The sequence below is a fragment of the Desulforegula conservatrix Mb1Pa genome (assembly GCF_000426225.1).
In the GTDB taxonomy this organism is placed as follows: Bacteria; Desulfobacterota; Desulfobacteria; order Desulfobacterales; family Desulforegulaceae; genus Desulforegula; species Desulforegula conservatrix.
Map to the genome: position 1 here is coordinate 1 of NZ_AUEY01000023.1, position 53,175 is coordinate 53,175.

The following is a 53,175-nucleotide window of genomic DNA, read 5'->3' on the forward strand; positions in this document are numbered from 1 at the left end:
GTAGTAGTCTTTATAAAGGGTAAGAGCGCAATAAGTATAGCAAGGAACTATGGTGGCCGGAAAAAGAATTTTACCGGCCAGAATTTTTTGGCAAGAGGCTATGATGTATCGACAGTTGGCAAAGATGAGCTGTCGGTTCGAGAGTATATTAAAAAACAGGAACACGAGGACCGCAGAATTGAACAGTTAAGACTGTTTGATTAATCACCTTTAGGTGATCCCCATTTTTTACCGCTTTGAGCGGTTCAGAATCCCATGCCACCGGCTTTGCCGGTGGTCGGTGACTTGATGATGATTTTTCTGATGAATAAAACAAAAATGGCACCACTTTTAAATTTAAAAGTAGTGCCAAAGCGCATGCATATTTTTGCCCAAAATCAAAAAGTGGTGCCAATGCTCGTTTCTGACTCAAATCCCGCTAAAACCCAGCAAATCCCGGCTCTTCCCACATATTTTCAGCTATATCCTGTGGTGCCAAAGCGCTTGCTGCTTCACATTCACGTATTTCAGGCAGGTTGTTTATGGTCAGAAGAAACTTGCCTTTGATGCCTATGAGTACCCTGCCATTTCCTTATAATCATCCAGCACCATATTATGCTTGTAGTATGGGGCCTTATAATTAAGGTGGATCAATAAAAAAGAATGTGCCTGGTCTGTCATATCTGGTCACGAGATTCTGCCAGGGAAGATGCTCAATGACGCAACGTGATAGCCTCATTTGAACCTGGGACATTTCTTCCTCAGACGCAGATCTTCATCTGAAAATGGCTTCGGCTTGTGGTAAGCCGTCGATCTTGGAATTCCAAGCACTCTGCATTGGCTCTTTACTGACAAATCGGCCTTTTTATCAATCATTTCTTTGCGCTTGATGAGGCCACACGACCGAGTGCACCTGCTAAAAAAAGTTTTCCTTTGTTAGCTGGCCTATCTTAGCCTGCATATCCTTGACCATTCCTGTTTCATCATTCCGTTTTCTACACAGATCTGATAATTCCGAGAGGTTTTGTCTCCCTTCAAAGCCGCTAACGCCACCTTAGCCTATAATGCTGGTCCGTGATTTCTTCTGATTCCTTTTGCCATTCTTCTGCTCCTTTTTTTGATGTTCTAATAAAGCAGATTTTTACTTAAATGGCTGTCCACTTTTCCCAGACCAGCTCCAAACGTGGCCAGAAAATAAGTTTGTCGGAAGTTAAATATATGTTACTCTGAATTACATACAAGTTTGATTCCACTTTTTTGTTATTTCCAATTCGCATTCAAAATACTGCCGGATTTTTGCTGGGATTGGTTGATTCCTTTTTTTGCAGAGAACATCCATATTCATATTTTGATTCGGATTCTGGCTGGTTGTAAGTATCATTAATTATACTTAAATAGAGAAATGCATGAGTAATCCTCAAAATATTTGCATGGGTTGCATGTCTTATACAGCAGGCAAAAAGCCTTGTCCTGTCTGCGGTTTTGATATCGAAAAACATTTTAAAAGCCCGCTTGTACTTCCTCCCGGCACAACAGTTTATGGCGACAGGTACATATTAGGGAGAGTGTTGGGAAAGCCGGGGATATTCGGGATTACATACATTTCCTGGGATACATACACGGAAACCAAGGTCGCAATAAAAGAATATTTCCCCTCAATTTGTGTGTCGAGGTATGCAGGTCAATTATTTCCTGTTCCTCATTCACCGGATGATTTGATTTTTTTTAGATTCGGGATGGAGCAATTTATAAAAGAGGCTAAAAAACTGGTTAATTTTAACCATCCCAATATAGTAAGAGTCCGTGATTATTTCGAAGAAAATAAGACCGCATATATGGTCATGAACTATTATGATGGAGAATCTTTTCTTAAATATCTTGCTTCCCACGGCGGGAAATTGAACTGGAAAAGTGCATGTACAATAATGCTGCAACTGCTTGACGGACTAAAGGTGGTTCACGACAAGAATTATCTTCATCATGATATAAAACCTCATAATATAATTTATTTGAAAGAGGAAAAACGTCCGGTACTCATAAGCTTCAGTACCGCAAGATTTGAGTTTTACCAGAGTATTTTCGGTACGTCAGAAACCATGCTTTCAAAATATTCGCCCATTGAGAATTATGTAAGCAATATAAAGCAAGGCCCATGGACAGATATATATTCATGCGGAGCAACACTTTACAGAATTATTTCGGGCGAGGATCCTCCAACCGCGCCTGAGAGAATGCTTGTTGACCAGATGATTTATTCAAACAGTCTGATTGCAGATATTCCCGATGACATTGCAAGGGCCATGCTAAAGGCTATGGCACTTGATATCAGTGAACGGCCACATAGTATAAAACATTTTAAGGAGCTAATTCAAACCAGGTTTTCAGAATTTGACGATGAAAAAAAAGATGCCAAGGATTATGTCAAAAAGCATAAAAAATTTTACGAGGGTGATCTGGAGTTATATGAAGAAGAAAACCTGATTGAGACTGTTTCGAGAAAGAGCAAAAAAGAGGTTATAAATAAAATAATTTCAGCAGGAGTGATTGCGTTATTATTTGTTGCCTTGATAAGTTATTTTTCCCTGAATAAGGACATTGCTTTTTTTGACAAGTCAGATGTGCGGCAGAAGAGTTCAGTTGATTCTTCAGGTCTTGCCAAGGGCACAACGCCACGAGCATTTGAAGGCGAGTTGGGAATGAGTTTTGTTTTCATACCACCCGGTGATTTCATGATGGGAAGTCCTTCTTCTGAAAATGACAGGGATGAAGATGAGGATCTGCATATTGTAAAAATCCCAAAAGGATTCTACATGCAGACCACTGAGGTAACTCAATCTCAATGGTCTGAATTAATGGGGTCAAATCCTTCAAGTTTTAAATCCTGCGGGCCTGACTGTCCTGTTGAAAGTCTCTCCTGGGAAACTTTGCAAATGTTTATCAAAAGATTGAACGAAACATACAATGACATGGTTTACAGGCTACCAACAGAAGCAGAATGGGAATACGCATGCAGAGCAGGCACTACAACAAGTGTATACAAGGGTAATATCAAGATTAATAGCGATAAAAATGCCACATTTATTGATGACATTGGTTGGTATGGCGGAAACAGCTGTGTTGGTTACGGATCTTCCTTTGACTGCACAATCTGGGAAAACAGGGAGAAAAATTGTAATAACTGCGGCACCCATCCTGTTGGAATGAAAGAACCCAATGCCTGGGGACTCTACGATATGATCGGAAATGTAAGCGAATGGTGCTCTGACTGGTATGACATTTATCAGGTCAAGGATTCATATGAACCTGTAGGGCCTGCATCCGGAACCCAGAAAGTGTTCAGGGGTGGCGCCTGGTATTTCGATGCAAGATTTTGCAGGGCCGCAGCAAGGAGTAAAGCCCCCCATACCAGCAGATTCTTTTTTTTAGGATTCCGTCTTGCTGCCGACAGGAAAGAAGATGATAATCAGCAATAATTTTTTTGGTAAATCGGATTTTTTGCGAGATCATCATAATTAAAGACCCTTTGAAATAGCATGGGATTTAATACTGGGAATAAAGCTGAAGCATAAAAACATAGTTTTCACGCCATTTTTTTATCTCTTCCCAAATGGCCTTTTTTTCTTCGGAAGAGATACCTGTTTTTTTGGAAAAAGCGAGATGGTATGAAAGCGACGCAAGAGGAATGGCGTGTATATTTATTTTGCCTGCATACTCAGGCATGGTTGCGATTTTTTCAGCAACCATTGTCGTGGTAATGACGCAGCCATTCATGTCTCTACGCATCTTGCCGAAATTCTGCTCATCTGTTTTAGCCTCGTCAATCATTTTGCCGGAAGCTGAAATATATGCTGTCATGCTTTCTCCTGACGGAATTCTCACAGGTTCAGGAAGGCTTTCGATTTTACCATCAAATTCATAATCACTCTTCATTGTCACAACAACCTGGTCAACCTGCATAATTCTCCATTGGGATTCACCTGGTTTTTCTGAATTTTCCGGAAAATCCATGCCTTTTGCAACATCCTGATTGTATGAGATTGAAATCATGGCATCAATAGCACCTTGATCTATGCTGAACAGGCATCTTTTCCTTGGAAGGTAGTCGATTGATGTTGAATATCCAAGGCTGGAGAGTGCTTTTTTGACCAGCTCCACATGCATTCCGGACGGGATATTATTGTTGTCAACATATGTAAAAGGATACCAGTTTCTTTCGTCTATGGCCATTTTTATGGTTTTTGAATAAACTGGAACAGAAGAAAGCATTAAAAGGGAAGTCAGTAAAAGAAAAATTTTTATTCTCATATCTTTTTCCTATTTTTTCCATTCTTTAATCAGAGTGTCATAATCTATGGTGATTGGTTTCGGGTCATTTTTAATTTCCGCTTTTGGAGCTCCAGGTTGGCCAAACCAGTAATCCTTGGATTGTATTGGATTGAGTTTTGGAGAATATTTTGCAAGTTTCAGTTTATCCATTACCTCGTCCTGCTGTGATGCAAGAGCATCCATTGCCTGTTGCGGAGTAAGTTCTCCTGTTATGGCTTTGGCAACATTGTCCCACCAGAGTCCTGAAAGCGCCGGATAATGTGGAACATTCAGACCTGTGTCAGTCCATTTTTTTTCTTCAGGAGATCTGTAGAATTCTATTATTCCTCCGTAGTCTGCTGACCGCGCTGTGAGATAAGGATCGTTGACAGTTGATTTTCTAATCGGAGTACCTCCGACCAGGAATTTTTTAAGCGCCACTGTTTTTGATATGCAGAACTGCGACCACAGCCATGCCATTGCCCTTCTTTTGTCCCTAACGTTCCACGGTATAGTCCAGCTTCCGGCATCCTGATACCCGACCTTCATGCCTTCTTCCCAGTATTTGCCATGTGGAGTCGGCGCCACTCTCCAGACAGGCTTACCATCTCTGCCTACGACCGGACTTCCTGGTTTGTGAAATTTATCGTCAGAAAGCCAGGTTATATAAGCAAATATATGCTGGGCAATATTCCCTTCTGCGGCTTTAGGGCCGTGTGTCACCCAGTCCCATTTCATGGCTTCTGGCGGCGCATATTTTTTAAGCCAATCCAGATATTTGGTCAGGGCATAGACTGCGGCAGGGCCATTCAGGTCACCGCCTCTTTCAACCATTGAACCTACGGGTATTCTGTTTTCTACTCTTATTCCCCATTCATCGACCGGAGATCCATTTGGAAGTCCTTTGTCTCCAACTCCGGCAATTGACAGCCATGCGTCTGTGAATCTCCAGCCCAGGGAAGGTGACGGAAGTCCGTAATCAAGGTGGCCGTATGCCTTTACTACAGAACCATCTGGGTTTTTCATGGTTCTGCCAGTGAAAAATTCGGCTATGTCCTCATAAGCCTTCCAGTTTACAGGAACCCCTAATTCATATCCGTATTTTGCTTTAAATGCGGCCTTGGTTTCAGGATCAGTGAACCAGTCGTATCTGAACCAATAGAGATTAGCGAACTGCTGATCCGGAATCTGAAGTTGATTTCCGTCATAATCCTGGCCAAATTCGATGTTCAGGAAATCTTTAAGATCAAGATCAGGATTTGTATAGGATTTGCCTTCACCATTCATATATTCTGTAAGATTGAGTGTCCGCCCAAGACGCAGGTGGGTGCCAATAAGATCGGCATCATTTACATAAGCGTCATAAATGAGCCTGCCTGCCATGAGTTGTTCAGTTATGGCACTGACAAGATCACCTTCACCAATTATGACGTGCTCTACGTGAATCCCTGTTATTTCTTCAAAAGCCTTTGTAAGAATATCCCTTTCCCAGAAATGGGTTTTAATATCCTCTGCAACTGAGCGAATACTTTTGCCTCTCAAAGGCTCCGCAGCTTGTCTGAACCATTCGAGTTCTTTTATTCTTTCTGCCTCAGTCATTGATGAAGGAGAGAAAAATTTAGCCCATTTTTTTATCGGGTCTGTCTCTGCCGAGAAAGACGGTTGGACTGCAATGGGTGGAATCAGCATGAACGTAAAATAAATGAAGAATCGAATCAGATATTTATTATTATTGTCCTGCTTGGGCATCATGACCTCCATTTATTTGTTTTTGTCTGGAAGTAAACAGGCTTAGACAGCATGGTACGGGGCGAGCATTATCGGTCAGAACAATGTGGCAAGTGTTTTATGTATATGAAAACATAATAATAAAAGCGACCAAGGAAAGCAATTTTAATCTTTGATATGGTGATAACAGCGTGATTGACTTATGAGGTGTTTTGGATAATAAATTCTATGCTTGTTTCTGGGCCTGTTGTTTCTGATTTGATTCTGTTTCAATTAATAAGTATTTAGATGGTATCTTTGGCCTTTTATCAATAAGAATGCCTGGATAGCTGATAATTGAATACTGCTTTGGGGGCATTGTTTTTCAGAATATATTATCAGAAATTCACTTCAAACATGGATAAACAATAAATTCGGACTAATATGAAAAAGCAAATTGTAACTGTAATAGGTGCTGACAGCCCTGGAATACTTGCCGCTGTTTCAGGCATTATTTCTGATGCAGGCGGTAATATCGAGGATATCAGCCAGACAATTCTCCAGGATGAATTTGCGGGCATTTTTATTATTACGATGCCCGAAGGCTACAACATGGCTGAATTTGAAAAAAGATTTCAGAGTGCCTTGTCACCCAAGGGGCTTCAATTCTATATAAAATCCATTGAACACTCTTTGGCAACTTCTGATCAGCCGAAAAGCCAGCCCTTTGTAATAACAACCACAGGGCCGGACAGAACTGGCCTGGTTGCAGGGATAACATCTATAATAGCAGCCAGCGGCGTGAACATAACAAATTTCAGGGCCGTTTTCAGGGGCGGAGAAAATCCCCTGGACAATATCATGTTTTACGAAGTCGATGTTCCCGAAAGCATAAGCCATGTAAAATTTGCTGAAGAATTAAGAGCTTATGCCAGACGTCTGAGCCTTGAAATAAATATTCAGCACAGATACATCTTTGAAGCCATAAACAAAATTTAAATAATTCAGAAAGGCAGAATCCATGTTTACTGAACAGGATATTTTATACAGCTATGAAATGCTCAACAACGAGCATCTTGACGTAAGGGCGGTCACGCTCGGCATAAATCTTTTTGACTGTGCAGGCGACAGCCTTGAAAAAGTCAAGGCCAATATCTATGCAAAGATAACAGGCCTTGCAAAGAATCTTGTGCCGATTTGTGACAGTATTGGTGAAAAATACGGCATCAAGATAGTCAACAAAAGAATTTCAGTAAGCCCGATTTCCTCCATAGGTGCGCCATTTGACAAGGATGGAATGATTGAGATTGCAAAAACCCTGGACAGGGCCGCCAAGGATTCAGGAGTTGATTTTGTCGGTGGATTCACAGCTCTTGTGGAAAAAGGAATCTCCAGGGGCGACCTTGCTCTCATAGAAGCAATTCCTGAAGCTCTCACAGTTACGGATCGGGTCTGCTCTTCAGTAAATGTTGCTTCAACCAGGGCAGGCATCAATATGGACGCTGTTCTTTTGATGAGCAAGGCCATAAAAAAAGCAGCGGCCCTGACAGCAGACAAAGATGGTCTTGCCTGCGCAAAGCTCTGTATTTTTGCGAACATTCCCCAGGATATTCCTTTCATGGCCGGAGCCTATCTTGGAATTGGCGAGGCCGATGCCGTAATTAATGTTGGAGTAAGCGGACCCGGTGTTGTTAAAAAGGCAATAGACCGTGGGATAAAGGATAATCCTGATCTTAATCTCGGCGAGATTGCGGAAATAATAAAAAGAACAGCATGCCGCGTAACAAGGGTGGGCGAAGTTATAGGGCGTGAAGTCGCCAGGGAAATAGGCATCCCGTTCGGCGTTGTAGACCTTTCCCTTGCTCCTACTCCCACAGTCGGAGACAGCGTTGGGGAAATTTTTCAGAGTCTTGGGCTTTTTTCAATAGGCGCTCCGGGATCAACTGCGGCTCTTGCAATGCTTAACGATGCGGTAAAAAAAGGCGGATCATTCGCAAGTTCCCATGTCGGAGGTCTCAGCGGCGCTTTTATCCCTGTAAGTGAGGATCTTAATATTGCCGAAGCCGCAAGATCAGGCATTTTAACAATAGAAAAATTAGAGGCAATGACCTCAGTTTGTTCAGTTGGGCTCGACATGGTGGCAATTCCTGGTGACACATCTGTAGAAACACTTGCCGGCATAATTGCTGATGAAATGGCAATAGGAATGATCAATAAAAAGACCACGGCAGTAAGAATTATTCCTGTCCCAGGCAAAAAGGCCGGTGAAAATGCCCATTTCGGAGGGCTTCTCGGTTTTGCCACAATAATGCCTGTTAAGGAAACAGGGCAGGCCAACACCTTTGTATTAAGGGGGGGCAGAATTCCTGCGCCTGTACAGAGTCTTGTGAATTAAACTGAGCATGTGCCTTGTATGGCTAATTGTCTTATAAAAGCCCAATTCGTAGGTCGGATTCGAGCGTCCTTTGCTCGTAATCCGACATTAATCCGAATGCCAGCGGGTTGCTTTTTGAAAAAAGTTCTCCCAAAACATGTAACTCAATAATGACAAGGTCGCAAAAAGTCAGATTACCGTCATTCCGGCGCAGGCCGGAATCCAGAAATGGCTGAAATTACAAAGATGCCGGATCAAGTCCTGCATGACGCTAATCCTTTTTTTGACTTTTGCGAACCCATCAAAAATGATTCATTTATGCTTTAGGTTTCAACATTTAACAGGAACATAGCCAAATTAAAAAGCAAGCAGGAGACAATATGCCGGTTTTCGGAACTGATATAATATTGAACAATCCGGCTTTTATCCATGAAACAGCTCATATTTATGGAAAAGTCAGGCTTGAGGAAGGTTCGTCAATATGGGCAAATGCGGTGGTCAGGGCTGAAAATCATGAAGTGGTCATTGGAGAGAAATCCAATATTCAGGATTTTGTCATGATCCACATTGGATGGAATACAGGTGTATATATCGGAAAATACACTTCAATAACCCATCACTGCACAATTCACGGCTGCACAATCGGGGATAATTGTCTGATAGGCATAAATTCAACAATCATGGATGGCTGCGTGATCGGTGATAACTGCATAATAGGCGGGAATTCCTTTTTAAAAGAAGGAACCATAATCCCGGACAATTCAATAGTCACAGGCTCTCCTGGCAAGGTCATAAAGACAAGGAATAATTTTGAAGCAAATATGATGAATGCGCTAGTTTATCATAAAAATGCAATTGCCTATGCATCTGGGGATTACAGGCTCTGGAGCAGACCTGATTTTGCTTCTCTGATTGCAGAAGAGCTTGAGAAACTGAAAAAGTGAAAATTTAATGGACTAGTAAAAAGGCAAATAAAAGCGACGGCGTCATGCCGAAATTGGCCCGGCATCCATTATTTTCAGATACTTATGGATTCCGGCCTACTCCGGAATGACTGGGATCTGACTTTTTGAGACCTTGTCATGGTTAATAGTTTTAAAAAAGTTATCATGGAAAACCTGAAGGATTTGAATTATCCGGCTTCATGAGCCTTTTATCAGCCGGATAATCTGTTTTTTTCCTGTTTTCCTTATTTTTTACCAGAGTTTTATAGGAGTTTTTATGGCAAGAAAAATCATTCAGGTGGATCAAAGGCTGGGCCTTGTGGAGGGTTTCCCCTTAAGCCTCCAGCATCTTTTTGCTATGTTCGGCGCGTCCGTGCTTGTTCCTTCACTTTTCAACATAGACCCCGCAATAGTGCTTCTGATGAACGGAATAGGTACTTTGATATACCTATTTCTGTGCAAAGGCAAGGCGCCGGCTTTTTTAGGTTCCAGTTTCGCTTTTCTGTCTCCTGTTTTTGTGGTTCTTGGAGCTGACAAGGCTGCGTGGCATGCTAATTATTCCTTTGCGCTCGGTGGTTTTGTAGCTGCGGGATGTGTTTTCATAGCCGTTGCTGTCATAATTGGAATGTTTGGAAGTAAATGGATCAAGGTTGTTCTTCCTCCTGCCACAATGGGCCCTATTGTTGCGCTCATAGGTCTTGAGCTTGCAGGAGTTGCGGCCGGAATGGCAGGGATTCTTCCGGCACAGGACGGAACCATAAACATGCAGTCCGTCACCATATCCATGATAACTCTTGGGGTGGCTGTTTTCGGATCGGTTCTTTTCAGGGGCTTTTTTGCGGTTATTCCGGTACTTATAGCAATTATAGTCGGTTATGTGGCATCATATTTCATGGGTATTGTGAATTTTGACCCTGTTACAAATGCGAAGATCATTGCCCTTCCGCAATTTTATTTTCCAAAATTTGATCTGAATACAATACTTATAATTCTTCCGGCTTCCCTTGTTGTTATTTCTGAACATATCGGCCACCTTATTGTAACCGGCAAGATAATTGAGAAAGATCTCACCGTTGACCCCGGCCTTCACAGATCGCTCATGGGTGACGGAGTTTCAACCGTTCTTTCAGGTTTCATGGGCTCTGTCCCAACAACCACGTACGGTGAAAATATCGGCGTAATGGCCATAACCAAGGTTTACAGCGTATGGGCGATCGGCGGAGCCGCTGTTATTTCAATTGTTCTGGCCTTTGTAGGCAAGCTTTCAGGAGTAATCCAGTCCATCCCTGTTCCTGTAATGGGGGGGATTTGCCTTCTTCTTTTTGGCGTAATCGCAGCATCAGGCATAAGAATGCTTGTTGAGGAAAAAGTCGACTACAGCAAGGCATCAAATCTTGTGCTTTCTTCCGTTGTTTTCATTGTGGGAATAAGCGGAGCGTTTATAAAAATAGGTCATGTCCAGCTTAAAGGCATGGCACTTGCCACTGTTGTGGGTATGGCCCTCTCAATAATTTTCTATCTTCTTGAAGTCTTTAAGCTGACCAACGATAATTAATGATTCTTTCCACCGGATGTTCTTGCTATAGGCATCCGGTGGAGTTTTTTCAAAAATTCATTCACACCGGCATTTTGACAACTATTTTTTTTACCTCTTCTGGCTTTTCGTTCACCATGAGCTGTGGCATATGGCCGTCCTGGGGGAAGAAAATAGTGAAGAATCCTTCTCTTACAGTGATGAAATCAGGTTCCCCCTCAAGTTTCAGATAATCTTCTGCATCATTATATTCAGACTGTCTGCAAAGATCCCTGTTACAGATTCCCATCATTTCCGAGCCTTTTACCATTATCTGAATATCTATGTATTTTCTGTGGCATTCCATGAAGGTTTCCGATTCAGGTATTGTTTTGTAAATATTTGAAATAAGAAATATTCCGTTTGAGATTTCATGTCTTCCTGTTGAAAGATTACGGATGTCAGTTATTTTCATAAAATTTATAACCGCATTGAAATGGCGATGGATGCCGGCATAATTCTGAAAGTTTACTATTTTATCAAGAATCATTTTTCCCCCTTTATCTGAATAATGATGTAAGGATGGCTGAGTCATTTTAATAAATAACAGGGAGCACCGTGAAACAGCCAAATATAAAAAACATTCTGGTTGACCATGAAAAGAATATTACTTACGAAGTCATGGCATACTGCAAACTCACAAAAAGTGAAACCCAGGCTTGCGTAAAAAAATTCTGGTCAAAGAAGAAAAAACCGAAAATTAAGCCTGGTGAGACAGTTAAAATTATTACTATTATAGGGCTTGATGAAGAATAAGAGCTTTAAGCTTTAATTTTCTGTTAACAAAATAATGGGGTTTTTGCGGATTTTTTTTAAAAAAAATCGACCCGCATGAGGCTTTTTTACAACATTCATTTCATCAGAGACAAATGGCACAGTTAATAACATATAGAAATATTTCAAAAACATATGGTTCCCATGATCTTTTTACAGGGATTGATCTTACAATAAACGACGATGACAAGATTGGGCTCATCGGCGTAAACGGGACAGGGAAATCAACTCTTCTGAGAATTATGGCAGGAGTGGAAGAACCTGATTCAGGCGAAAAATTTGCCAGAAAAGGCCTGAAGACAGTTTATCTTGCCCAGGAAGATGTTGTCGATCCTGAAAAATCCATAATTGACAATCTTTTTTCATGTCTCACCAAGGACGAGCTCGCTGATTCTGCACGCGTTGGCAGGGTATTTAAAATAGCAGGTCAGGCAGGATTTGAAGATCCTGACAAAAAGGCTGGAATCCTCTCGGGCGGCGGGATCAAAAGGCTTGCTGTTTCCATGGCCCTTGCCCAGGAACCGGATCTTCTTTTCCTTGACGAACCTACAAACCATCTTGATATAGACGGCATTCTCTGGCTCGAGGATCTTTTAAAAAACGCAAGATTTTCTTTTGTTCTTGTTACCCATGACCGAAGATTCCTTGATAATACAGTCACTTCCGTAGCTGAAATAGGCAAATACTATCCTGATGGATATTTCCAGGCAAATGGCGGATATTCGCTTTTTTCTGACCAGAGAACGGCTTTTCTTGATTCCCAGCTTAAAAGGGAGTCAGCCCTTGCAGGAAAGATGCGAAGAGAGGCTGACTGGCTTTCAAGAATGCCCAAGGCCCGAACCACAAAAGCCGCATACAGAGTGGATGAAGCCCACAGACTCAGGGCAGAGCTTTCAAAAATAAGAACCCTGAACCGCCAGAACAAGAGCGTTGACATCAGTTTTACAAGTACTGACAGAAAAACCCGCAAGCTTATGGAAGTGAAGGAAATCAGCAGATCGATTGCAGGCAGAACGATTTTTGAAGACATCACTTTTAATCTAATGGCCGGTATGAGGCTTGGGATCGCAGGTGGGAACGGATCAGGTAAAACCACTTTTATGCAGATCCTTGCAGGCGAAGCCATGCCCGACACCGGCAGTGTCAGAACTGCGGAAGGTCTGTCTGTTGTTTATTTTGACCAGAGACGCGAATCGGTTGATGAAAGTCTTACACTAAGAAAAGCTTTGAGCCCGGACAGCGACTCTGTAATTTACCGGAGCAAGCCTGTTCATATTGTCACCTGGGCAACAAGATTTCTTTTCAGACCGGATCAGCTTGATCAGCCTGTGAGCAGGCTTTCAGGCGGTGAAAAGGCGAGAATCCTCATCGCAAGATTTATGCAAAGACCTGCCGATGTTCTTCTTCTTGACGAACCTGGCAATGATCTTGACATTCAGTCCATTGAAATTCTTGAAGAAAGTCTTCAGGATTTTCCAGGAGCGGTTGTTCTTGTTAGCCATGACAGACAGCTGATGGATAATGTTACTGAAATAATAATAGCCCTTGATGGTAACGGCGGAGCCACTGCCTATGCTGATTATGGCCAGTGGGAAGAGGACAGGAAGAAAGCTGAAATAAAGCCTGTTAAGGAAAAAACTGAACAGGCTAAAAAGCCACAGAGGGAAAAGACCTCGTCAAAAAAGATTTCATACAAGGACAAACTCGAACTTGAGAAAATACCTTCTATGATCGAGACTGCTGAAAATCTTGTTCGAGACCTTGAATCAAGGCTCCAGCTTCCTGAAGTTTCTTCGGATCAGGCAAAACTTGCTGATATTTGCAGCGAGCTTAAACATGCCCATGATGATGTCGACAGGCTTTATGCAAGATGGTCTGAGCTTGAGGATATAGAGGGCGCTTAGGTTACTCTTTCAGCTCATAATAGACAAACTCGCAAAAAGTCCGATTCTCGTCATTCCGGCGAAGGCCGGAATCCAGAACTATCTGAAAATACAAAGATGCCGGATCAAGTCCGGCATGACGACACCGCCCTTTTTTGACTTTTTGCGAGACCATCATAATTAACACTATGCCCAATGTCTGTGGCTGTTATTATGAAAAAGATCAAAAGACTTTATGAATAAAGGCATAAAGTATGAAATTTAAGATTATTGGATATATTGTTTTTCTTTCACTTATTTCGTTTTTTCAGTCATGCGCGACTTATAAAACTGTTGTTCCGTCCCAACAGAGATTTATAATCGAACAGGTTGAAAACCTCGAAGGCGAGAAATGCGTTTCAATACCAAGAATTTACAGTGGAGTTGGCTATAGTTTCTGCATAATGACTAACAAGCTCAGACTGAAATCCGATCACTCAGATGTTGCGAGTCTGCCTTTTGATCTTGTTGCAGACACAGCTGTGCTGCCGTACACAATATGCCGGCAGATTTTTGATGGTAATCTTGTTTTAAAAAAAGTAAAACCAAAGCCATCAGACGATTTGATTGATGATTCTACGGGCAACTAATTTTGACAAAGTCGTAAAAAGTCCGATTCTCGTCATTCCGGCGAAGGCCGGAATCCAGAAGTAATTTAAAATACAAAGATGCCAGATCAAGCCCGGTTCGATCTATCATTTTTGAAATATTGGTCTGTTTACATCAGGCATAAATCCAAATTCTAAAATCAAAAATAAGGAAACAGAGCCTAAGGTTTTGATTAAAACAGGAATCCTCTTTTTGAAAACAGAACAAAACACATTTTTAAAAAGTTTGGGAACATTTTTAATCGGTCTCTGCCTTATATTTGCTTCCCTTGTTCCCTGTCACATTTTTTTTACCTGCTTCATGCATGATTTTAACAAGACTCTTTCCATAATGGCTGAATGTGCTTTCAGATCTGGTTTTGTCATTCTTCCAGGCCCTGCGACGTCTCCTTCACCTTCTTCATGGGATACTGCTTCAGGCTCGGCTGTCTTTTTTACCCTTACAATAGGTGCGCTTTCATATTCAGCGGGTGATTTTTGTTCAGTTTTTTTTTGTGGTTGGTTCAGGTCTTTAAAAACAAGATTCTCAGCTTCAGCATGCTTTATCCTCGGGATCTCATGCTTACTTTATTTCACAGGCATGCCATTTGTTTTTCCAGTGTGTTTTCTGATTACAGGTGTTCTGGCAGTTTTTCTCAGGTTGTTTTATTTTAAAGGACACGAATTCAGAAAGCGTATGGAAGTAATTTTAATCTGTTTTGCTGCCATTGCCCTTTTTCTATTTTCCATTCAAGGTTCAGGTAAGGGCATAGGTTTTTTTACCGGGGTAAGGGACAGGGTTCTTTTCGGAACTGCGGCAGGTGAAAGAATTATTGATTTTTATTATAAACATAATCTTTATGGCGCAGAGGTCATAAAAAAGCCTGAATCAAGAATAGTAAGGGCTGTTAGCGCTGGCGAGACTGATCAGGCCACAGTGTTTGATGATATTAAATCAGCTTTTGAAAGAAAGGGATTCGCATTTGTAAAAGGTAACGGATGCAGAGCTTTTTATGAGGTTTCTCTAAAAAATGGCGTGGTTGGAATATCATCGGGCAAAAAAATAGTTTATTCTGCCGGTATTGATAAACTGAAGTCTGACCCTACCGGTTTTTTTAAAAATTTTTATTTGAAATCAGACAATGCCGAATATCTTCGATTTATGGTTTTTATCTCTTTCTGTTTTGGTATTCCTTTTATTTTTTTGGGGCAGCTTGCAGATTCTTTTATACAATTCCCCGGCACTTTCAGTAAAAAAAAGACTTTGATTATTATGTTAATCCTGATTTCCATGTCTGCGTCTTTTGTTTATATACAGTCCCGTGAAAAAAAATATCCTGATCATAACGAATTGAATAAAATGCTCAAATCAGGTGACAATGAGCAAAGAATTTACGCCATGGGTTTAATTCTTAAAATGAAAATGGATCCTGATGGTTTCGCTATGCCGGATGTTTTTCCTGGCAAAGGAGCGCCAAGGGAAAGAATTTTATACCTTTATCTTGCCTCAAGAATTGGAGGGAATGACAAATTTGAGACTATCTCGCCTTTTGTTGAAGATCCTTACCCATATGTTTCATGCCAGGCCATAAGATTTCTTTCCCAGCTTGGGGATAGCAGGTCTGCCCCTGTTTTTGAAAAAATTCTGAGAACCCACTCAAATATTTATGTGCAGTTAACTGCCATGGAAGCCCTCAAATCATGGAAAAACAGAAAAAATCAGTAGGCTCTGGTTTTCTTGCCGCGTCACTAACCATTATTTTTTTCTGGGAATATGCTTTTTATCTGATTGCCAGGCATTCAGGCCTTGCCGATAGCGTTGCCATGGAAATGAGGCTTACATTTTTACTCCGTCTGGTCGAAGCTGTTTCTTTTTTTCTTGCCGCTTATTTTTTTTCTGGCCTTACAAACATAGGTTTAGAAAGGATAAAACTGTTTCCAGGATTTAAATCAGGAATAGTCTGGTCAATTGTTTTCGGAGTTGTGGCTCTTATCGGGATCTTTATTCTATGGGCCACAGGAACAGTCGTTTTTAAATATTTCAGAATAGATTTTGTAAAAAAGCCCGAAGATATTTTCTGGTTTTATTTGGCAGCCGGACTATCCGGGCCAATTGCCGAAGAGCTTTTTTTCAGGGGCATTGTTTTTGGATGTCTGAGGCGCTACGGGTTTTTTACAGCTGCCGTGTTAAGCACGTTTTTTTTTGTATTTGCCCATTCTTCTGTGAGTGTTCCCGTAACCCAGCTTATCGGCGGACTGGTTTTCTGCTTTTTTTATGAAAAGACAGGGTCGCTTGTGACGCCGATAATAATTCATGTGACAGGCAATATGGCTATTTTTACAATCGGAATATTCCAAGGGATAATGACGTAACCTTACAAGTTTTTGAAGAGCTTGGCCGTGCAAGGGTATTTCAGCTAATGATATAAGCCCAGGCAACAAGCACGAGAATTGACATAATGGTTGCCGGAATTCCTGTTTTAGCGTGTTCCCTGAATGTAACCGTTATCCCGAATTTTGATGCCTGCTCCACAACAATGAGATTGGCAATGCTGCCGATGAGTATAAGGTTACCAGCGAATGTGCTGGATACAGCCAGGATATACCATTCTGAAGGATTTGACTTATCAAGGAATTTAATCAGAAGCATTGATGCTGGGACGTTGCTGACAATATTGCTGAGAATGGTTGAAACTGCCGTAAGATTAAAAAGGCTTGTGAGATCTGCACCTGTTTCGGCGAGTTTTGTCATAAGCAAGGCAGGAAGGCCAGCGTCTTCCATTCCCTGAATAACGACAAAAAGGGCGCAGAAGAGAGTTATAAGATTCCAGTCAATCAGCGAAAGGATTTCCCTTGATTCCATTTTTCTGCTGCAAAGAAGAATGCCTGCAACCGTAAGCGCAGTAAGTTCCCTTGGTATATCAGTAAAAAAAAGGCATACGGTTGATATTACCGCAATTATGCCTTTTGTACTCTGCCAAAGGTTAAATTCCGGCCAGATTTCATGGTGTTCAATATTCATGATTTCAGGTTCAGGCGGCTTTGATATGTTGTCTAATGCAGCCAGATCTTTTTTGTAAAAATGGCAGATTATCAAGTATATCAAAAATAGCGCCGCAGCAGACGGAGGAAGGCACCAGGCCGTGAATGAAGCAAAATGAAGCCCTCCAGTCTGGCCAATCAGCATGTTTTGGGGGTTGCCGATGATGGTTGCTGCCGAGCCCGCATTGCTGGACAGAGCAAGGGCAAGAAGAAAGGGCAGGGGATTCATGCCCGCTGAAATAAGTGAATACGAAAGTACGGGTGTAAAGGCTATGCAAATTATGTCGTTTGCAAGCAGGGCCGAAAGAATTGCGCTCACAGACATAAGCACAAAGAGAAAAAATTTAGGCCTTTTTAGAATTGCGGCGATTTTTTCGGCTGTCCATGTGTAGAAACCTCCAAGCCTTAGCTGGGCAGATATGACCATCAGAGAATAAAGGAGAACTATGGTCGGGACATCTATGGATTTGACAGCTCTGTCAATTGAGACTGCTCCGGTTGCAGTCATGGCAATTGCACCGAGCAGGGCTATTCCGTTTCTGTCAAGATTAAGCCCTGGAATTCTGCCAAGGGCAATGCCTGCGTAGGTAAGGGAAAATATGATTATGGGTGTATAGTTCAAATGCTAAGACTCTGTTCAGATAAAGTGCCGATAATTTTATGTGGCTCTGTCTTATTTTCAGCTTGAGCGCCTTCGGCGAGTCGCTTTTTGTAAAAATCTCCGCAAAAACTTTATGATTATGTCAGATGCTTGGAAAACAATACTTTCGATATTTTTGTAAATCATTTTTTTCAGACCAGACAATCATACTGAAAATAGTACATAGCCATTTAATTCTATTGATATGGAGGGTATCAAAGTTGACAAGGTAGCAAGATGCCGGATCAAGTCCGGCATGACTCTGATGCCTTTTTCTGACTTTTTGCTACTCCATCAAAATTATTTTCAGCTTTCTGTGCCGGAATAATTCTTATTATCAGTTTGTATATAGACTTCGTTATCGCCAGATCGATTCCATATTCTTTCAAGATTTTCGAGCATTGCCTGTATAAGAGGATCGCTCTGTCTTGATCTCTGGTATGCGAATAAAAGCGGAATGCCGAATGTTTCCTTGTTCCATATTGCAACTTCACAGCTTTTAGCGCTTTTTCTTGCCCTGGTTTCTTCCATGAGTGTAAGTCCTATGCCTGCCGAGCTTAGGGTCAGCATTGTGTCCTCATCATCTGAAATCGCCACTTTTAGGGGCTTTAGTCCCTGCTTTTCGAATATTTCCTTTAAAATGGTGTTGAACGGGCAGTAGATACTCTGGAGAATCCACGGCATACAGGCAAGCTCTTGCCAACTGGCCTTGTCAAGTTCACCGGACAATGAGAATGGCCCGACTATTACCACGCTGCTTGTCTGGAGTTCCATGACCTTTACTTCAGGATGCGGATTCTTGCCATATGCGAATCCTCCATCTATTTTCCCTGCCTTTATGTCATCGAGTATTTCGCCTGAAGTGCTTTTTGTGACATTAAATTTGAGATCAGGACAAGAAGATTTCATTGATTTGAAAAGATCATGCAGCCTCAGGAATTCCGGATCTGAATTTACAGCGATCCGTGCTTCTCCTGTTACCTGTTTTTTTACCTGTCTCGCCTTCTGGATAAAGCAACCAAAACTTTCAAGAACCTTTGACGCTTCATCTTTGAGCATTGCGCCTTCTTTTGTAAGGATCATGCCCTTTGCATTACGTGAAAAAAGAGCGATTCCAAGTTCCTCTTCAATGGCCTTTATATGGGCGCTTATCGCAGGCTGGCTTGTAAAGAGCTGTTGTGCAGCCTTTGTCAGATTGCCTGTTTCAGCCACGGATAGGAATGTTTTTAAATGATAGAGTTCCATAAGAGAGGCCTTTGATACTGATATAAGAAAAACTGAACGCTCCCATAATTTAATGCGATTGGACTGCCAGTCCGGTTCAGGATAATTACCAGATAAAAAAAAAGGCGGCAAATATTTAAATTTGTTATTTATGAGGGCGCAAGATGGAATCATGGTTGTCTGGTTTTCTTTTTTTTCTAAAATACTTTTTTCTTCCTGAGCGATCTTTGAATCCTGGGCTTGATGCTCCTGTAATCGCCAGGATAAAAGACGGATTTGAATTTATTGGCACAATCAAAGCTTTATTATGGATAGTGATAAGCATTTTTTTGACGTTTCTAATTGCAGGGGGGCATTAAGCTCAGGCAAAATATCTCCAATTTTGGAAATATGAGGCGTCACCATATAAAAAACCACCGCGCATATTTGCTATGTCCTGTTTTTGGGGTTTGTGTTATTCTATCAGCCTTAAAGAGATAAAAATATATCATTTAACAGATTTTTATTTTTGACAAGGTCGCAAAAAGTTCTATTACCGTTATTCCGGCGCAGGCAGGAATCCAGAAATAACTGAGAATACAAAGATGCCGGATATAGTCCGGCATGACGTAGGTGCCTTTTTTTTGGCTTTTTGCGAGTTCATCACTTTTCTGATGTCACAAATTTCATAAACATAAGGAATTGAATTGGATGAGCTTTTTCAAACTCAACACATTCATAACCGTTTTTTTTATCTTCCTCTCATTTGATGTTCATGCCTTTGATGTCTCACCAGTTGAAAAAAATGGACAAACAAGATATCGGCTGGCTTTTTATGAAGGCGGCCAGTACCCCGACTATATGATAATCCTGAAGCAGACCTTATATGGACTAATGGAAACAGGCTGGATAGAACAGTCCGAGTTGCCGGATTTTGGTAAAGACCATAAAAAATTTTGGGAATGGGCAAGTGAAAATATCAGGAGCCGTTATGTCGAATTTGCGAAGAATGGTTTTTTTGCTCCCGGCGATTTTGATAAAACCCTGAGGCTGTCAACACAGCAGGAGTTTCTTAAGAAGGCCGATGAGTTTGATCTTGTGATTGCCATGGGTACATGGGCCGGGCAGGATCTTTCAAATAATCTGCACCATACGCCTGTGATGCTTGCCTCAACCAGTGACCCGATAGGTGCCGGTATAATTAAGAGCGCCGATGATTCAGGGCTTGATCATTTCCATGCCAAGGTTGACCCGGACAGATATTTACGCCAGATAAAAATTTTTCATGAGATTATGGGTTTTAAAAAATTAGGTGTTATCTATGAAAATTCAACCGAAGGACGAACCTATGCCGCAATGGATGCCCTGGAGCAGCAGGCAAAAAACTTGAATTTTGAGCTGGTCTTGTGCGAAGCGGCCTTTTCAGGAGTTGATATTAAAGATGCCGAGCAAAATGTCATTAAATGCAGCAAAAATATTGTCGGTAAAGTCGACGCCGTATATCTCACGGTTCATAGAGGCAACACAGGCAATGGATTCAAAGAGTCCATAAAAATTTTCAATGAAAACAAGATCCCCTCCTTTTCGCAGCTCGGAGCAGATGAAGTAAAAAACGGTGCACTGATGAGCATATCCCAGGCTGGATTCAAATACGTAGGCCAGTTCCATGCAATGGTAGCCGCACGAATTCTGAAAGGGGAAAAACCCCGGGAAATAGGACAAATATATATATCTCCTGCCAGAATTGCCCTTAATATGACCACCGCAAAGATGATAGGCTTCAAGCCTACTGTGGATATTCTTCTGGTGGCAGACGAAATAGTCAGATGATATATTGCCTCGCCTTTTTTTAATCTTGTCAAATTTTAACTTCATACGAGACTTTATGACTAAAAAGACCATGGAATTAAAGTTGAAACAGCCATCGCAAACGACGATGAATTTTCCTAAGCCGGAAATAAACTACAAGCTGAAGTTTGTGCTTATGACCCTTGCGGTTCTGCTGCTTTCGGAAGCTTTTTTACTGGTTCTTGGAATCATATCATTCAAGAACAACCAGCTATCTTTTTATACTTCCCACATGAGGGTTTATTCCGAAGACTTCTCAGAAAGCATTTCGATTTCCCTCAGATTTGGCAAATCCATTGATAAATTTCTTGGCATGGAGGAACTCATGTCCGGGGTTGCCTCATCATCCGGCCGCATTGATAATATCGAAATTTTTTCTGAAAAAGGTGATCTCCTTTATTCCCTTGATCCTGATGCCTTGATGACAAAAATTAGTGGACTGACAAAGGAACTGACAGAGCAGGCTCCTTATTACAGGTTTAAATTCCCTGTCAGAAATGGCGAGAAAATAGCCGGAACAGGAGTATTTTCTTTTAAGCGGGAAAGAGTTGACAGTGCTGTGGCCGACGCTCTGAGGAGCGGTTTTAGACCAATAGCATACAGCCTAATATCTGTACTTCTTCTGCTTTTGCCTGGCTTAAGGTTTTTTTTGAGAAAGGGAGACAGCCAAATCTCCAAACCAAGAATCATGTCCATTGTGTTTGTTTCAATCATTCTTTGCCAGGCATTTTATACTTTCTACAGCATACAAGGACAGGTGAGCACATACAGAAAAATGGCGAGGGAAGTTGCTGATGAAGTAGTGAAGATACATCTTGAGGATATCAGATATCTGACAGGAAAGGGAATAGCCCTTGATGAACTTAACGGAATGGATTTAAGACTGAAAAAAAGTGTGGAATCCCTTCCTGAGCTGTCTTTTCTTGAAATTGCGGATGAAAACAAAACCCTTTACAAATGGGGCCGAAAAACCGTTGCATACGATTTGATCCATGCCATACCCGGCGGTGGAACAATTAAGGCCGGACTTGATCAGACCTATATCAGCTCCAAGGTCAAGGAGCTTGTTCTGGATTCAGTAACTGTTATGGGGCTTTCCCTGCTTTTTGTTACCGAGCTTGTCATATTTCTGCTTGTTTATATTAATATCCATTCAGCAAGGGATGAAGGCGAACGAATCCGCTTTTCCATCGGTTATATCCGAACAGCCATTGCAATCTATCTTTTCGGAACAATGATGGGTATCTCTTTTATTCCTGTCTTGATGAATGAGCTGACTTCAGGGAAAAATCTCTGGGGATTAAGCGGGAATCTCCTGACCAGCATTCCGGTTTCCATGGAAATTCTGGCGGCCCTGATCGCATCTTTTCTCGCTGGAGGCTGGATGGACAGGTCGGGCTGGCATAAGCCGTTTTTATCCGGTATTGTGTTAAGCATCATAGCAGCATTATTCTCATCAATTGCAACTAATCCGGCATCATTTGTTCTATTCAGGGCACTTGCAGGATTCGGGTACGGACTTTCATGGATGTCTGCCCAAGGCTTTCTTTTTAATTTTTCAGGTGGTGTAAACCTTGGCAGGGGGAGCGCGTCCCTCATCGCTGGAATCTATTCAGGCTATATATGCGGCGGAGCTGTTGGGGGACTGATAGCTGATCGCCTTGGCTATGCGGCTGTTTTCCAGTTTTCAGGGATTGTATTGATAATACCCGCCGTTTTTGTAATTGTTTTTATGCATTCATTTTTTCAGAGGCCAGAGCTTCATGGATCGGCAATCAGCATTAAAGCCAGCTTTGTCAAGGCTCGTAAATATCTTTCGGACAAAAGCGTTTTTTCTATTCTTCTGTTCAGTCTTTTGCCTTTTTCGCTTGCTCAGATGGGGATTTTTCTGTTTGCAACTCCTGTTATCCTTGATTCGCTGCATGTCTCCAAGGCCACAACTGGCCGTGTTATGATGATTTACGGAATTACCGTCATCTATCTCGGCCCATTTCTTGGAAGTCTGACAGACCGGGTTACAAATAAACGTGTTTTTCTGGTTCTTGCAGGCATTTCAGGCACAATAGGTCTTTTTATGGTGAAATATTTAAGCGGGGTGTTTGCGCTTTCCCTGGCCATATTTTTTATGAGTGTGGCTGGAAGTATAGCCAATCCGGCCATTTCGCTTCTTGTGCATGAACAGGATGTGACAAATGAGGTTGGTGTGGGTTTTGCTGTTGGTACCCAGAGGGTTTTTGACAAGCTTGGACAGATGCTCGGCCCGCTTGTTCTTGGCTCCCTTTTTTCATTCTACAGTTTTCAGACAAGTATTCAGATGCTTGGGGTGTTTTATTTTTTTGCAACCGTCTGTTATATGCTTATGAACAGGAGCAATTCTTGAAAAAAATAACATGCGGAATAGAACTTGAAGTGCCAGCGGCGGATTTGAAAACTGGTGAAACAGTGGCGATGAAGTACTGTGAGCACACGGGTTTTGACAACGGTTTTAATCTGCCCGAGCTTTCACTTGGGCCAGTTGAAAGCCTTTATTGTCTGAACAGGCTGATAAGGCAAAAGCTAAAAAAGTTGTCAACGCATTTAGGGCATTCTGGTATTGGTCTGGTCAATTTTTCTGAACACCCCTTTGTCAAAATATCACCTGAATTTTACCACAAAATGTGTGTTCCAAGACCAATATATAAATACTGGCGTGAAGTCCGGGGCTGGGATCACAGCTGTGGTATTGATGCCAAGGCACATATGAGCCCAAGTTTCGGAGTGACTGCTGAAAGAGCCGTGGATGCCGTCAACGTAATGCTTGGGTTTTCACCTGCATTCATTGCCATATATGCGAACAGCCCTTTTGAAGGGGGGGACATAACAGAAAACATTGAGAACAGACTGACATTGTGGACGAGAATGTTTGCTGACTGCCTTTATCCTTCAGACAGGAATGCTGGATCAAGAACATCCTATTTTGCTTCTCTTAAGGATTATTTTCAGTGGATGTACGGAGATAATTTCATTCATGCACTCCCTGATTCGTGTTCCCATTTCAAGGCATGCGGTGATGTTTTTGTTCCTTTGGAACCTGTAACTTACGACGCTTTCTTTGCGTCAAAAGGGGTTTATGCAAAAGGCATTATCCGTGGTGAAACAAGATTCATAGAGCCTGCCGTTTATCATCAGGAATATTTTCAGTTTTCCAAGTTTATCGATGCCAGGATAAGGTTTACCCTCAAGGATATCTATAATCCTTCTGAGTTCATGAAGAATTTAGATGCATTCGATGAAATAGCAGAAAACATTTATATAGAGATGCGGTCGCCAGGAACCAATCTTCCTGATCGGTTTATAAGGGAAACTGCTGGTGATCAGGTCGCAGACTCTGTGATTATCTCAGTATGCGCATTGATGAAAGGGCTTCTGTGCAATATGGACGAGGCACTGGGGCATCTGCCGGATGACTTTATTGCGTTAAGAACATCTGCAATCCGCGAGTCCATGTCAAATGGAAGCTTAAGAGAATTTGCCGGAAAGATGATTGAAATTGCTCGCGGAGGTCTTGACGAATCTGAAAAATGGATGCTGTCTTTCCCTGAATATATTTTTGAAAAAGGCATCAGTAACGGAATGCGAGGGATTGGAGAATTTAATTCCGGGAAGAAACTGGACAGCATTTTGCTTGAACGGATGCTGCAATTATAAAAATAGTGGAAAACTATTCACCAGGCATAAAATTGATGGACTCGCAAAAAGTCTAAAAATGCCTTAAGCGTCATGCCGGACTTGATCCGGCATCTTTGTAATTTCAGCCACTTCTGGATTCCAGCCTGCGCCGGAATGACGGAAATAAGACTTTTTGCGACATTGTCAAAATTTTCATAAAAAACTTTTTGAGATAGGTTTGGAAAACATTTTTTACAAAAAGGGTTTCCCAAGAATAAAGCCATCCCTTCAAAGAGCGAACTGAATAGTTACAATATTTATTACAAAAACAGACCTGCCTTGGGCTAAGTAAACCCATGAACTTTTGATTTGAACTTCATATATTTATCTGCCAGGAGAAAAATTATGAACACCCCCCAAAAAAAATGGGCCCAGATCACCTTTCTTGTCGGCCTTGCCGTTATCTTTGGGTACCTTCTTTCAGATATATACCAAAATAGATATGAGCTGAAATCGAAGATCGAATTCATTAAAAGCTCTAAAAAAACAAAGACTTCGATTTCGGAAAAAGATATTATCGACAGAATTGTGTGCCCTGAGGAATACAGAATTAGCATATTTGCTTCCGGACTTAATGGCGCGCGTTTCATGAAGGTAACTGAAAAAGGTGATGTACTTCTGAGCACTCCTTCATCCGGGAGAATAATGCTTCTTGCAAGGGACTCAAATGGAGACGGTAAGGCAGATGGGGCTCAAGAGCTTCTTTCCGGCCTTAATAAACCTCATGGAATTGATATTTGGGGGAAGTATCTTTACGTGGCTGAAACCGATTCTGTCGGCAGAATAGATTTTGATCCGGCGGGTCGTAAGGTTTCCGGAGAATATACGCGCCTGATAACAGGTATCCCTACAGGCGGTCACTGGACAAGAACGCTGAGGTTTGGGCCTGACGGCAGAATGTATGTTTCGATAGGCTCAAGTTGCAATGTTTGTATTGAAAAGGATCAGCGAAGGGCAGCAATATTAAGATACGATGCGGACGGATCTAAGGAAAAGATTTTTGCGTCCGGACTCAGAAATACAGTGGGGTTTGACTGGAACCCGGCCGACGGCCGGATGTACGGGACAGACAACGGAAGGGACCGGCTGGGTGATGATTTCCCTCCATGCGAACTCAATCTGATCAGGGAAAACGGCTTTTATGGATGGCCGTATGTCAATGGTGACAACATAGCTGATCCTGATTTCGGAAAGAATAACGAAAGAAAAATTTCAGAATCAATAAAACCGGTTCACAAATTCAGGGCTCACAATGCTCCACTTGGCATAACTTTTCTTAAAAGTGTTTCCACCCCGGAAAATTATCGAAATTCCGCATTGGTCGCGCTTCATGGTTCGTGGAACAGGAGCAGGAAAGACGGCTATAAGATCGTCTCCATTAAATGGGAAAAAGATGGCTCCATAACAGAACAGGATTTTCTTACAGGTTTTCTAAGAAGCTCGGATGATAATGTGGTAGGCAGACCCGTTGACGTTGTGGAAGACGATTTCGGCAATTTATATGTGTCTGATGATTACGCTGGTTTTGTTTATATGCTGAGGCCAGTTGGAAAAGATATTATAAAATCATCTTCGGCTTATTCTGAAAAGTTATGGGAAACCCACTCATGCGCTTCATGCCATGACGCTGAAAAAAATACAGATGGCATTGTAACAAGGCCCCTTGCAGGGCTTTCAGAAAAGTATTCAAAGGAAAAGCTTTCCGCATTTCTTAAAACCCCGACACCTCCGATGCCTGATAATTCCATGACCGATTCTGAGCTTGAAATTATGGCAGGGTATCTGATTGTAAAATATCCATAACAGCCAACCACGGCAGAAGTTACCAGTGTTTTAAGTACAGAGTAAATCCATCACCCCTTTCTTAGTGTATGAACTTACTTTTCCCAGTTTTGTAATGAAATCAAAACAAAATAATTCCGCTTTAGATCGTTCCATGCCGCTGCATTTAAAATCAGTTACTGGTGGGTGCAGATCGAGCGATGGAGAATGAAATGCTTCTGTTATGCCATAATCCTGAAGATTAGATGAAATATCTGACCATCCTGAAATTTCAAAAATATTATATATTACTTGTTGGGCAAGCCCTTTTTTCTTCCATTCATATACAATTGAAAAACTTTCCAGGGCTTCTTCCTCTGTTTCAGTTGGAAACCCGACAATCATATAGAGATTTACAGGTATTGCAGATTCAGCACAGTTCTTCAGGGTTTTTTCAACGAATTTCATTGAAATGCCCTTTTTCATTTTTTTAAGAATCCTGTCATTGCATGATTCCAGTCCGAAATATATGGCCCGGCAACCGGCTCTCTTATATAGATCTAATTTTTCAAGGGTGATTCTGCTATCAAAACGCATATTTGTGACCCAGGATATGGATATGTTTTTTTCAAGAAGGAACAATGACAGTTCTGAAAGCAGATCAGGATCTGCTGCATCATCGGTAAAATGCAGAATGCGAACCGGAGTTTGCTGCACAAGTCTTATGATCCATGGGGTTATTTCATTTAATTCTGCACGGACATGATTTTTAACAAATGAAAGTTCGGTCCTGCAAAAGCTGCACTTATGCCAGTAACATCCCTGGGATAATCTGAATAAAAGTGCCATGGAATCAGTATTAACAAGATACTTATCAAGATCGACAGATAAATAATCAGGTTGGGGCAGTAATTTATTCAAACTGGTGTTGCCCGGCTCATTTTTACAGATTTTGCTTCCGCATCTGTAAATCAGCCCTGGAATGTGGTCAAAAGACCTTGATTCATTCAGACAGTTAATCAGTTCAAGAAGTGGGTTTTCACCCTCATCAAGGATAAAAGTATCAACATGATCAAAAAGATTGATATTGCTGATGTCACGTAAATGGCTTGAAACAAATGTCCCACCAAAACATATATGAGTTTTCGGACGGATTTTTTTAATTACTGAAGCAGCATAAAAAGCCGGAAGAACCTGATCTGGAAAAGATACGGATATGCCGACAATATCAGGATTTTTATCTGTAAAATACGCAGATAAGATTTTTTCAATTACAAATGAATAAAGCGACGGTTTTTTAATACTGTCGATTATGTCATGACTTGAAAATTTGTTGCCATTACTCTTGTACCTAATATACCCGGTAGTTATTAAAAATTCGAGGGATTCGGGATAATAGAGGGTATTGACGATATTCAGCCCCATACCAAATAATATGAACTGTTCTGAATTGCGCAAGGCGCCGTTTTTAAAAAGCAGATGAAATGGCGGTGGATTGCCTGTCATGCTGCTTTTTAGTGCTTTCAGTTTCAGGTGTTCCTGGATTTCGAGAGTTTCAAGGGCTGGATTGTTGTCAAGATCCTTAAATCTTTTATCTATAAAATCTATAGCTTTGCCAATATTGGCCAAGGAAAGATATTCCCTGTAAAACTCAATATTAAGGTCAAAAACAGAAACATCTATTCCTTGTTTAGCCAGATAAGAGTAAAGAACTGCCGTACTTATATATGGCTTGTCCGGCATACAAAATGGTGGATGAATAAGGAGTACCTTTTTATCTGACATAGGCTGCTATCTCTAATTTTTTAAATAGTTTTCTGTCAAAGCTGATTTCGTTTATGTTTTCAAGCTGCTGATCTATTGTTTTCCTTGGTATACCAGGCGTGTTGAGCAGGAGTTTCATATACTCAATGTGGATTTTCGAGGCTTCGGGTTCGGTGATATAACGCTTAAGCCATTTGCCAAGATATTCGATAGCCCCTTTTGTATCATTGCACTTCATGGCTGCTCTGGACCAAAGACACATATTTTCAGCCTGACTCAAGTCTGGCCGCAAGGAACGGTAATATTTGTTATAAAAAGTGCATACTTCCGAGTATTTTTCATCCAGATAATCTGCATAATGTATGAAATACTCCATTAAGGGAATATCTTCCTCTGTACTCTTAAAATGCAGAATGGCTTCTTTAAGGAGCTCCTGATCAGGGCGTTCAGAAAAAATTCTGAGCAAAGTTTTTTTTGAGTGGCTATTGTTTGATATGTATATGCTTTGGCGCATTTTTTCACGAAAATCAGCTACCGCTCCTGATTCACTTAAAGCTTTAATCGGTTTGAAATCATATAGAATATCCTCGGAGTACTTAAATGAGTAAAATCCGGTAAGTATCTGATTTAAAGCCTCGGAAACAAAATACCTGAAAAAGACTTCTCCAGTTTGTAAAGTTTCCGAGTTATTGCTTCTAATAGCTTTAAAATAATTCTCCACCCATTCTGTGTGATATTTCATCAGTTCACTATGGGTAAACACTTTTAAAAAAGATATGGTATCAAGAAGCCCGAAATATTCTTTATTTACCATGGTGGGGGCAGTGTCCCTTGAAACACGATCTGAAATAATATCAATGTATTTTTTTTTTAGTGCTGAAAAATCATATTTTTTTATTTGATTGTGGCAGATGTCTTCATAGACAGGCTCTTCATATAATCTTATAATGGCTCTTGCCAGATCATCCGAATCCACATCGGCTCTTCCATTGGAATCAATCTCAAGATCCAATAATATCCCGGCAGAACCAACAGTTTCCCTGAATCCGTTCCATAGTGTTGACACAACTGGAATCCCGAAACTGAGGGCTTCGACACTCACCTTTGGGAATGCCTCCTCAAGGGTTCTTGACAGATTAACAGATACAAACGAATCCATAAAAAAAGCTTTTTTCCCCGGGGCTGAAATCTCTCCGGTCAAAAACACATTCTGTTCAAGTTTTAAAAGTTTTATTTTCAAATATAGAAGGCGCGCATAGTGTGTCAGTTCACCGGATTCAGAATCATTAAGGTTGCCGCCTATAAACATTTTAAGGTGATCATATCCATATTTGTGAACAATTAACCCCATGGCGTCAATCTGGCGATGAATGAGTTTGTTATCAACAATGCGACTCAAGGTGACTATTTTGTTGCCCCTGTTCTGAGTCTTATTGTGATTGCTTTTCAAATTAATTGGGTGGTTAATGATCTCTAAATTGGATTTAAGGGAGGGGGCCAAAAGAGTTATCACACGACCTGAAAAATTGCTTGGAGCGATGATAATATCCTTGTTGCAGATCAAATTCTGCATCAGATACCATTCCAAGCCGTAGATTCCAGGGCTGTGTGTGATAAAGACTATTCCGAAGGACAGATTGTTATGATTTCTAAGTTGCATGAACCATGGTACAACAGCCATCATCTTGTAATCCGGGCAGATATAATCGTATTTATTTAATAATTCAAAAAGACCGGATTTTTTTGAAACCAAGGATACAAATTCCATGGAAGAAATATACTCGGTCGAGAACAATGACCCGATATTCTCTCTGAACAGATTATCAAATACATCAGCGCTGATATTTGTGGATGAGCTGCATATCCGCAGCAATTTTATTTTAAAATTTCCGGATGTCATGCGTCGCCGTATATTTCCTTGGCTACAATCTCTGACAGGGTTTTATCCCTGGCGAGAAGATATTTGAATGCCTGGGGATTCATACCTATTTTCTTAATAAAATTGAACGGAGCGGATTCCCATGGTCTTGAATTGCGTTTTAGAAAAATTGCGACTAATTTGTTAAGATCATTATCATTAAACGTTTCGGTTATTTCTTCCCGCGAATTTTTTAATTTCTCATGTATATTGATGCTTTTTTGCTTCCACTCTGTGTACTGATTGCTTAGTTTTAGCTCTTCCAACAGATAACGCGTGTTCTTGGCAAATCCAAGTCTTGTGGAATACCAGTTCTGGAGTTTGTTGATCTTTACAGCTTCGGAGAGCAGCTCATTGAATTCATTTTCAGTCAGATCATTACCTTTTAGCCATTCATGGTATTCCTTGTCACCACTTATCCGATGTCTTTGGGTAAAAAGGGCTTTCTCGGCTGCAATGTCTTCATCAGATACTTCAATATTAAAATTATCGGCAATCAGTGCGCAGATTTTTTTGTTCAGGGCTGCGTCATTTACAGACTCAATATCCGATGAATACATGGCGTAGTCATTTGCAATCTTGTAAAATGAATGATAATCGTTCCCGTTTTTTGTTCCACGGTCACGCTCATAAAGTGCTTCAAAAAAAAGATCGTATTGAAAGTTTTTTTCTTTTCTGTCCAGATCTTCAGATTTTAATTTTTTAACTGATTCAAGGCACAGGACAGCGTCCTGCTTTTGTATGTCTAACTGTGAGGCACTGATATACTCAAAAAGGGATTGGGCCTCGGTCTCATTAATGATGGAGTTCTCGAGGCATGTGCTGATAATTATTGCAATGGTTCGGTCTTTATAAAACAGTGCCTTTGTTGCTGTAAGAATATCATCTGCCTGGTTTTCTTTTATAATGGCAGCTTTTGTAGCATTTGATAAAATATATCTCAGATTAACTACTGGAATGGTTTTTTTGTGATAAATCCCATTTATAGCTGAATAATCACAGAAGACTTCGTCGTCTGCCTCTATCGTTCCTTCAGAAAACAGGTTGAAAACCTCGCCAACTCCGCGCATTCCCCATTTCTGCATTTCTGCGGCCCTGATTGCTCCCATGGCAGATGTGCCATATACGGTGACGCCCTTGTTTAAAGCTTCGTTGATTTCGTTATGCCAGATTGACAGTTTATCAATAAAAACACCATCAATAATCACTATGATATCTGGCCGGTCATTGTAAACACAGCTGATCATATCACCGTGTTTTATAGGTGGCCTGAAATCAGCTTCTATAATTTTCGATGCTTCTTCAGCAGAAATAGTAGGTCCGCAAAATACGACTATTTTCATTTTTTAACCCCTTTCAAATAATCAAGGGCTCTGTCTCCAGGGTAATACGATGAAACAATATAGCCTTCTGCTCCTGGAACCAGCACTCTTACAACCTGGATTTTATTATTCTCCGGAACCAGTGGGAAAATCAGAACCTGTTCCATTCCTGAAGATTTTAATTTATGAATACAGTAATTAATCTGTTTCACATAATCAGGCATTTCCTCAATTTCCTGAGTTGAATCAAAAGTATACTTCTTCTGTTTCTGGGCTATGGGGAAAATGGCTCTGGAGCTATTGTTGCATGATATTTCAAACTCTTCCTGGAAAAAAAGATCCCTGCTTCCTGCATTAAAAACAACTCTGGACTGAGCACTTTCCGTTAAGGCACGAAGCATTGCTTCCCTTGGATGCAGTCCTGCTCCCATCCCATGAACACACATATATTCCGGGTGCAGATTATCAAAAAGAAAGCAGTTATATACTGGAATACCAATATCTGTGGAACAATCATAAAGAAAAGGCGCTATTCCAGCTTTGGTAAATATTTCAAAAAGCTCTTTTACTTCAGGATAGGGAATTGACTCAGGTTCAATCAGCTTTTCCGGCACTGGCAGTTTAAGAGCACCTGATTTATAAGTATGGCATGTGATTCCGTCGCGCTCAATAACCTCGAGCAAGCCCTGAATTATGGCCTCAAGAATATGAAAACCAGCAGAAAGGCCATTTGAGGAAACCTGCATATGTCCTGTTTTAAATGTCTTGTTCTGAGACTTTTTACCAGCGAGTTCAACCATGGCAAGAGGAGCAGCTGTTTTTACATTGTTGGCGATATCCCAACCCTCGGTCCAAAGAATAGGCATGTCTTTCCTGAGCAATGATCCTTTTATATGCAGCAATTTTTCAAATGGAATCACAGCCATGTCACGGGATACTTCATCGTAGGTTGCTTCGAATGATTTAATATCCGGATTGACGGAATGATATCTTTCAAAGGATTCCATGAGTGCTGATATTTTTGATGAGGTTCTTGTAAGACCCTTGCCGTGCTGTACACATGATCCGTTAGTTGTCGGTTTGATGGAGTTATACACAGGAATACCAACTCTATCAAATCCGGTTACATCTGCAATCCGTGTAATACCTATCCTGGTGCCTTCATCCCATACTATCCGGAATGCCTCTTCTTCCGGCAAATAATGAGAATGTTTACCATTCCCACAACAGGATTGATATTGCCTGTCAAAAAGAGTGATGCCTTCTTTTATCTGTAAATTCATAGGCAGATAATATCTCCATAAATTTAAAAGGTTATGCCTTTAATTTGATTAAAGAAATAACCTTGACTGAACAAAATTTAATATTTTTTTGATAATCGTTACCTTACCAACCACATGTAGCAGCAGCCCCGACGCTGGTGACTCCGACAGTAACCCATGTGGCTGAAGCACCACCTGCAACGGTATCAAGATCCTCATCACTCAATTTCGAATCAGCCTTAATAGCTTCTTTCATTTCATCGGCCGTGAAAGCAAGTCCCATGTCTTTAGCAATTTTTTTCTTACCTTCATTATCCGCAGCTTTGACCTTTTCCATAAGCCCTTTTTCTGTTTTGAGCTTTTCGATCATTTTTTTTGCATCATCTAAAGACATAATAACTTCCTTAATAAATAGGCCTTTAACTAAGTTAAAGGCCTATTCTAATTCATAAAAGCATGATTTTTAAACAATAATCGGTTACCAGCCGCAAGCAGCGGCAGCTCCGGCAGCGCCTGCTCCAACTGCAACCCATGTACCTGAAGCACCGCCCGCAACTGTAGCAAGATCTTCATCACTCAATGATGAATCAGCTTTGATAGCTTCTTTCATTTCTTCGGCTGTGAAAGTAAGGCCCATATCTTCGGCGATTTTTTTCTTACCTTCATTATCCGCAGCTTTGACTTTTTCCATAAGGTCTTTGTCTGTTTTGAGCTTTTCGAGCATTTTTTTGGCGTGATCTAATGACATAATAATCTCCTTGATTTAGGTAAGTAGTAATTACTTCTGTTTCCAGCCATATGCCACATAAGGTTCTGCAGCATTAAAAGCATCTGTAAAAAGCTGTTCTTGTTATTCTGTTGTATTCTTTAATCTGAAGACTGAAATAAAAAAAATGTCAGTCAAGTATGTTTATTTAGTTTTGTTGGTTTTACATCAAGTCACGATCAGCAAATAAAGAAACTTTATATAATACTGATGATTTGATCGGGGTGTTTCTGGTTGTGATTATAAATTAGCCCAACGAATTTTAAAAATTCACCAATTTATTTTTTTGAATAAAATAAGAAATACAAATATACAGAATGTTTCTGAAGAATCAAAATTCCATTTCAGTGTATTCATAATGGATAAAAGTATATACATAATACAGATTCAGTCATGGTAGTCAATTTAAAAAACGCATTTAAAAAACGCGGTTCATTAAAATGCAGTGTCCGGTTATATTGAAAGATAACTCATCGGTTTGTCCACAGCGTCACAAATTAAAGCATATTATCCATCAGTTAAAAAAGGTGCCGAAAAGTGAGGGTGAAAATATAAAAATGCATAGAACCTTTGAAGATCTTAAAATGGATCACAATTTTAAAAATTATATAAACAGCTTTTTTATGGCAAAAGCTGTTGACTATAAAAAACGGCATATACTTGAGATAGAACTAACAAATCAATGTTCCATTGGGTGTTTCTACTGCGGCGCCACAACAGACTGCAATCCTGTTTTTCTGGATTTTGAATCTCTTTGTAATACAATCAGGCAGTTCTCCGAAAGCCGGATCAATAACTCCATTATTCCACAATTCTCTTTTACTGGCGGTGACCCTTTGGAGTATCCTTATTTTGAAAATCTTATGATATTCCTTCGTGATAATAATTCTAACTTCAGCCTGAAATTAAATCCATCCACAATTACTGAACCAGTCTATGAAATGATTTCAAACGCAGCCTGCGAGTCAGTCAAGTTGACTTTTATGGGTATTCGAAGTCAGGCAAAATACAGAAAAAAAGACTCTCCTGAAATATTAAGCCATGTAACAAGGCAGTTTCGTAAAAATGGAACTCCTGTTGTGTGGCATTTTTCCATAGGAGAATTCAACCGGGCAGATCTGCTTGATTCCCTTGGTTTTGTTTTGGAAAACAAACCTGATGCAGTATCCATTGGAAGGCTTGCAAGGGTTGGGAAGCTGAATGAAAAAAATTACCCTGTTGATATTCAGCCTGGGGATTTCAGGGAATTTTTGAAGCAGATGCTGCTTTTTCTTTACAACAATAAAAGGCATGGTTTAAATCTTGTCTTCAAGGAAAAGCTGTGGGTGCCTTTTCTTTGCGAGGAGGGGCTTATTGAAACAGAAGATTTGTTTAAACCAGGCGCAAGATTGGGATGTGACGCAATAGAAAGATTGCTGGTTTTGACATACTCCGGTGACTTGATAGGCTGCGGCCTTCTTCCTGAACCTGTTCTGTCAAAAATGGTTGATAATGATTTTTATAATTATATCAGCTCAATAAATCATAAATACGAACTTTCAGAAAATGATCCCTGCTCACAATGCAGATATCTGAATGTATGCAGGGGATGCCGCGGTGTAGCAGGAGGATCTACAGAAAATAAAGACCCCCAGTGCTGGCTCTAATAAAAGCCATGCATGGCATTCAGTCTGTCAATGGTCTCTTTGCGTATTTTATTATAATATCCATAATACTCCATAAGTTGCTCTCTGGATATATCATTGTCGTTATTACTATTTTTTGATCTCATGTTGATAGAATGCTCAAGAACTGCAATTTCAGTTTCTTTTTCATTTTGCCCAAAGTTTTGATTAAAAAGTCTGAAAGAATCAATCAGCGATTGGTTTGAAGCACCGGAGAAGTTCCAGTTTTTCAGATTGTTATTCCATACTGAAAAAATATTCTTCCAGTCACAGTCATTATGGCTATTGAGAGTGTAAACAGTTAGTGGATAATCTGTAATAAGCGTATGCCAGAATTGAACAAATTGATTGTAGATTAAAATATCATAATGCCGGTTTTCCAGCGTATATAGATGATTCAGATAAACCTTTTTGTATTCTTCGGGTTTAAAACCAGAATGTATCAATTCCTTGTAATATCTTGATGAATCATTGAATAGATAATCAGATAAAGGTGCGGCATCACCAACCGGAGTTTTTGATTCAGGACTCAGCATACTGATATAAACATTTACACCCAGATATCGCAAAGTATTCATTAGATCCAGAGACGCGTGTAAATCATCAAGATTTTCTTCCGGAAAACCATACATCAGATTAGCGTTGACCATAATTCTATTTTTTTGAAGTTTCAGGATGGATGAAAATATTTTTTTTAATGGCAGATTTTTATTGATTATTTTCTGCATACGAGCTGACCCTGTTTCTATCCCGAGGTAAACATAAAAGCATCCTGTACTTTTGAGAAGCTCGAGATTTTTGTCTGTTATAAGATCTGCTCTGCCTGCAAAGCCGTATTTAAATTTTAACCCTGTTTCCTGAACTCTTGAATCAAGTTCGGTTAAAACTTCTGGCTTCATAAGAAAATTATCATGCTCGAGATGAAAAACAGGCTGGTTTATACCTTCTCTTTTATACTGACTGCAAATATGTTCTATTTCAGAAAACAGTCTTTTTCCTGATTTATATCTGGGTTTGAATTTCCAGATAAAACAGGATGAGCAGTAATAGCAGTGGAAAGAACAACCTCGTCCTGCTTCCAGGTTAATCACAGGACTTCTGAAATCAGTCGGCGTTATATCTATCATTGGAAGAATATCAAGATTATCTATAAGAGGGGCACTGTCCGTGGACTTGATGACTCCGTCTATGTCCCTGTACGAAATATTTTGAATATTTCCAATATCTGCCAGTACTGAAGACAAAAGTGTATTCACAAGCGGTTCGATAATCAATTCGCCTTCAAATCTGCAGGCAATATCGATACAGTCATAATCTTTTAGAATCTGTTCTGAAGAAAGTGTGGAAAGCGGGCCTCCAATAATGGTAATAGATCTGCTGTCTGATTGTTTGAGATATTTGCAAGTACTTATTACCCATGGAAAAGATGTGTTCCAAAGCGTAAAAGCATATATTTTTGCTTCTGCAGAGCCTATTATATTGTAAATATTTTCCATTGAATCATGATTAAATTCAAGCTCTCCGGTTATAAAGAGCTTCTGAATATCAATAAATCCAGTTTTATACCCAGCGTCCCTGATTATTGTGTAAAGATTTCTAAGGCCTAGAGGTATAAAATCTTCCCGGCCATGATTCGGAGGGTTTATAAACAAAATATCATACATCTTGCGGTTCTTCCCTGTTTTCGTTTAAATATTCTTGACGCTTCCAGTTAATTTTGATGGTCTCGCAAAAAATCAGAAAAAGGTTTTAGCGGCATGCCGGACTTGATCCGGCATCCAGTATTTGAAGATATTTCTGGATGCCGGGCTTCGCCGGAATGACTGAAATCAGACTTTTTGCGACTTTGTCAATTTTTGTTCGGGTGTTAGGCTGTAAAACAGAACACAGACTTTCATTTCTTATGGTTTTCAGACTAAAATACAAAAGGTTCAATTCATGGATAAAAAAAAATGCCGGGTTCTGCTTTTTCACTCTCTGTCTGCAAGGGACAGCTATTCGGATTCTGATTTCAGAATAGCACCCATCGGGCTTTTCTTCATAGCAGGAGCATTGAGGGAACATGGATTTGAACCGTTGATTATTCCAGTACTATTGCCGGTGTTTCTTGAAGATTCTGCAATATCAGCTGACTATAAAAAAGAGCTGCGAAAAAAAATCCATAATTTTAATCCTCAATATATAGGATATTCTTTCAGAAATCTTTACAATTTTGGTCCGCCTGTCATTAAAACCAATACATTAGTTGATTTTTTCTGCATTTCTCAGGATCTTCCTGTCATAGACTTTCTAAAAAACTGTTCCGGGGCTCCCGTCATAGCCGGAGGCTCAGGGTTTTCGCTTGCACCTGAATTTTACATGACATACCTCAATCTTGATTATGGTATCCAGGGAGAAGGTGAACATTCAATGGTCATGCTTCTTGAGAAACTGAATCAAGGTGAGGAAGTTGATTCAGTTCCGGGGCTTGTTTTCAGGAGAGACAGTATAATTCACAAAAATGACAGAAAAAATTGTGATAATGACAGCTTATGGAAAATGGACGTCTCATGCCTTGATAATCTCACTGAAATTTACCATGATAATGGAGGTTATGGTTCCATACAAACCAAAAGGGGGTGTTCTTTTAATTGCTCCTATTGTGTTTATCCATACCTCGAAGGTCAAAAATACAGGTTGAGGCCTGTTTCCCAGATAGTTTCTGAGATCAGGACATATCTTCAGGATTATAAAATACAGCATATATATTTTGTGGATTCTGTTTTTTCAAGTCCTACAGATCATTCCATCGCCATTGTTGATGCAATCATTGAAAGCAGGCTTGATATAAAGTGGTATGCTTATGTAAATCCTTCTGGATTAACAGAGGCGTTGCTTCAAAAGTACAGGGGATCAGGATGCGCAGGTCTGGTACTGACGCTTGAAAGCGGGAGTGACAAAGTTCTGAAATATCTAAAAAAAGGTTTTACGACAAAAGACTCGGTAATTGCCATAGAAAATCTTGTTAATGCTAAAATACCATTTGAAGTGTCCATGTTGACAGGAAGCCCTGAAGAGACAGAAAATACGCTGAACGAAACGTTGCTATTCTGCCATGATTATTTAAAAAATATTCCTGTCACATTTACCCCTGGTGTATGGATGCATCCAGTCTCATCAATTTTTTCTGATTTTCACAATACAAGCAATCAGGATGTAGATGTCTTGTCCAGACTGATACTTTCAAATGATTTTAAAACTCACAACGAACTGCATTATTTTTTTACAAAACAGAAAAACAGGCTTGGGCTAATTCAAGCGTTCAGTGAAGCAGTTGATAAAGAACCCATGTGGTTTATTATAGGTAAAGATATTGTTCCTGACTATCACGCAGGTGTCATGAAATTCCCAAATAATGACAAAATAGAAAGATATTGCAGGCCCTGGTATTCAGCCATTTTGAGAGATACAGGTTCTAACTGACGCGGATATTATGAGACTCTTTCATATCTACACGAATGAATGAAAAACCTGTGGGCCGGTTTGTTCCTGTTCGAAAACATAATGGCAGATATCATATATGATACCAATTAATGATGTAGTATAGCGGCCTTGTAATTTAAAATTACGAAAGCCCATTTCATACAGCCTCAGTAATTCTTCCATTGTTAAACAGTGGTTGCGTGTTTTTCCAAGCTGGCGTCCTATGGGATAGGCCTTACAGTTTTTTTTCTGATATTCCAGCACTGTATCCATTGTGATTTCACTGTTTTTATCATGAACCTTTACAAGTATATCATAGTGTTCAGCCTTAAAAGGGCAATGATAAACGCAGCAGCTGTTTACAAGAAATTCTGCTTTTGACCTATCGAGGTTTTCAAGTAGGTCATAATTTACATTGTCATTTACATCCACGACATAAGAATCAAAATTTGACTCAAGCGATCGGTAATAGGAAAGATTGCCAGTGCCTTTTTCACAGGTTACCTTTATTATTGATGCCATAAGATGAAGATTCGGATATCTGCCACGGATATACTCGGCCAGAATATCACTGGCTACAATGATTCCATTTTTCCCGGAATCACATTCACTTATTTTTTCAAGCAGATAATTACATTCAGGATCATCAAGATCATCTTTTGTTATAAATCTGTTTGAAAATGTTAGCATGCATCCAATATCAAGAGCTTTATAACGATTTATTAATCTGTCGATTTCATCAGGAGTGATATTGAATGAGGGATCAACTCTTCCTCCGTTCCATTTATAGGAAAGAGGGGCACCATGTACCCATTTAAAAGGATTGACCTTTAAATGGTCACGAATCCTTCTGATAAAATCTGTAATAAATGGATCATGAAAAAAAAGACCGGTCAGATTCCATTGAGCCTCTGGGAATAACAAGGGATTAAATATAGCCGAAGAAATATCTGTCGAATTTTTATCAGTCATCATCGATAAACCACCCATGTGTTAACGTGGTTGAACTCAATATGAAAATAAAGACGGGCCACATTTTTTAAAAAAATCCGCGCTATGAAAGTTTTTTACCATGATATTTGACCTGTCCTGGGTATTGTTTCAGGATTTGAGAACCATTTCCGCATTGATTGGTAAAAAAAACTGGTATCTGAAACAACAAAATCAGTAGTGTCTTTCATACTGAAATTTAAGGTTTCATGTATTTCCTGAAAATCTATTCTGCTTATTTTTGAAAATATCTGTTCGATTTTTGTTTTACCTGAATAAAGAGAAAACAGCCTATAAATTTTTTCAAGGGGCATGCCTTCTGTTTTGAAACAGTATATATTGTGATCCAGATCAAGATCTTTTCTTTTGCTTAGTTCTGAAATGCCAAATGCTTCGGGATTATCCCATATTGCTGATCCGGTTTTAACTGTAAACTGTGAATATACAAAAGAGGCAAGTTTCTTTTTTTCAACTAATTGACTTAAATACCTAAAACCATTTTCAGCTTCATCTTCACGCTCACCTGGAAAACCTATCATCATATACGCTCCGATTGGAAGAATAGGCTCCATTTCATCAAAAAAATCCTTAATCTGCCCGAAAGTTATACCCTTGCCCATTTTTTTAAGAATTCTATCCGATGTCGATTCGATTCCAATGTAAATCTGACTGCATCCAGCCTGTTTATATAGTCGGCAGCGTTCTTTTGTTAGCTTTTTTGTCAGTCTGGTATGGAAAGTCCATGAAATTGAGATGCCAAGCTCAATGATTTTTTTTGACAGATAATCCAGAACTGTTAATGGTGAGGCCTCGTCCGAAAACATAAAATTACGGATACCTGTATCATGATATACTTTTAGCAATTGTCCCAGTGCTATTTCAGGATCAATCTGTTCATAGTATGACTCGAAAGAAGAGCAGAAAGTGCATTTTCCCCATGAACAGCCTTTTGTCAGTCGAATGGGAACGGTCATGTTAGCCCTGGATTTTATAAAACTGTCAAGATCTATGACATTGTAATCGGGCGCTGCCGAATTATTGATGTGGATTTTTTCAGGAGGCATAGTATGGAATATTTTATTGCCTTCATTGAATGCAATTCCAGGAACATCTTGGAGAGAGCCATTGTTTTTTAAAACGCCCACCAATGATTTGAGTGTTAATTCACCTTCAAAATATGCAAAGGCATCTACGATTGAAAACAATCTGTTATCAGGAAGATTTCTGAAATAGTGAGCGATAGATGGCCCTCCCATGATTATAAAAGCACGCGGGTTTTTCTTTTTTATATGAGCAGCGCATTGAAAGGCCTTTATTATCTGGTCGTGAAAAGTAACTGAAATTCCCCAAACAGGGGAATCATGCGCTTCCATTATGGAATCAATGTTTTGATAGATTATATCAAGAATCAGATTACTGTCTGACAGGCTATCAAAAATTTCTGAAACAGAAAAACTTTCAAACAAAGGGTTGACGGCAAATTGAGGCACTGTGACTATCATTTCAGGAAAACTTAAGGCGCTTGAAGCTGTTATTAATAGTTTGTTAAAGCAAACCTTTTTAAAATCATCATGGGAATAATCACCATCTACAAAATTATTTAGTTCCTTGCCGTGGCATGAAAGCTGAAACAGTAAGGTAGAAAACATCCTGTATTCAACGGCTTCCGCAAAATTTAAATTTTCTCTGCAGTTAAGCTCTACAAATCTTTTTTTTGTATGGTCAATGCCTCTACGGACAATCTCAGGTTTGGCAAGCTCTTTGTAAAGTGCGGCATCGAGATCCATAGACAGAACATTAATATTTTCTTTCTCAAGATAGGAATGAAGAACAGGAACGCTTATATAAGGATTTCCCATGGTGCTGTAAGGTGGATTAATGAGGATGACATCGTGACTGCTCATTGTTATACGGTCCTTTTTAGATGTGCCAAAAAATATCTAAAGAATGCAGATTTTGTGTGTGAGGCATTGACAGGTCTGAATAACAGGATTAATCATAATTATTAATATTATTTCTATAGGTACGATATATCAGTCTTGGAATCAATTTTTTTCTTTAGTAGGTAAATGAGTCGCTGATCTTATTTTATAATCTTGCTTAATTTTGACCTGATGTGTTATCTCTAACTAAAAATGAATGAAACTCTTAAATGTCGCCTTCTTGCAGAAATGTTCATTTTATCAATAGTGCCTCAAAAAATACAACATTACTGTATTCTACTAAAAATACAGAATATGTTGTTCTAAAATATTAACTCCAAAACAGTTTCATCAATCAATATTCTTAAAGTTAGTCTTATTAAAAATAAGCCCCAAATCATTACCTCCATGATAAATGCAAGGAGATTAAAATGTCACTGCGGTTGTCTATCTTGTTCTTGCTGCTGACCTCCACTGCTTTTGCCAAAGAAATAACTCTTGAACAGGCAGTTCAAAATACCCTTATGTTACAGGCAGATATTCTTTACAGTAAATTGAACGCAGATGCGTCGAAAAGTGCGTATGAAGGAACCAGCGGGCCTTTTGACAATACCTTGAATTCCAGTGCAGAGGTCGCATCTGGTCAGGTTCCTCTAGATGGTGTTGAAAAAAAACTTTATGGAAGAGACATTAACACAGTTAAATCTCAATCATATAAATTACAGCTTAGCAAACTTACCAGAAGCGGGGTTTCTGTTCAGACATCTGCTGATCTTTTGATTTCAAATGACATTGCTCCTGATCTTAAACAGCCCAGAGAATCAACTCCAACTATAGGCGTTAAGCTAAATTTCCCCATATATGATCTGTTGATGGAAAACCAAAACACTACCAATGAAAAAATAGCGCTGGAAACAAGCAGGGCGAGCCTTCATGATTATTTTTTCCAGGCATCAACCAGTGTCTATCAGACTGTAGTCAACTACTGGAGCTATCTTGCAGCTTATGAGCAGCTTCTCATTTATAAAAAAAGTGAACAGAATACTCAAAAAATGCTGTCCGATTTTCAGAAACTGGTTGAAAAAGGCGAGCGCCCAATGGCCGATTCAAACCAGATCAAGGCCAACCTTGCCAACAAACATGCCCGTGTAGTCACAGGTGAACAAGATCTTGCAACCAAAGGTTATGAACTTGCAAAGTCTATGGGTGTCCCATATGAAGAAATAGAATTGTCATTCCCAAAAATTCAGTGGGTGAAGGTTAATGATCCTGGAAAATTTGTTGTGGATGAGTTTGTTCAGAATGCCTATGAAAAAAGATTCGACATCAAGTCAATTGAAATTACCCTGCATTCCGCAGAGTTGATGCTTGAATCATCAAAAAGGGGGCTAAAACCTGATCTGAATCTATATGCTTCCGCCTACGCTTCTGACAAGAGCCCCCACGTCTCAGGCAATGTGATTAGCAATGCCGGAACTTTCACAACAGGTATCTCATTTTCTCAGCCATTGGAGAACAGTTCTGCAAAAAGTGACGTGATCCAGAAGGAAATCGCTCTCCGTCAAATGAAGTTGAATCTTGCCAATGCAAAAAGAAAGGCAGGAATTGACGTGGTTTCTGCTCTGAACGGATTTAAACAGAGTCTGAAAGCTTACAAGTTTTCCATGGAAACCGTTGATCTTTATAACGAAGCCTTGAAAGTTGAAGGCAGTAAATTCAAGCTGGGAATGAGTACGGTTATAGATGTTATAAACACACATGAAAATTATCAGAACGCTCTTATTTCCAATATAGACAATTTACGTATTGTTGCTGTGTCTCTGGCAGGAGTTGTTTATGATACGGGTGGAATGATCAGCGTTGTTGATGGCGAGAAAATTCTGGTTAATCTTCCTGCTCTTTATTCTTTGAACGCAAAATAATTATGGCGTTATATTTTTAGATTATAGTTGCTCCCTGTATTATAAAAAACAAAGTTTTTGATATCTATGGCCGCACAAGGCCGGGCTAATGGATATATCAACACTGCCTGATTATCTGATCAAAACAGATCTGGTCAGTCTTTAGCATGGCTGAAATTAATGATTAAATAAATAAAGGTAAGGTCCATGTCAAAAATATTCAGAAAAGTTTCATTGGACAGGTTGTCTTCTCCGGACCAGCTGGATACTATGATACAGATCACAAGTCCAAAGGGCTGGATCTCTCTTTTGACAACTGGTCTGCTCATTGCCGCCGCTCTTGCCTGGGGATATTTCGGGTCATTGCCTACCAAGGTGACAGGGATGGGGCTTTTTATTAAGAGTGGCGGTATTTTTGAAATCGACGCGCCATCACCGGGACGAATAAAAGATATTTACTTTAACGTCGGGGATGTTGTGGAGAAAGGCAGACTCATTGCACGAATTGAACAGACCGATCTGCTTGGAAAACTTAACGATGCGCGAGCAACTCTCAATGAAATGAATAACAGAATGTCACTGACTACCTCGTCAGGTAAAAAAGAAGTTCTGCTTAGCAAAGAGTCTGCGACCCAAAAAATAGAAGCCCTTAAAAGTGAAATAAAAAACCTTGAAAAGCAGATTGGCTGGCTTAAACAGAAAGAAACCAATCAGAAGAAACTTTTGGCAGAAGGGATTTTGACCGAACAGGCCCTTCTTGATACACAGAAAAATATTGATTCTCTCAACAGTCAGGTCAGCAGTTCAAAAAATGAATTAAGCCAGATTGAGATTCAGCTTTTTCAATTAACCACAAGCAAGGACGTTGCGAGAGAAGATCTTATGCAGCAGATCAGCACTAAAAAACGTGAGATTGCCGACATGATAAAAGATCTTGAAAAAACATCCAATGTAATGAGCCCTTATTCTGGTCAGATCATAGAACTGAGCGCTTCAACAGGATCTATCGTGAACGCCGGCTCACCCCTTGCAAAAGTTGAGTTGATGGGTAAAAACACAAAAAATCTTGAAGCAATAATATATTTCCCGGCAATACAGGGCAAAAAAATCAAAAGAGGCATGAAAGCCCAGATTGCCCCCTCAACAAGCCGTCAGGAAGAATTCGGTTTCATGCTCGGTCTTGTAACATCGGTGTCTGAGTTTCCGGTCTCAACTTCAGCCATGATGAATGTTCTGCATAATGATTCACTGGTTCAGTCCTTATCTTCCGGGGGAGCGCCCATAGAAGTTCGTGCCGATCTTATTCCTGATCCAAGAACTCCGAGCGGCTATAAATGGTCATCTGGAAATGGCCCCAGAATAATGATGGGGTCAGGAACCATGTGCCAGGGCAACGTGGTGGTCGAACAGCAGAAGCCGATTAACATGGTTATCCCTATATTCAAAAAATATGTCCTTGGTGAGGGGATTCCAAATGAAAAGAATTAAAACCCCCACCGTACTGCAGATGGAAGGTCTTGAATGCGGAGCTGCATCTCTCGCCATGGTGCTTGCCTACCATGGCCGGAAGGTACCTCTTGAGGAACTCAGAGTAGAATGCGGCGTTTCCCGTGACGGAAGCAAGGCAAGCAATGTGTTAAAAGCTGCAAGAAAGTACGGTATGGAGGCAAATGGGTTCAGGCTGGAGCCTGAAGATCTTAAAACCATTGATTTCCCGGTCATTATATTCTGGAACTTCAACCATTTCGTTGTCCTTGAAGGGTTCAAAAATGATAAGGTATACATAAATGATCCTGCATCAGGACCAAAAGTAATCAGTTATGAAGAGTTTGACAATGCATTTACAGGTGTGGTGCTTACATTTTCGCCTACAGACAAGTTTGAAAAAGGCGGAGATAGCGATTCCACGGTCAAATCACTTCTTCGAAGGCTTGATAACGCTGCCTCTCCTCTTGTTTACATTATTCTTGCGGGGCTGTTTCTGGTGGTTCCAGGAATTGTAATACCTGTATTTACAAGGATTTTTGTTGATAACGTACTTGTAGGCCGGATGCTGGGCTGGTTCAGGCCACTTCTTGTGGCCATGAGCATTACAGCCTTGATCCGCTTTACCCTCACATGGCTTCAGGAGCACTATCTTCTCAAGTTCGAAACCCGGCTTGCCATCAGTTCATCCGCAAAATTTTTGACACATATACTGAGTCTGCCAGTAGAGTTTTTCTCCCAGCGCATGGGCGGTGATCTTGTATCCAGAATCCAGCTCAATGACAAGGTCGCAACTCTTTTGTCCGGAACACTCTCCATAAATGCATTGAACCTTGTCATGGTATTTTTTTACATGATCATAATGTTTTATTATGACATCGTACTCACAATGACAGGTATTGCGGTTGCGATGATCAACCTGGTAGCATTGAAATTTGTGTCAAAAAAACGAGCTTTGTTAAATCAGAAGCTTCAGCAGGAAATGGGGAAACTCATGGGTGTGTCCATGTCTGGACTGCGCATGATAGAAACTCTTAAAGCGTCAGGAGGCGAATCAGATTTTTTTGCCAAATGGGGCGGCCATGAAGCCAAAGTTACCAACGCCAATCAGGAGCTTGCAATACCAACCCAGCTGCTTGGCATGGTTACTCCCCTTCTTTTGGCGATCAATAATCTGGTGGTGCTGGTTGTTGGCGGATACCGCGTCATGGATGGCGTTCTTACAATGGGTATGCTAGTGGCGTTTCAAAGTCTCATGTCCAGCTTCCTTCAGCCATTTAACCAGCTAGTGCAGCTCGGCTCCACTCTTCAGGAAACCACTTCAGATATCAAGCGGCTTGATGATGCCCTGAAATATAAAAAAGCCCAGGGGTTTAATGATATATCCATTGACGAGTTCGGATCTGAAAAACTCGAAGGGCATCTTGAACTTAGAAACATAAGCTTCGGGTATAGCAAGGTTGAGCCTCCGCTGATAACTGATTTTTCAGTCATACTCAGGCCAGGGTCAAGAGTGGCTATTGTTGGCGGATCAGGATCAGGAAAATCAACAGTCGCCAAAATTGCTAGCGGTCTTTATGCTCCGTGGTCTGGAGAAGTTCTTTATGATGGCAAGCTGCTGCACAATATTCCGGAACAGGTCTTTTTTGACTCAGTTGCAATGGTTGATCAGGATATTTTCATGTTTGAAGGCAGTATCAAGGAAAATCTTACAATGTGGGATAGCTCTGTTCCTGATGAGGACGTGGTTTTTGCAGCTCATGATGCACATATCCATGATGAGGTCGCATCGAGAAGAGGCGGATACGAGAGCCATGTCGAAGAAGGTGGGACCAATTTTAGCGGCGGTCAGAGGCAGAGAATTGAAATCGCCAGGGCTCTGCTGAATATTCCAAATATTCTGATCATGGATGAGGCCACCAGTGCCCTTGACGCTCAGACTGAAATGATTGTTGACGGTAATATCAGAAGGCGGGGCACAACATGCCTGATAGTAGCTCACAGACTGAGCACAATCAGGGATTGCGATGAGATTATAGTTTTGGATAAAGGGAAGATCGTTCAGCGCGGTACACACGAAACCATGAAAGATGTAGAAGGCCCGTATGCAGAACTTATCAAATCATACTGATTCAAAGCTCAAAAAACGCGAAATGGCAGACAGCCTTGGTTATGAAAAGGCTCTGAAGGGACTTGCCCACGTAGTTATAGGTGGCAAATATGAAAAGGCTTCTTCATCCCCTGATCCTGTTGTTGCGTGTGCTACTGTTATTGCCGGGAAAAGAGGCTTTGAAATAAAAGAGCCTGTTGATATGCCGGAAGGAGACTGTAAATATAAAGTTATTTTTCTGGCTAGATATTCAGGTTTCAGGGTCAGGGAGGTAATGCTCAAAGCCAACTGGTATAAGCACGACAGCGGCCCGATGATAGGATTCTTTGAAGAAGGAATGCAGCCTGTTTGTCTTTTACAGAGCGGGGCAAGAGCCTATGAGATTTTTGATCCCCTCACAGGGAAAAGCAGGGAGGTGACGGAAGAAGAATCATTAAAACTTTTACCCACAGCCTTCTCTTTTTACAAGCCATTTGAATCAAAGCCAATCGGATTCATGGATATATGCAGGATGATTATGGGTGAAAGTACCGTCGATATTATCATGGTCGGCGTCCTTGGTACCATGGTTGGCCTAATCGGTCTGGCTACCCCTGTTGTAACAGGTGTTATTTTTGACAGCATTATACCGGAGGCTGCAAGATCTCAAATGGGGCAGATTTTTCTGATACTTCTTGCCCTTGCATTTTCCACAAGCTTTTTTGAGCTCGCCAAGGGGTTTTCACTTGTAAGAATACAGGGCAAGGTTAACCATACTGTCCAGTCTGCTTTATGGGACAGACTCCTGGGACTTCCCGTGCCTTTTTTCAGAAATTATTCTTCCGGTGATCTTGCAAAAAGAAGTCTTGGTATCACCACCATCATCGACATGATCGCAGGCATTGTACTGAATACAGTTCTTTCTTCAATTTTTTCCGTATTCAATCTGTGTCTGCTGTTCTATTATAATTATGGATTAGCTCTTATTGCCGTTGCCCTGACCTTGGTGACGCTCTTTTGTACACTTTGCATAAACCTCATACAGTTGAAACAGCAAAGAGAATCAATAAGGCTGGACAATAAAAATGCCGGCTTTCTTTTCCAGCTCATAAATGGTGTGGCAAAAGTCAAGATGACAGGGTCACAGAAAAGGGCATTTGTAAAATGGAGCGATCTTTTTTCAAAAAAGCGCAAGGCTGGTTTTTCAGCAGGTGTTGCCCAAAATGCATTAACCTCTTTTAATTCTGTGTTCCCACTGCTTACCAGTATGACGCTTTTTTCATGGATGATCTTTTATATGAGCAAGCCGATGTCTACCGGGTCGTTTCTTGCATTTATTTCAGCATTCGGGTCATTTCAAACAGCACTCCTGAATATGACCGGAGTATTTACATCATCTCTGTCAATCATACCAATTTATGAGGGTCTCAAGCCTATATTAGAAACCCAGCCTGAGAATGATCAGCAGAAAGCACCCCCCGGAAGACTCACTGGTGATATTGAAGTTGTTCATGTTAACTTCAGATATGGAGAAGATCTTCCGCTTGTTTTAAATGATGTGTCAATAACCGCTAAACCGGGAGAATTTATTGCCATTGTCGGAGGATCAGGATCTGGCAAGTCAACCTTGCTAAGACTTCTGATAGGGTTTGAAAAACCTGAATCAGGAACTATCTATTATGACAAGCAGGATCTTGACACCATTGATATTTTAGAGTCAAGGCGTCAGTTCGGTGTTGCCATGCAGAATGGAATGCTTACCCAGGGCAGTATATATGAGAATATTGTAGGCCAGTCAAATCTTACCATTGAAGATGCCTGGGATGCTGCGGCAATGGCAGGCGTAGCTGATGATATAAAAGCCATGCCCATGGGGATGCATACTGTTCTTCCGGCGGGCGGGGGTGTTCTTTCGGGAGGCCAGAGGCAAAGAATTGTAATTGCTCGTTCAATTGTTAAAAAACCAAAGATTCTGTTCTTTGATGAGGCGACCAGTGCCCTCGACAACAAGACCCAGGCAGAGGTCAGTAAAAGTCTCGAATCACTCAAGGTCACACGTATTGTCATAGCCCACAGACTCAGCACCATAATCAATGCGGACAGAATCTATGTCATGGATAAGGGCCAGGTTGTGCAGGCCGGTAACTATGAAACGCTGGTTGCCCAGGAAGGGCTTTTCAAAGAATTGGCTGCCCGTCAGATAGCTTAAAGAAAAATCAGGACAATTTCTTGTTGTGAATAATAATATTTGGGCTTTTTAAGATTAGCATAAGGCTCTTGGAGACAGAGATCATGATCAAAAAAATATTTCTTTTAATAGTATTAGCATCTTTGATGTCAGGCTGCTCCGGGAGCGATAATCCGGCTGATAACAGAGCAAAAATAGCGCTGAAATCAACCGGGGATATTCTTATTGGAGCTGCATCACCTTGGGCTGAGAAGCGTAATCTTCTATGGGAAGGAATTTCGATGGCTGCTAACGAGATTAACCAGAAAGGCGGATTGTTAGGCGGTCGAAAAATAAGTATTGTAAAGGGCGATGACAAAGGAGACCTGACAACCGGGCAAATTGTGGCCCAGTCTTTTGCTGATAATGAAAATGTCGTAGCTGTGCTGGGGCATTCAAGTTCCTACGTTTCCGTTCCTGTATCCATAATGTATCAGTATTATGGTCTTGTCATGGTGTCACCTTTATCCACAGGTTACAAACTTACCACCCAGGGATATCCACAAATATTCAGAAATATTCCAAGCGATCGTATTTTTGGAGAAAAGTTGGCCGAATTCTGCCGTAAAAAAGGATTTAATAATGTTCTCATATACCATATCAATGATGATTATGGCAGGGGCCAGAGTAATGCTTTTGAAATAAGCGCGTTAAGCAACGGTCTGACTGTTCTGGACAGGTCTAGTTACGATGATTTAAGTTCTGCAAGAAGTTTCAGGGAAGAAATAAAGTTCTGGCAGGACAATTATGAATTTGATGCAATTTTTCTTGCCGGAGTTATGCCCAAAGCCGCCGAATTTGTAGTTGAGGCAAGAAAAATGGGTGTGACTGTCCCTATTGTTGGGGGTGATGCTTTGGATCATCCAAAACTTATTGAGATTGCAGGAAGTGCCGCAGAGAATGTTTATGCAGGCTCGGTATTTCATCCTGATTTTGCTTATCCGGCAATGCAGGAATTTTTAGAAAAATTCCGCAAGACTTATGGTAAAGAGCCTGACATCGCAGCAACCCAGGGATATGAAGCCATGATGGTTATAGCTGAAGGAATAAAAAATGCTGGCTGTACTGTTCCTGCTGATATTGCCCATGCTTTGCATTCATTAAAAGCTTTCAAAGGGCTTACCGGAGATTTCTCTTTTGATGAAAATGGTGATGTTGTGGGCAAACCCATGATAATGAAAGTGGTCAAAGGCGGAAAATTCCATCTTGTTGAAAACTGATTGTAATTTGTTCGCAAAAGCCAGTTTATTCATATTTGACGAAGTCGCAAAAAGTCCGATTTCCGTCATTCCTGCGCAGGCCTGAATCTATAAGTATATGAAAATACTGGATGCCGGATTAATTACGGCATGACGCATATGCCTTTTTTGGACTTTTTGAGAGTCCATCAAATTTGATGCTTGCAACAGGGTGACTTTTTTGTAACCTGGGTTAAAAAATACATGATTTTATTTCTTTTGCAGAATTTTAAAAAAAGGAAGGAGACTCAATCGTTTTTTACCTTGTAGTATGCTTTATACAAGGATGAGGAATCTGGTTCTGCCCATATTCTTGTAATTATGTATTTTGTGACCTGACGAATCACCCACAAGGCATTTTTGAATCCCTTTTTCTGCCAGCGTCTTGTTGAAACCATGACATCTCCGAAAAGGAAAACCTGGGTTCCGAGGTTTTTAAGTCTCATTGAAAGCTCCACATCTTCCATGAGTGGAATGTCCGGAAACGCATTGTTTTCGATGACAGGTCTTCGTCTGAAAAATTGGATCTGGTCTCCGAAGGCTATTCCAAGATATGCCATTCTTGCATTATTGGCGAATTCTATGGCTCTGAACTTTAACTCGTCTGAATCAAATCTGCATCCGACAGCGCCGCCTATCACATCAGGATTATTATTCAGTGTATCAATTATATGATTAAATATCGGTGCAGAGATAATGGAATCAGCATGAATAATTGCAACTGCGTCTCCAGATGCCTGAAAAAGTCCAGCCTTTATCTGGCCGCCTCGTCCTCCGCCATCAGTAAATGGCAATTTATGTATTATGACTTCTGCTTCCTCATTTTTTGCAATATTGGCTGTATTGTCATTTGATCCTCCGTCTATGACTATTATTTCAGTTACAGATGAATCCTGTCTTATGCTTCTGATGCACTGGCCAATTCCAGATTCTTCATTCAGAACGGGAATAATGACAGATAATGTTTTTATCTCTTTTTGCCAGACAAATCGGCTATAATTTTTGTGGTGCTGAACCATTCTGTAAAAAGCAAATGGCAGGGATATATACAGTGGAAACCAGACTATGGATTTCAGATGTGTGACGCCGCAGAAAATCTGAAAGCTTGGAGAAAGTCCTGGTATTGAAGCACTAAGACCTGAAACAGCTGCATAGGGAAAAGCTGAAAAACCGAGCAAAAGCCACATTATTGACGGTCTGAAAACAATGAAAGGTGCAATCCATATGAAAATAGAAATTGGTGGCTCAGGCAGAAGAATTATCAAGGTGGCAAAAAAAATAAAAATACCGTGAAAAGGATCGTTTCTGTATCTTGGGTTTAGTTCAGGATGGAAAATTATAACTCCCATGGTGCTGAACAGAAATGCAAGGACATAAGATATAGTATCGACATTTTGAACATGAAAAGCAGGCTGCATAAAATGGGATAAAACCCCTGTTTTAATGGCTGCCTCAGCATTAAGGGCATAAAAAGGCAATAGGTTTGACCTTGAAGTCAAAAATGAGATGAGCAATGAAGCTGCCAGACTTATAAGAAGTATCCATGCTTTTTTGTAATTTCTTTTATTCAGGAGAAGAAAGATAGCAGGAATTGAATACGGGAAAAACACTGCATGGAAGCCTGTTAAAGCAAACATCAGTTTGTATCTATCTGTCAAAAAAAAATAGACTGCACTTATGAAGAGCAGGATAGCCGCAAAAGCAGAGGGCTGGCAGATTAAAAGTCCGGCAAGTACGCATGGATTGACAATATATAGAAATGCCCATCTCAGGCTGAGCCTTTTTATACTCAGGATTTTCAGTAATAGGGCTGTTATAGCAATATCAAGGCTAAAAACTGAAAATGAAGGCAGAATGCCATGCCCTTCAATTATTCTTCCAGATATAAAGATTCCGTGAGTTACTAATCCTATACCCATAAGGCAGACAAGGCCTTTCCCTGGAAACGGGTTTGGCAGCGATGGAAGAATTGCAAGGCCTGTTGCCCATATCAGAAGAAAAAGCAGAAGGTATACTGTGATGGTGTTGTTTGATTGAAAATGAAGTGTGCCTTGACCTTTAAAAATAAAAAGTGAAATACCCAAGACAATGAGCATGATAGACAGAATCCAAAAGCACAGAAAACTGCCTGTATGGTTATCATGTTTTGTTAAATTACAATATATATTCATTAATTATAGACATATTGGACAGGCTTATTATTTTAATCGGAAGTTCTGGCAAGTCCGCTTGTTATTCTTTTTACTTCGAAATTGTCAAAGCGTATTTCTCCTGTTTCATGGCCAGTATACGCGCCGTAAAGCGTTAAAGCTCCATTTGAATATGTTTCATCATGAACTTTTATTAAGTGGTTTCCATTTATATACAAAGCAATATCGCCATTTGAGCATTCAACTGAAAAATCATAAGACTTTGACTGTTTTGGGATTTTGTCTGAATAAACCCAGCCATTTTCTGTTAAATTAATTGGTGTTCCGTCTGTGTATTTTGTGATGTTGTAGTAACCATTTGTGCTGACTGCAACATAATAAAGATTTTTATCATTTTCTGATTACCACTCTGCTTCAGCCATAGAAAGCATGGTTGATGGCATGGGTGGAGTCCTAAGAGCAACATAAATCAGTCTGTGAATCATGGACGGCAGATCATATCGGCGATTGAATCTGTACTGAAATTCTGCCAGGTACCGCGGAACATGCTTGCGATTAATTGCATGATAAGTACCTTTGAGCGCATTTTTTAAGTTACCAAGTATTATATTGACCCATTTGAAGGATGGATGCTCTACAGCTGCTTTA

Annotated in this window: 41 protein-coding genes; 24 read left to right on the plus strand and 17 right to left on the minus strand. The window is 40.4% G+C overall.

Annotated elements, in window-relative coordinates; translation table 11 throughout:
- The 3 genes from K245_RS0110155 to K245_RS26560 all read left to right on the plus strand — a co-directional run.
- The coding region (locus K245_RS0110155) for a transposase (RefSeq protein WP_027359205.1) at positions 1-204 on the plus strand (204 nt) is incomplete at its 5' end.
- A gap of 84 nt (positions 205-288) precedes the next feature.
- Complete coding sequence (locus K245_RS0110160; protein WP_027359206.1) at positions 289-546, plus strand: hypothetical protein; 258 nt, start codon at positions 289-291, stop codon at positions 544-546.
- Between the two features lie 839 nt (positions 547-1,385).
- On the plus strand, positions 1,386-3,452 hold the full coding sequence (locus tag K245_RS26560; protein ID WP_084156203.1) for a bifunctional serine/threonine-protein kinase/formylglycine-generating enzyme family protein: 2,067 nt from the start codon (positions 1,386-1,388) through the stop codon (positions 3,450-3,452).
- 67 nt (positions 3,453-3,519) lie between these two features.
- On the opposite strand, the gene K245_RS0110180 is transcribed toward K245_RS26560, so the two are convergent.
- Both K245_RS0110180 and K245_RS0110185 read right to left on the minus strand, forming a co-directional pair.
- Positions 3,520-4,284, minus strand: coding sequence for a substrate-binding periplasmic protein (locus K245_RS0110180; protein WP_027359208.1), 765 nt, complete (start codon positions 4,282-4,284; stop codon positions 3,520-3,522).
- 9 nt (positions 4,285-4,293) lie between these two features.
- On the minus strand, positions 4,294-6,036 hold the full coding sequence (locus tag K245_RS0110185; protein ID WP_198013870.1) for an ABC transporter substrate-binding protein: 1,743 nt from the start codon (positions 6,034-6,036) through the stop codon (positions 4,294-4,296).
- A 399-nt stretch (positions 6,037-6,435) separates the two neighbouring features.
- Between K245_RS0110185 and K245_RS0110190 the strand changes: the two genes are divergently transcribed.
- The 4 genes from K245_RS0110190 to uraA all read left to right on the plus strand — a co-directional run bounded on the left by K245_RS0110190 (position 6,436) and on the right by uraA (position 10,864).
- The gene (locus K245_RS0110190; RefSeq protein WP_027359210.1) at positions 6,436-6,990 is read left to right on the plus strand and encodes a glycine cleavage system protein R; all 555 of its coding nucleotides are present in this window, start codon (positions 6,436-6,438) and stop codon (positions 6,988-6,990) included.
- A gap of 22 nt (positions 6,991-7,012) precedes the next feature.
- Positions 7,013-8,386, plus strand: coding sequence for a PFL family protein (locus tag K245_RS0110195; protein WP_027359211.1), 1,374 nt, complete (start codon positions 7,013-7,015; stop codon positions 8,384-8,386).
- A gap of 359 nt (positions 8,387-8,745) precedes the next feature.
- Positions 8,746-9,309, plus strand: a complete 564-nt coding sequence (locus tag K245_RS0110205; protein ID WP_027359212.1) for a gamma carbonic anhydrase family protein — start codon at positions 8,746-8,748, stop codon at positions 9,307-9,309.
- Positions 9,310-9,586: 277 nt separating this feature from the next.
- Positions 9,587-10,864: a uracil permease gene (uraA, locus tag K245_RS0110215; protein ID WP_027359213.1), complete on the plus strand. Its 1,278-nt coding sequence runs from the start codon at positions 9,587-9,589 to the stop codon at positions 10,862-10,864.
- Between the two features lie 61 nt (positions 10,865-10,925).
- Here uraA and K245_RS0110220 read toward each other — a convergent pair whose 3' ends face one another.
- The gene (locus K245_RS0110220; RefSeq protein ID WP_027359214.1) at positions 10,926-11,372 is read right to left on the minus strand and encodes a YhcH/YjgK/YiaL family protein; all 447 of its coding nucleotides are present in this window, start codon (positions 11,370-11,372) and stop codon (positions 10,926-10,928) included.
- Positions 11,373-11,440: 68 nt separating this feature from the next.
- Here K245_RS0110220 and K245_RS0110225 point away from each other — a divergent pair, with 68 nt between their 5' ends.
- From K245_RS0110225 to K245_RS26565, 5 genes are all read left to right on the plus strand, one after another.
- Positions 11,441-11,638, plus strand: a complete 198-nt coding sequence (locus K245_RS0110225; RefSeq protein ID WP_027359215.1) for a hypothetical protein — start codon at positions 11,441-11,443, stop codon at positions 11,636-11,638.
- Between the two features lie 113 nt (positions 11,639-11,751).
- Complete coding sequence (locus K245_RS0110230; protein ID WP_027359216.1) at positions 11,752-13,560, plus strand: ABC-F family ATP-binding cassette domain-containing protein; 1,809 nt, start codon at positions 11,752-11,754, stop codon at positions 13,558-13,560.
- A 233-nt stretch (positions 13,561-13,793) separates the two neighbouring features.
- A complete protein-coding gene (locus K245_RS23895; RefSeq protein ID WP_035276953.1) occupies positions 13,794-14,168 on the plus strand; it encodes a YceK/YidQ family lipoprotein in 375 nt (124 codons plus the stop codon).
- A gap of 211 nt (positions 14,169-14,379) precedes the next feature.
- Entirely contained in the window at positions 14,380-15,891 is a 1,512-nt protein-coding gene (locus tag K245_RS0110240) for a HEAT repeat domain-containing protein (protein WP_027359217.1), read from the plus strand.
- A complete protein-coding gene (locus K245_RS26565) occupies positions 15,867-16,538 on the plus strand; it encodes a CPBP family intramembrane glutamic endopeptidase (protein WP_027359218.1) in 672 nt (223 codons plus the stop codon). Before K245_RS0110240 ends, K245_RS26565 begins: the two co-directional genes overlap by 25 nt.
- A gap of 40 nt (positions 16,539-16,578) precedes the next feature.
- On the opposite strand, the gene K245_RS0110250 is transcribed toward K245_RS26565, so the two are convergent.
- A complete protein-coding gene (locus K245_RS0110250) occupies positions 16,579-17,829 on the minus strand; it encodes an SLC13 family permease (RefSeq protein WP_027359219.1) in 1,251 nt (416 codons plus the stop codon).
- A 324-nt stretch (positions 17,830-18,153) separates the two neighbouring features.
- Complete coding sequence (locus K245_RS0110255; protein ID WP_198013871.1) at positions 18,154-19,092, minus strand: LysR family transcriptional regulator; 939 nt, start codon at positions 19,090-19,092, stop codon at positions 18,154-18,156.
- A gap of 143 nt (positions 19,093-19,235) precedes the next feature.
- Between K245_RS0110255 and K245_RS28045 the strand changes: the two genes are divergently transcribed.
- The 5 genes from K245_RS28045 (at position 19,236) to K245_RS23910 (ending at position 26,409) form a co-directional block, all read left to right on the plus strand.
- Positions 19,236-19,430 (plus strand): hypothetical protein, encoded by a 195-nt coding sequence (locus K245_RS28045; RefSeq protein ID WP_027359221.1) that lies wholly within the window; start codon positions 19,236-19,238, stop codon positions 19,428-19,430.
- 331 nt (positions 19,431-19,761) lie between these two features.
- Entirely contained in the window at positions 19,762-20,880 is a 1,119-nt protein-coding gene (locus K245_RS23905; RefSeq protein ID WP_051284025.1) for an ABC transporter substrate-binding protein, read from the plus strand.
- Positions 20,881-20,986: 106 nt separating this feature from the next.
- A complete protein-coding gene (locus K245_RS0110270; protein WP_027359222.1) occupies positions 20,987-23,278 on the plus strand; it encodes an MFS transporter in 2,292 nt (763 codons plus the stop codon).
- Positions 23,275-24,585 carry a glutamate-cysteine ligase family protein gene (locus K245_RS0110275; RefSeq protein ID WP_027359223.1) on the plus strand — a complete coding sequence of 437 codons (1,311 nt, stop codon included), beginning with the start codon at positions 23,275-23,277 and terminating at the stop codon, positions 24,583-24,585. Before K245_RS0110270 ends, K245_RS0110275 begins: the two co-directional genes overlap by 4 nt.
- Positions 24,586-24,951: 366 nt before the next feature.
- Positions 24,952-26,409: a PQQ-dependent sugar dehydrogenase gene (locus K245_RS23910; RefSeq protein WP_084156206.1), complete on the plus strand. Its 1,458-nt coding sequence runs from the start codon at positions 24,952-24,954 to the stop codon at positions 26,407-26,409.
- 30 nt (positions 26,410-26,439) lie between these two features.
- On the opposite strand, the gene K245_RS0110285 is transcribed toward K245_RS23910, so the two are convergent.
- From K245_RS0110285 to K245_RS0110310, 6 genes are all read right to left on the minus strand, one after another.
- Entirely contained in the window at positions 26,440-28,152 is a 1,713-nt protein-coding gene (locus tag K245_RS0110285) for a B12-binding domain-containing radical SAM protein (RefSeq protein ID WP_084156207.1), read from the minus strand.
- Positions 28,142-30,031, minus strand: a complete 1,890-nt coding sequence (locus K245_RS0110290) for a glycosyltransferase (protein ID WP_027359225.1) — start codon at positions 30,029-30,031, stop codon at positions 28,142-28,144. The genes K245_RS0110285 and K245_RS0110290 overlap by 11 nt, the downstream gene beginning before the upstream one ends.
- Complete coding sequence (locus tag K245_RS0110295) at positions 30,028-31,392, minus strand: TfuA-like protein (RefSeq protein WP_027359226.1); 1,365 nt, start codon at positions 31,390-31,392, stop codon at positions 30,028-30,030. Before K245_RS0110295 ends, K245_RS0110290 begins: the two co-directional genes overlap by 4 nt.
- The gene (locus K245_RS0110300; RefSeq protein WP_027359227.1) at positions 31,389-32,654 is read right to left on the minus strand and encodes a YcaO-like family protein; all 1,266 of its coding nucleotides are present in this window, start codon (positions 32,652-32,654) and stop codon (positions 31,389-31,391) included. Before K245_RS0110300 ends, K245_RS0110295 begins: the two co-directional genes overlap by 4 nt.
- 103 nt (positions 32,655-32,757) lie before the next feature.
- Positions 32,758-33,027, minus strand: a complete 270-nt coding sequence (locus tag K245_RS23915; RefSeq protein ID WP_051284026.1) for a Nif11-like leader peptide family RiPP precursor — start codon at positions 33,025-33,027, stop codon at positions 32,758-32,760.
- Between the two features lie 84 nt (positions 33,028-33,111).
- Positions 33,112-33,381, minus strand: a complete 270-nt coding sequence (locus K245_RS0110310; protein ID WP_027359228.1) for a Nif11-like leader peptide family RiPP precursor — start codon at positions 33,379-33,381, stop codon at positions 33,112-33,114.
- Positions 33,382-33,956: 575 nt separating this feature from the next.
- Between K245_RS0110310 and K245_RS0110315 the strand changes: the two genes are divergently transcribed.
- Complete coding sequence (locus K245_RS0110315) at positions 33,957-35,045, plus strand: radical SAM protein (RefSeq protein ID WP_027359229.1); 1,089 nt, start codon at positions 33,957-33,959, stop codon at positions 35,043-35,045.
- Here the strand turns inward: K245_RS0110315 and K245_RS0110320 are convergent.
- Positions 35,042-36,727 carry a B12-binding domain-containing radical SAM protein gene (locus K245_RS0110320; protein WP_027359230.1) on the minus strand — a complete coding sequence of 562 codons (1,686 nt, stop codon included), beginning with the start codon at positions 36,725-36,727 and terminating at the stop codon, positions 35,042-35,044. The two genes, K245_RS0110315 and K245_RS0110320, sit on opposite strands and share 4 nt — an antisense overlap.
- Before the next feature lie 274 nt (positions 36,728-37,001).
- Here K245_RS0110320 and K245_RS0110330 point away from each other — a divergent pair, with 274 nt between their 5' ends.
- Positions 37,002-38,525, plus strand: coding sequence for a B12-binding domain-containing radical SAM protein (locus K245_RS0110330; RefSeq protein ID WP_027359231.1), 1,524 nt, complete (start codon positions 37,002-37,004; stop codon positions 38,523-38,525).
- 27 nt (positions 38,526-38,552) lie between these two features.
- On the opposite strand, the gene K245_RS0110335 is transcribed toward K245_RS0110330, so the two are convergent.
- Positions 38,553-39,500, minus strand: a complete 948-nt coding sequence (locus tag K245_RS0110335; protein ID WP_027359232.1) for a hypothetical protein — start codon at positions 39,498-39,500, stop codon at positions 38,553-38,555.
- Between the two features lie 92 nt (positions 39,501-39,592).
- On the minus strand, positions 39,593-41,419 hold the full coding sequence (locus tag K245_RS0110340) for a B12-binding domain-containing radical SAM protein (RefSeq protein ID WP_027359233.1): 1,827 nt from the start codon (positions 41,417-41,419) through the stop codon (positions 39,593-39,595).
- A gap of 449 nt (positions 41,420-41,868) precedes the next feature.
- Here K245_RS0110340 and K245_RS0110345 point away from each other — a divergent pair, with 449 nt between their 5' ends.
- The 5 genes from K245_RS0110345 (at position 41,869) to K245_RS23925 (ending at position 50,359) form a co-directional block, all read left to right on the plus strand.
- A complete protein-coding gene (locus K245_RS0110345; RefSeq protein WP_084156208.1) occupies positions 41,869-43,359 on the plus strand; it encodes a TolC family protein in 1,491 nt (496 codons plus the stop codon).
- A 186-nt stretch (positions 43,360-43,545) separates the two neighbouring features.
- Complete coding sequence (locus K245_RS0110350; RefSeq protein ID WP_027359235.1) at positions 43,546-44,826, plus strand: NHLP bacteriocin system secretion protein; 1,281 nt, start codon at positions 43,546-43,548, stop codon at positions 44,824-44,826.
- Positions 44,813-46,954, plus strand: coding sequence for an NHLP family bacteriocin export ABC transporter peptidase/permease/ATPase subunit (locus K245_RS0110355; RefSeq protein WP_084156209.1), 2,142 nt, complete (start codon positions 44,813-44,815; stop codon positions 46,952-46,954). The genes K245_RS0110350 and K245_RS0110355 overlap by 14 nt, the downstream gene beginning before the upstream one ends.
- Positions 46,929-49,121 (plus strand): NHLP bacteriocin export ABC transporter permease/ATPase subunit, encoded by a 2,193-nt coding sequence (locus tag K245_RS23920; RefSeq protein ID WP_051284027.1) that lies wholly within the window; start codon positions 46,929-46,931, stop codon positions 49,119-49,121. Before K245_RS0110355 ends, K245_RS23920 begins: the two co-directional genes overlap by 26 nt.
- Before the next feature lie 83 nt (positions 49,122-49,204).
- On the plus strand, positions 49,205-50,359 hold the full coding sequence (locus tag K245_RS23925) for an ABC transporter substrate-binding protein (protein WP_051284028.1): 1,155 nt from the start codon (positions 49,205-49,207) through the stop codon (positions 50,357-50,359).
- A 266-nt stretch (positions 50,360-50,625) separates the two neighbouring features.
- On the opposite strand, the gene K245_RS26570 is transcribed toward K245_RS23925, so the two are convergent.
- The 3 genes from K245_RS26570 to K245_RS27225 all read right to left on the minus strand — a co-directional run.
- Positions 50,626-52,473: a glycosyltransferase gene (locus K245_RS26570; RefSeq protein WP_027359237.1), complete on the minus strand. Its 1,848-nt coding sequence runs from the start codon at positions 52,471-52,473 to the stop codon at positions 50,626-50,628.
- A gap of 107 nt (positions 52,474-52,580) precedes the next feature.
- Complete coding sequence (locus K245_RS27715) at positions 52,581-52,745, minus strand: hypothetical protein (RefSeq protein ID WP_156906766.1); 165 nt, start codon at positions 52,743-52,745, stop codon at positions 52,581-52,583.
- Between the two features lie 183 nt (positions 52,746-52,928).
- Positions 52,929-53,175: transposase (locus K245_RS27225; RefSeq protein ID WP_027359238.1), on the minus strand; the 247-nt coding region annotated here is incomplete at its 5' end.

Coding starts and splice junctions, on each gene's coding strand:
- K245_RS0110195 (WP_027359211.1), top strand. CDS start 7,013: ATGTTTACTGAACAGGATATTTTATACAGCTATGAAATGCTCAACAAC.
- K245_RS26565 (WP_027359218.1), top strand. CDS start 15,867: ATGGAAAAACAGAAAAAATCAGTAGGCTCTGGTTTTCTTGCCGCGTCA.
- K245_RS0110300 (WP_027359227.1), bottom strand. CDS start 32,654: ATGAATTTACAGATAAAAGAAGGCATCACTCTTTTTGACAGGCAATAT.
- K245_RS0110230 (WP_027359216.1), top strand. CDS start 11,752: ATGGCACAGTTAATAACATATAGAAATATTTCAAAAACATATGGTTCC.
- K245_RS0110220 (WP_027359214.1), bottom strand. CDS start 11,372: ATGATTCTTGATAAAATAGTAAACTTTCAGAATTATGCCGGCATCCAT.
- K245_RS0110270 (WP_027359222.1), top strand. CDS start 20,987: ATGAATTTTCCTAAGCCGGAAATAAACTACAAGCTGAAGTTTGTGCTT.
- K245_RS23895 (WP_035276953.1), top strand. CDS start 13,794: ATGAAATTTAAGATTATTGGATATATTGTTTTTCTTTCACTTATTTCG.
- K245_RS23910 (WP_084156206.1), top strand. CDS start 24,952: ATGAACACCCCCCAAAAAAAATGGGCCCAGATCACCTTTCTTGTCGGC.
- K245_RS0110335 (WP_027359232.1), bottom strand. CDS start 39,500: ATGATGACTGATAAAAATTCGACAGATATTTCTTCGGCTATATTTAAT.
- K245_RS0110350 (WP_027359235.1), top strand. CDS start 43,546: ATGTCAAAAATATTCAGAAAAGTTTCATTGGACAGGTTGTCTTCTCCG.
- K245_RS0110345 (WP_084156208.1), top strand. CDS start 41,869: ATGTCACTGCGGTTGTCTATCTTGTTCTTGCTGCTGACCTCCACTGCT.
- K245_RS0110320 (WP_027359230.1), bottom strand. CDS start 36,727: ATGTATGATATTTTGTTTATAAACCCTCCGAATCATGGCCGGGAAGAT.
- K245_RS26570 (WP_027359237.1), bottom strand. CDS start 52,473: ATGCTCATTGTCTTGGGTATTTCACTTTTTATTTTTAAAGGTCAAGGC.
- K245_RS0110255 (WP_198013871.1), bottom strand. CDS start 19,092: ATGGAACTCTATCATTTAAAAACATTCCTATCCGTGGCTGAAACAGGC.
- K245_RS26560 (WP_084156203.1), top strand. CDS start 1,386: ATGAGTAATCCTCAAAATATTTGCATGGGTTGCATGTCTTATACAGCA.
- K245_RS0110315 (WP_027359229.1), top strand. CDS start 33,957: ATGCATAGAACCTTTGAAGATCTTAAAATGGATCACAATTTTAAAAAT.
- K245_RS0110285 (WP_084156207.1), bottom strand. CDS start 28,152: ATGTCAGATAAAAAGGTACTCCTTATTCATCCACCATTTTGTATGCCG.
- K245_RS0110185 (WP_198013870.1), bottom strand. CDS start 6,036: ATGATGCCCAAGCAGGACAATAATAATAAATATCTGATTCGATTCTTC.
- K245_RS23920 (WP_051284027.1), top strand. CDS start 46,929: ATGCAGAACTTATCAAATCATACTGATTCAAAGCTCAAAAAACGCGAA.
- K245_RS0110205 (WP_027359212.1), top strand. CDS start 8,746: ATGCCGGTTTTCGGAACTGATATAATATTGAACAATCCGGCTTTTATC.
- K245_RS0110290 (WP_027359225.1), bottom strand. CDS start 30,031: ATGACATCCGGAAATTTTAAAATAAAATTGCTGCGGATATGCAGCTCA.
- K245_RS0110160 (WP_027359206.1), top strand. CDS start 289: ATGATGATTTTTCTGATGAATAAAACAAAAATGGCACCACTTTTAAAT.
- K245_RS0110180 (WP_027359208.1), bottom strand. CDS start 4,284: ATGAGAATAAAAATTTTTCTTTTACTGACTTCCCTTTTAATGCTTTCT.
- K245_RS0110355 (WP_084156209.1), top strand. CDS start 44,813: ATGAAAAGAATTAAAACCCCCACCGTACTGCAGATGGAAGGTCTTGAA.
- K245_RS0110310 (WP_027359228.1), bottom strand. CDS start 33,381: ATGTCATTAGATCACGCCAAAAAAATGCTCGAAAAGCTCAAAACAGAC.
- K245_RS0110340 (WP_027359233.1), bottom strand. CDS start 41,419: ATGAGCAGTCACGATGTCATCCTCATTAATCCACCTTACAGCACCATG.
- K245_RS23905 (WP_051284025.1), top strand. CDS start 19,762: ATGAGCTTTTTCAAACTCAACACATTCATAACCGTTTTTTTTATCTTC.
- uraA (WP_027359213.1), top strand. CDS start 9,587: ATGGCAAGAAAAATCATTCAGGTGGATCAAAGGCTGGGCCTTGTGGAG.
- K245_RS0110295 (WP_027359226.1), bottom strand. CDS start 31,392: ATGAAAATAGTCGTATTTTGCGGACCTACTATTTCTGCTGAAGAAGCA.
- K245_RS0110330 (WP_027359231.1), top strand. CDS start 37,002: ATGGATAAAAAAAAATGCCGGGTTCTGCTTTTTCACTCTCTGTCTGCA.
- K245_RS0110190 (WP_027359210.1), top strand. CDS start 6,436: ATGAAAAAGCAAATTGTAACTGTAATAGGTGCTGACAGCCCTGGAATA.
- K245_RS23925 (WP_051284028.1), top strand. CDS start 49,205: ATGATCAAAAAAATATTTCTTTTAATAGTATTAGCATCTTTGATGTCA.
- K245_RS28045 (WP_027359221.1), top strand. CDS start 19,236: ATGGAATCATGGTTGTCTGGTTTTCTTTTTTTTCTAAAATACTTTTTT.
- K245_RS23915 (WP_051284026.1), bottom strand. CDS start 33,027: ATGTCTTTAGATGATGCAAAAAAAATGATCGAAAAGCTCAAAACAGAA.